Origin of the sequence: Noviherbaspirillum massiliense JC206, assembly GCF_000312045.1 — a bacterium.
In the GTDB taxonomy this organism is placed as follows: domain Bacteria; phylum Pseudomonadota; class Gammaproteobacteria; order Burkholderiales; family Burkholderiaceae_D; genus Noviherbaspirillum; species Noviherbaspirillum massiliense.
Window position 1 is genome coordinate 2,731,906 of the sequence record NZ_HE978634.1, and the last position, 55,610, is coordinate 2,787,515.

General features: G+C 59.4%; 55 protein-coding genes, 1 tRNA gene and 1 pseudogene (1 of these 57 running past the window's edge). 25 read left to right on the forward strand and 32 right to left on the reverse strand.

Going from position 1 to position 55,610, the window contains the following annotated elements:
• Positions 1–116: 116 nt before the first annotated feature.
• Positions 117–938 carry a bifunctional DNA-formamidopyrimidine glycosylase/DNA-(apurinic or apyrimidinic site) lyase gene (gene mutM, locus HGHM_RS13325; protein WP_019142037.1) on the reverse strand — a complete coding sequence of 274 codons (822 nt, stop codon included), beginning with the start codon at positions 936–938 and terminating at the stop codon, positions 117–119.
• Between the two features lie 254 nt (positions 939–1,192).
• Between mutM and HGHM_RS13330 the strand changes: the two genes are divergently transcribed.
• The 9 genes from HGHM_RS13330 (at position 1,193) to ychF (ending at position 9,707) form a co-directional block, all read left to right on the forward strand.
• Positions 1,193–2,923, forward strand: a complete 1,731-nt coding sequence (locus HGHM_RS13330) for a tetratricopeptide repeat protein (RefSeq protein ID WP_019142038.1) — start codon at positions 1,193–1,195, stop codon at positions 2,921–2,923.
• Positions 2,920–3,564 (forward strand): outer membrane lipoprotein LolB, encoded by a 645-nt coding sequence (locus HGHM_RS13335; protein WP_019142039.1) that lies wholly within the window; start codon positions 2,920–2,922, stop codon positions 3,562–3,564. Before HGHM_RS13330 ends, HGHM_RS13335 begins: the two co-directional genes overlap by 4 nt.
• Positions 3,564–4,445, forward strand: a complete 882-nt coding sequence (ispE, locus tag HGHM_RS13340; RefSeq protein ID WP_019142040.1) for a 4-(cytidine 5'-diphospho)-2-C-methyl-D-erythritol kinase — start codon at positions 3,564–3,566, stop codon at positions 4,443–4,445. The genes HGHM_RS13335 and ispE overlap by 1 nt, the downstream gene beginning before the upstream one ends.
• Positions 4,446–4,512: 67 nt before the next feature.
• A tRNA-Gln gene (locus HGHM_RS13345) sits at positions 4,513–4,589 on the forward strand.
• Positions 4,590–4,702: 113 nt separating this feature from the next.
• A complete protein-coding gene (locus HGHM_RS13350) occupies positions 4,703–5,653 on the forward strand; it encodes a ribose-phosphate pyrophosphokinase (protein WP_019142041.1) in 951 nt (316 codons plus the stop codon).
• Between the two features lie 106 nt (positions 5,654–5,759).
• Positions 5,760–6,392 carry a 50S ribosomal protein L25/general stress protein Ctc gene (locus tag HGHM_RS13355; RefSeq protein WP_019142042.1) on the forward strand — a complete coding sequence of 211 codons (633 nt, stop codon included), beginning with the start codon at positions 5,760–5,762 and terminating at the stop codon, positions 6,390–6,392.
• Between the two features lie 227 nt (positions 6,393–6,619).
• Complete coding sequence (pth, locus tag HGHM_RS13360) at positions 6,620–7,198, forward strand: aminoacyl-tRNA hydrolase (protein WP_019142043.1); 579 nt, start codon at positions 6,620–6,622, stop codon at positions 7,196–7,198.
• A 115-nt stretch (positions 7,199–7,313) separates the two neighbouring features.
• Positions 7,314–8,408: a patatin-like phospholipase family protein gene (locus tag HGHM_RS13365; protein ID WP_019142044.1), complete on the forward strand. Its 1,095-nt coding sequence runs from the start codon at positions 7,314–7,316 to the stop codon at positions 8,406–8,408.
• A gap of 207 nt (positions 8,409–8,615) precedes the next feature.
• Positions 8,616–9,707, forward strand: coding sequence for a redox-regulated ATPase YchF (ychF, locus tag HGHM_RS13370; RefSeq protein ID WP_019142045.1), 1,092 nt, complete (start codon positions 8,616–8,618; stop codon positions 9,705–9,707).
• A gap of 177 nt (positions 9,708–9,884) precedes the next feature.
• Here the strand turns inward: ychF and ggt are convergent, their stop codons facing one another.
• Positions 9,885–11,720, reverse strand: coding sequence for a gamma-glutamyltransferase (gene ggt, locus HGHM_RS13375; RefSeq protein WP_019142046.1), 1,836 nt, complete (start codon positions 11,718–11,720; stop codon positions 9,885–9,887).
• Between the two features lie 417 nt (positions 11,721–12,137).
• Between ggt and HGHM_RS13380 the strand changes: the two genes are divergently transcribed.
• Positions 12,138–12,992, forward strand: coding sequence for an MOSC domain-containing protein (locus HGHM_RS13380; RefSeq protein WP_019142047.1), 855 nt, complete (start codon positions 12,138–12,140; stop codon positions 12,990–12,992).
• 96 nt (positions 12,993–13,088) lie between these two features.
• Here HGHM_RS13380 and HGHM_RS13385 read toward each other — a convergent pair whose 3' ends face one another.
• From HGHM_RS13385 to HGHM_RS13405, 5 genes are read right to left on the reverse strand one after another with little or no spacing between them, the layout of a single operon-like run.
• A complete protein-coding gene (locus HGHM_RS13385) occupies positions 13,089–13,346 on the reverse strand; it encodes a YfhL family 4Fe-4S dicluster ferredoxin (protein WP_026076008.1) in 258 nt (85 codons plus the stop codon).
• Positions 13,347–13,373: 27 nt separating this feature from the next.
• Entirely contained in the window at positions 13,374–13,862 is a 489-nt protein-coding gene (gene coaD, locus HGHM_RS13390) for a pantetheine-phosphate adenylyltransferase (RefSeq protein WP_019142049.1), read from the reverse strand.
• A 29-nt stretch (positions 13,863–13,891) separates the two neighbouring features.
• Positions 13,892–14,551, reverse strand: a complete 660-nt coding sequence (gene rsmD / locus HGHM_RS13395; RefSeq protein ID WP_019142050.1) for a 16S rRNA (guanine(966)-N(2))-methyltransferase RsmD — start codon at positions 14,549–14,551, stop codon at positions 13,892–13,894.
• Between the two features lie 3 nt (positions 14,552–14,554).
• The gene (locus HGHM_RS13400; protein ID WP_026076009.1) at positions 14,555–15,874 is read right to left on the reverse strand and encodes a M16 family metallopeptidase; all 1,320 of its coding nucleotides are present in this window, start codon (positions 15,872–15,874) and stop codon (positions 14,555–14,557) included.
• A 46-nt stretch (positions 15,875–15,920) separates the two neighbouring features.
• Positions 15,921–17,285: a M16 family metallopeptidase gene (locus HGHM_RS13405; protein WP_026076010.1), complete on the reverse strand. Its 1,365-nt coding sequence runs from the start codon at positions 17,283–17,285 to the stop codon at positions 15,921–15,923.
• A gap of 129 nt (positions 17,286–17,414) precedes the next feature.
• On the opposite strand from HGHM_RS13405, the gene ftsY reads away from it, so the two are divergent.
• From ftsY to rpoH, 4 genes are all read left to right on the forward strand, one after another.
• Positions 17,415–18,677 (forward strand): signal recognition particle-docking protein FtsY, encoded by a 1,263-nt coding sequence (gene ftsY / locus HGHM_RS13410; RefSeq protein WP_026076011.1) that lies wholly within the window; start codon positions 17,415–17,417, stop codon positions 18,675–18,677.
• A gap of 5 nt (positions 18,678–18,682) precedes the next feature.
• Positions 18,683–19,366 (forward strand): cell division ATP-binding protein FtsE, encoded by a 684-nt coding sequence (locus HGHM_RS13415; protein WP_019142054.1) that lies wholly within the window; start codon positions 18,683–18,685, stop codon positions 19,364–19,366.
• Positions 19,363–20,280, forward strand: a complete 918-nt coding sequence (gene ftsX / locus HGHM_RS13420; RefSeq protein ID WP_019142055.1) for a permease-like cell division protein FtsX — start codon at positions 19,363–19,365, stop codon at positions 20,278–20,280. The genes HGHM_RS13415 and ftsX overlap by 4 nt, the downstream gene beginning before the upstream one ends.
• 220 nt (positions 20,281–20,500) lie before the next feature.
• Positions 20,501–21,397, forward strand: coding sequence for an RNA polymerase sigma factor RpoH (gene rpoH / locus HGHM_RS13425; RefSeq protein WP_026076012.1), 897 nt, complete (start codon positions 20,501–20,503; stop codon positions 21,395–21,397).
• Positions 21,398–21,491: 94 nt separating this feature from the next.
• Here rpoH and HGHM_RS13430 read toward each other — a convergent pair whose 3' ends face one another.
• The 5 genes from HGHM_RS13430 to HGHM_RS13450 are packed head-to-tail and all read right to left on the reverse strand — an operon-like array spanning position 21,492 to position 25,444.
• Entirely contained in the window at positions 21,492–22,124 is a 633-nt protein-coding gene (locus HGHM_RS13430; protein WP_019142057.1) for an SCO family protein, read from the reverse strand.
• On the reverse strand, positions 22,124–23,011 hold the full coding sequence (gene cyoE / locus HGHM_RS13435) for a heme o synthase (protein ID WP_019142058.1): 888 nt from the start codon (positions 23,009–23,011) through the stop codon (positions 22,124–22,126). Before cyoE ends, HGHM_RS13430 begins: the two co-directional genes overlap by 1 nt.
• Positions 23,012–23,021: 10 nt before the next feature.
• Positions 23,022–24,134, reverse strand: a complete 1,113-nt coding sequence (locus HGHM_RS13440) for a COX15/CtaA family protein (RefSeq protein WP_019142059.1) — start codon at positions 24,132–24,134, stop codon at positions 23,022–23,024.
• 7 nt (positions 24,135–24,141) lie between these two features.
• A complete protein-coding gene (locus HGHM_RS13445; protein WP_026076014.1) occupies positions 24,142–24,744 on the reverse strand; it encodes an SCO family protein in 603 nt (200 codons plus the stop codon).
• Entirely contained in the window at positions 24,722–25,444 is a 723-nt protein-coding gene (locus HGHM_RS13450; protein WP_026076015.1) for an SURF1 family protein, read from the reverse strand. Before HGHM_RS13450 ends, HGHM_RS13445 begins: the two co-directional genes overlap by 23 nt.
• A gap of 92 nt (positions 25,445–25,536) precedes the next feature.
• Here HGHM_RS13450 and HGHM_RS13455 point away from each other — a divergent pair, with 92 nt between their 5' ends.
• Positions 25,537–25,737 carry a twin transmembrane helix small protein gene (locus HGHM_RS13455; protein WP_019142062.1) on the forward strand — a complete coding sequence of 67 codons (201 nt, stop codon included), beginning with the start codon at positions 25,537–25,539 and terminating at the stop codon, positions 25,735–25,737.
• 82 nt (positions 25,738–25,819) lie between these two features.
• Here HGHM_RS13455 and HGHM_RS13460 read toward each other — a convergent pair whose 3' ends face one another.
• From HGHM_RS13460 to HGHM_RS13495, 7 genes are all read right to left on the reverse strand, one after another.
• A complete protein-coding gene (locus HGHM_RS13460; RefSeq protein ID WP_026076016.1) occupies positions 25,820–26,677 on the reverse strand; it encodes a cytochrome c oxidase subunit 3 in 858 nt (285 codons plus the stop codon).
• Positions 26,678–26,706: 29 nt separating this feature from the next.
• Positions 26,707–26,922, reverse strand: coding sequence for a DUF2970 domain-containing protein (locus HGHM_RS13465; protein ID WP_019142064.1), 216 nt, complete (start codon positions 26,920–26,922; stop codon positions 26,707–26,709).
• Between the two features lie 11 nt (positions 26,923–26,933).
• A complete protein-coding gene (locus tag HGHM_RS13470; protein ID WP_019142065.1) occupies positions 26,934–27,503 on the reverse strand; it encodes a cytochrome c oxidase assembly protein in 570 nt (189 codons plus the stop codon).
• Positions 27,504–27,611 (reverse strand): cytochrome oxidase small assembly protein, encoded by a 108-nt coding sequence (locus HGHM_RS23620; RefSeq protein ID WP_019142066.1) that lies wholly within the window; start codon positions 27,609–27,611, stop codon positions 27,504–27,506.
• Positions 27,612–27,644: 33 nt separating this feature from the next.
• Positions 27,645–29,240: a cytochrome c oxidase subunit I gene (gene ctaD / locus HGHM_RS13480; RefSeq protein ID WP_019142067.1), complete on the reverse strand. Its 1,596-nt coding sequence runs from the start codon at positions 29,238–29,240 to the stop codon at positions 27,645–27,647.
• A gap of 19 nt (positions 29,241–29,259) precedes the next feature.
• Positions 29,260–30,417, reverse strand: coding sequence for a cytochrome c oxidase subunit II (gene coxB, locus HGHM_RS13485; RefSeq protein WP_026076017.1), 1,158 nt, complete (start codon positions 30,415–30,417; stop codon positions 29,260–29,262).
• Between the two features lie 626 nt (positions 30,418–31,043).
• Entirely contained in the window at positions 31,044–31,937 is an 894-nt protein-coding gene (locus HGHM_RS13495) for a methyltransferase domain-containing protein (RefSeq protein ID WP_019142070.1), read from the reverse strand.
• A gap of 220 nt (positions 31,938–32,157) precedes the next feature.
• Here HGHM_RS13495 and HGHM_RS23730 point away from each other — a divergent pair.
• The 4 genes and pseudogenes from HGHM_RS23730 to HGHM_RS13510 all read left to right on the forward strand — a co-directional run.
• Positions 32,158–32,208, forward strand: a pseudogene (locus tag HGHM_RS23730) (hypothetical protein); the annotation flags it as partial.
• A gap of 39 nt (positions 32,209–32,247) precedes the next feature.
• On the forward strand, positions 32,248–32,796 hold the full coding sequence (locus HGHM_RS13500; protein WP_019142071.1) for a ComF family protein: 549 nt from the start codon (positions 32,248–32,250) through the stop codon (positions 32,794–32,796).
• Positions 32,797–32,808: 12 nt separating this feature from the next.
• Positions 32,809–33,279, forward strand: coding sequence for a tRNA (uridine(34)/cytosine(34)/5-carboxymethylaminomethyluridine(34)-2'-O)-methyltransferase TrmL (gene trmL / locus HGHM_RS13505; protein WP_026076020.1), 471 nt, complete (start codon positions 32,809–32,811; stop codon positions 33,277–33,279).
• A gap of 41 nt (positions 33,280–33,320) precedes the next feature.
• Positions 33,321–33,836, forward strand: coding sequence for a copper chaperone PCu(A)C (locus HGHM_RS13510; RefSeq protein WP_019142073.1), 516 nt, complete (start codon positions 33,321–33,323; stop codon positions 33,834–33,836).
• A gap of 134 nt (positions 33,837–33,970) precedes the next feature.
• Here HGHM_RS13510 and HGHM_RS13515 read toward each other — a convergent pair whose 3' ends face one another.
• The 5 genes from HGHM_RS13515 to HGHM_RS13540 form a co-directional block, all read right to left on the reverse strand.
• A complete protein-coding gene (locus HGHM_RS13515; RefSeq protein ID WP_019142074.1) occupies positions 33,971–34,978 on the reverse strand; it encodes an asparaginase in 1,008 nt (335 codons plus the stop codon).
• The gene (rfaE2, locus tag HGHM_RS13520; RefSeq protein WP_019142075.1) at positions 34,975–35,460 is read right to left on the reverse strand and encodes a D-glycero-beta-D-manno-heptose 1-phosphate adenylyltransferase; all 486 of its coding nucleotides are present in this window, start codon (positions 35,458–35,460) and stop codon (positions 34,975–34,977) included. Before rfaE2 ends, HGHM_RS13515 begins: the two co-directional genes overlap by 4 nt.
• 52 nt (positions 35,461–35,512) lie before the next feature.
• Positions 35,513–36,361 (reverse strand): ferritin family protein, encoded by an 849-nt coding sequence (locus HGHM_RS13525; RefSeq protein ID WP_026076021.1) that lies wholly within the window; start codon positions 36,359–36,361, stop codon positions 35,513–35,515.
• Between the two features lie 279 nt (positions 36,362–36,640).
• Positions 36,641–37,783, reverse strand: a complete 1,143-nt coding sequence (locus HGHM_RS13530; protein WP_019142077.1) for a type IV pilus twitching motility protein PilT — start codon at positions 37,781–37,783, stop codon at positions 36,641–36,643.
• A gap of 465 nt (positions 37,784–38,248) precedes the next feature.
• Entirely contained in the window at positions 38,249–38,872 is a 624-nt protein-coding gene (locus tag HGHM_RS13540; protein WP_026076022.1) for a PhaM family polyhydroxyalkanoate granule multifunctional regulatory protein, read from the reverse strand.
• A 192-nt stretch (positions 38,873–39,064) separates the two neighbouring features.
• On the opposite strand from HGHM_RS13540, the gene HGHM_RS13545 reads away from it, so the two are divergent.
• From HGHM_RS13545 to queC, 3 genes are read left to right on the forward strand one after another with little or no spacing between them, the layout of a single operon-like run.
• Positions 39,065–40,168, forward strand: a complete 1,104-nt coding sequence (locus HGHM_RS13545; RefSeq protein WP_161603783.1) for a DUF3108 domain-containing protein — start codon at positions 39,065–39,067, stop codon at positions 40,166–40,168.
• A 19-nt stretch (positions 40,169–40,187) separates the two neighbouring features.
• A complete protein-coding gene (locus HGHM_RS13550; protein ID WP_019142081.1) occupies positions 40,188–40,949 on the forward strand; it encodes a DUF3108 domain-containing protein in 762 nt (253 codons plus the stop codon).
• A 48-nt stretch (positions 40,950–40,997) separates the two neighbouring features.
• Positions 40,998–41,711: a 7-cyano-7-deazaguanine synthase QueC gene (gene queC / locus HGHM_RS13555; protein ID WP_019142082.1), complete on the forward strand. Its 714-nt coding sequence runs from the start codon at positions 40,998–41,000 to the stop codon at positions 41,709–41,711.
• A 30-nt stretch (positions 41,712–41,741) separates the two neighbouring features.
• On the opposite strand, the gene HGHM_RS13560 is transcribed toward queC, so the two are convergent.
• The 4 genes from HGHM_RS13560 to hppD form a co-directional block, all read right to left on the reverse strand.
• A complete protein-coding gene (locus HGHM_RS13560; protein ID WP_019142083.1) occupies positions 41,742–42,509 on the reverse strand; it encodes a DUF72 domain-containing protein in 768 nt (255 codons plus the stop codon).
• Positions 42,510–42,590: 81 nt separating this feature from the next.
• On the reverse strand, positions 42,591–46,205 hold the full coding sequence (locus HGHM_RS13565) for an indolepyruvate ferredoxin oxidoreductase family protein (protein WP_019142084.1): 3,615 nt from the start codon (positions 46,203–46,205) through the stop codon (positions 42,591–42,593).
• Positions 46,206–46,302: 97 nt separating this feature from the next.
• Positions 46,303–47,220, reverse strand: a complete 918-nt coding sequence (phhA, locus tag HGHM_RS13570; protein WP_019142085.1) for a phenylalanine 4-monooxygenase — start codon at positions 47,218–47,220, stop codon at positions 46,303–46,305.
• 9 nt (positions 47,221–47,229) lie between these two features.
• On the reverse strand, positions 47,230–48,363 hold the full coding sequence (hppD, locus tag HGHM_RS21305) for a 4-hydroxyphenylpyruvate dioxygenase (RefSeq protein ID WP_034348525.1): 1,134 nt from the start codon (positions 48,361–48,363) through the stop codon (positions 47,230–47,232).
• 137 nt (positions 48,364–48,500) lie between these two features.
• Here hppD and HGHM_RS13580 point away from each other — a divergent pair, with 137 nt between their 5' ends.
• Positions 48,501–48,992, forward strand: coding sequence for an Lrp/AsnC family transcriptional regulator (locus HGHM_RS13580; RefSeq protein ID WP_019142087.1), 492 nt, complete (start codon positions 48,501–48,503; stop codon positions 48,990–48,992).
• Between the two features lie 12 nt (positions 48,993–49,004).
• Here HGHM_RS13580 and HGHM_RS13585 read toward each other — a convergent pair whose 3' ends face one another.
• Positions 49,005–49,706 carry a GNAT family N-acetyltransferase gene (locus tag HGHM_RS13585; protein WP_019142088.1) on the reverse strand — a complete coding sequence of 234 codons (702 nt, stop codon included), beginning with the start codon at positions 49,704–49,706 and terminating at the stop codon, positions 49,005–49,007.
• 405 nt (positions 49,707–50,111) lie between these two features.
• Here HGHM_RS13585 and HGHM_RS13590 point away from each other — a divergent pair, with 405 nt between their 5' ends.
• Positions 50,112–51,245, forward strand: coding sequence for an ABC transporter substrate-binding protein (locus tag HGHM_RS13590; protein WP_019142089.1), 1,134 nt, complete (start codon positions 50,112–50,114; stop codon positions 51,243–51,245).
• A 77-nt stretch (positions 51,246–51,322) separates the two neighbouring features.
• Here HGHM_RS13590 and HGHM_RS13595 read toward each other — a convergent pair whose 3' ends face one another.
• The 3 genes from HGHM_RS13595 to HGHM_RS13605 form a co-directional block, all read right to left on the reverse strand.
• Positions 51,323–52,558, reverse strand: a complete 1,236-nt coding sequence (locus HGHM_RS13595; protein WP_019142090.1) for a multifunctional CCA addition/repair protein — start codon at positions 52,556–52,558, stop codon at positions 51,323–51,325.
• A 54-nt stretch (positions 52,559–52,612) separates the two neighbouring features.
• Positions 52,613–53,332: a glutathione S-transferase family protein gene (locus HGHM_RS13600; protein WP_019142091.1), complete on the reverse strand. Its 720-nt coding sequence runs from the start codon at positions 53,330–53,332 to the stop codon at positions 52,613–52,615.
• A 217-nt stretch (positions 53,333–53,549) separates the two neighbouring features.
• Positions 53,550–55,502 carry a lytic transglycosylase domain-containing protein gene (locus HGHM_RS13605; RefSeq protein WP_019142092.1) on the reverse strand — a complete coding sequence of 651 codons (1,953 nt, stop codon included), beginning with the start codon at positions 55,500–55,502 and terminating at the stop codon, positions 53,550–53,552.
• A 101-nt stretch (positions 55,503–55,603) separates the two neighbouring features.
• Here HGHM_RS13605 and HGHM_RS13610 point away from each other — a divergent pair, with 101 nt between their 5' ends.
• On the forward strand, positions 55,604–55,610 hold the beginning of the coding sequence (locus HGHM_RS13610; RefSeq protein ID WP_019142093.1) for a 5-formyltetrahydrofolate cyclo-ligase. The gene runs 545 nt beyond the window's last position; 7 of the gene's 552 nt are visible here — the first part of the coding sequence; it begins with the start codon at positions 55,604–55,606; its stop codon lies off the right edge, out of view.

Sequence of the window (55,610 nt, forward strand, 5' to 3'; positions counted from 1 at the left end):
GCTGGTTTCGATCATGCGCCGGATTCGAAGAACTTCGGCATCGGCCATGCAACCTGAGCTTGCCCGGCGCAAGCTTTGATATCACGCTATTTCTCACAGGAATCTAGCATCCGTCTTCACTTTTGACAATTTGGACAGTAGAAGGTGGAGCGCTGACCTTGCCTGATCTGCCTGATCGATGCACTGCAAACACGGCAGGGCTGATCGGCACGGTCGTAGACAAAGTAGCTTTGCTGGAAATAGCCGGGCTGACCATTGACTGCCAAAAAATCGCGCAGGGTGCTGCCCCCCTGCTCTATGGCGGCAGTCAAGATCTCCCGTATCGCCTTTGCCAGCTTTTCATAACGCGCAAGACCGATGCGGCGAGCCGGCGTCCTGGGATTGATGCCGGCCTTGAACAAGCTCTCGCAGGCGTAGATATTGCCCACACCAACGACAATGTCTCCCGCCAGCAACACCTGCTTGACGGGAGCCGTTCGATTGCGAGTCTGTTCATACAGGACATTCGCATCAAATCCTTCTTCGAGCGGTTCCACGCCCAGCCCCCGCAGCAGCAGATGGTCGCCGATTGCACCGTCTTCGCGTCCATGCCACAGCACGGCGCCAAACCGCCGCGGGTCATTCAGACGCAGCATTTGCGTGTCCATGACCAAATCGAAATGATCATGCTTTCGCGCAGGCGTGGTGGAAGGCAGGACGCGCAAATGGCCCGACATGCCCAGATGAACGATGAGCGTGCCGTGATCGAATTCGATCAGCAGATATTTTCCGCGCCGGCCGATGCCTCGTATGGTTCGCCCCTGAATTCGTGCCGGCAAATCTGGCGGGAACGGCCAGCGCAGACCGGAATGCCGGAGGATGACTGCCTTGACGGTTTGCCCTTCGAGATGCGGCGCCACACCGCGCCGCGTCACTTCAACTTCTGGCAATTCAGGCATGCTTGAAATAGATTTTCACGTGAAAAGATTGCAGTAGCGCAACACAAAAGCAATGTGCTGGCACAGCACATGTCAGTTCGTTGAGCGTAGAATTATTATTTGGTTGCGGGAACATGTGGAGCAATCCCGTTAGGATAGACTGTTCAAATTCATCCGATTAGCCAGGATCGCCATTGAAAAACCTCCTCCTTATTGTAACCCTGTCAGCCGCACTGTCCGCATGTGCCGGGTTGTCTTCTCAACGCCCGTCCACGATGACGACTGGCGAGGCCTCCTCGACCAGCCCTGATGCCGGAAAAAGCTCGGCAAGTGCTGAGACCGCCTCCAAGACGGGCAGCGCGCAGAATGCGGAGGCAAACGAGGCCTCCTTGCCCGAAGTCGAATTGACCAGCGAGATGCTGTACCGACTGCTCACTGCGGAGATTGCCTTCCAGAGGGGCAACTGGCAAATGGCATATGTCACCATGCTGTCCACCGCGCAGCAGACACGCGACCCTCGCCTTGCTCACCGGGCAGCGGAAATTGCGTTGACTGCCAAGCAGCCGGAAGAAGCGTTCAACGCAGTCAAGGTATGGCGCGCACTGGCCCCGAATTCGGAAGAAGCCACCCAGTATTACCTGAGCTTCGTGGTCCTTGGCGACAATCTTGAAGAAGCCAAGCCGATCATCGAAGAGCGGCTGCGGGAAGCAGCTCCGGCAACGCGCGGCGTGCTGATTTTCCAGGTGCAGCGATTGCTGGCACGCGCGAAGGACAAAGACGCCGCGTTTTCCTTGCTGGAACAATTGCTGGCCCCCTATTCATCGATGCATGAAACCCATCTCGCACTGGCGCAGGGCGCATTTGCCAAAGGCGATTTGCAACGCGCACGGGATGAGGCGCAGACGGCGCTAAAGGACAAGCCCGATTCCGAACTGGCCGCGCTCACCATGGCGCAAGTGCTTCCGGACAAGAACGACGCATTGCGGTCACTCGCGGATTTCCTGGCAAGGAACCCCAAGGCGCGCGATGTCCGCATGGCTTATGCGCGGATGCTGGTCGATCAGAACCAGTACGAGCAGGCACGGAAAACTTTCGAAGTCTTGCTGAAGGACCAGCCGAAGGAGCCGACCCTGCTGTACGCACTGGGCGTGCTGGCTGCACAAATGAATGACTACCAGGCAGCCGAAAATTACCTGACGTCCTACCTGAATGTCCTGGCAGCCAACCAGGATGAAGAACGCGATCCCACCCAGGCACTGCTGTTGCTGGCGCAGATCGCGGAAGAGCGCAAGGACCTGGATGGCGCGCTGAAATGGCTGTCGCAGGTCGAACCGGGCGAAGGCTATTTCGGCGCCCAACTCAAGCGCGCCCAGATCATCGGCAAGCGCGGCGACATGGCAGGCGCGCGCAAGGTGCTGACTGACCTGCACGCTTCCGGCGAACGGGAAGAGACGCAAGTCATTCTTACCGAAGGGCAGATCCTGCGCGATGCCAACCGCATGCCGGAAGCCATGAATGTGCTGAAAGCCGGCCTCAAGCGCTTCCCGAAAAACACGGAACTGCTGTACGACTACGCGATGATGGCGGAAAAGAGCAACCAGCTCGACGCCATGGAAAGCTCGCTGCGCAAGATCATCGAGATTGCCCCCAACAACCAGCATGCCTACAACGCTCTCGGATACTCGCTGGCGGAACGCAATGTTCGCCTGCAGGAAGCCTATACGCTGATCGAGAAGGCACTGTCGCTGGCTCCGGAAGATCCGTTCATTATGGATAGCATGGGCTGGGTGCAATATCGTATGGGCCGGCTGAATGAAGCGGAAAGCCTCCTGCGCCGTGCCTATGAATTGCGGCCCGATGCGGAAATCGCAGCTCACTTGGGCGAAGTGCTGTGGATCAAGGGCCAAAAGGATGCTGCGCAAAAGCTGTGGCGCGCGGCACAAACCAAGGATCCGCAGAACGACACCCTAAAAAGCACGCTCGCGCGACTCAATGTGAATCTATGACGAGCGGCACTGCGCGCCTGCGCATTTTTTCCCTTGTGCTGCCCTTGCTGCTGGCAGGCTGCGCAAGTCTGAGCCCTTCTGGCGCCAACAAGCTCCCGCCGGCGGCAACTGCCCCGGCGGAGAGTCGAATCTATTTCGGCACCATCGAACTCGGCGGACGCTTGTCAGTGTTCTATCAGAATCCGAGAACCGGCAAGGATGAAGCACTGCACGGCAGCTTCACTTGGGAACAAACCCCGGACCAGACCCGGGTTACGCTACTGTCTCCGCTGGGACAGACCATCGCCATCATTACCGTTGCTGCTGAAGGCGCCACCCTGATGCAAAACGGAAAGACGGTGAGTGCCGCTGGCGACGTCGATACGCTGGTAATGCAGACGCTCGGCTGGCCCCTGCCCATCGCCGGACTGCATGAATGGCTGCAAGGTTTCGGAACCGACGCAGCCGGCCAGCGTTTCATCGCAACTCCCCTGACGCCAGAAGTCAATACCCGCGACAACTGGCATATTCGCTACGTGAACTGGGAGAATGAAGCTGGCCCCGACCCGGTGCGGCCGAGAAGGATAGACCTTGGACGCAGGACATCCGAAGCGGGTGACGTTTCCATTCGCATTGTCATCGATACCTGGCGCCCGCACTGATGCTGCATTCCCTGGACAATTGCCCGGCCCCCGCCAAACTGAACCTGTTCCTGCACGTCGTTGGGCGTCGGACAGACGGCTACCATTTGCTGCAGACCGCGTTCCAGCTCCTTGATTACGGCGATCTGTTGCATTTCCGTCTGCGTGATGATGGCGCAATCCGCCGTATTACCGACATTTCCGGCGTGCCGGAGGAAGCGGACCTGGTCGTGCGCGCTGCCCGACTGCTGAAAGCAGCCGCATTGCAGCGCCAGAACAGGGAAATCCCAGGCGTCAGCATTGCCATCGAAAAGCGGCTGCCAATGGGTGGCGGGCTGGGCGGCGGCTCTTCGGATGCAGCAACGACTCTGATTGCGTTGAATCATTTGTGGCAAACCGGCCTGACGCGCGCGGAATTGATGGCGCTTGGCTTGCAACTGGGCGCGGATGTCCCCTTCTTCCTGTTTGGACAGAATGCGTTTGCCGAAGGCGTCGGCGAAGCGCTGCAGGCGCTCGGTACGTCCGACTGCTGGTATCTGGTCATCGAACCTGGCGTGTCGGTTCCGACCGCATCAATATTTGCCTCGCCGGAATTGACAAGGGATTCGAAACCGGTCAGAATATCGGACTTTCTCGCAGCACAAAACAGCTTCGGGAAAAACGACCTCCAAGCTGTTGCATCCCGACTGTTTCCGCAGATTGCTGAAGTGATCGAATGGCTGAAGCCCTACGGGAATGCGAGAATGACAGGTTCCGGGGCTTGCGTGTTTTGCGCGTTTTCAGAAGAGCGCCAAGCCGATGAGGTGCTCGCGAAATTGCGGCAAGCCGGACCAAGTCAGTGGAAAGCTTGGAAAGCGAAATCGATTGAGCGACACCCGCTCTCGCATTTGCTCAGGTCGTAGTCAAGATTTTTGTTTGCCGTCGTATTAGCGGAAGACGCGGAATACGACGGCAAATGCCCGGTTGTGTAGGGGAGTCGCCAAGTCGGTTAAGGCACCGGATTTTGATTCCGGCATTCGAGGGTTCGAATCCTTCCTCCCCTGCCATTCAATTCAAGTAAGAAGACAGTGATCAAAAAAGCCGCCAACGCAGGACTGACAAGTCAAGCATTGGCGGCTTTTCAAGCTTTTAACGTTTAACAATTGCAGCTAGGTGTCCCATGGCGCTTGAAAACCTGATGGTCTTTACCGGCAACGCAAATCCGGAGTTGGCCGCCGGTGTTGCCAAGCAATTAGGCATTCCGCTCGGCAAAGCCGTCGTCTCCAAGTTCTCTGACGGCGAAGTGATGGTCGAGATCAACGAGAATGTCCGCGGCAAGGATGTGATCGTGCTGCAATCGACCTGCGCGCCGACCAATGATCACCTGATGGAGATCATGCTGATGGTCGATGCACTGAAGCGCGCCTCCGCCGGCCGCATCACCGCAGCCATCCCGTATTTCGGCTATGCACGCCAGGACCGCCGGCCGCGTTCGGCGCGGGTGGCGATTTCCGCCAAAGTGGTCGCCAACATGCTGCAGGAAGCCGGAGTCGAACGCGTGCTGATCATGGATCTGCATGCCGACCAGATCCAGGGCTTTTTCGACATCCCGGTCGACAACATCTATGCATCGCCTGTCTTACTGAGCGACCTGGTCAGCAAGAAATACGACAACCTGCTGGTTGTCTCACCCGACGTCGGCGGCGTGGTCCGCGCCCGTGCGCTGGCCAAGCGCCTGGACTGCGACCTGGCCATCATCGACAAGCGCCGGCCGAAAGCCAATGTATCCGAAGTCATGAACATCATTGGCGAAGTGGAAGGCCGCAACTGCGTGATCATGGATGACATGGTCGATACCGCCGGCACCCTGACCAAAGCGGCAGAAGTGCTGAAAGAGCGCGGCGCCAAGAAAGTCATCGCTTATTGCACGCACCCCGTGCTGTCCGGACCGGCCATCGAGCGTATCGCCACCTCGCCACTGGACGAACTGGTGGTCACCGATACGATTCCCCTGTCGGCGGCCGCCAAGGCCTGCAGCAAGATCCGCCAGCTGACCTGCGCCGGATTGCTCGCCGAGACCTTCAAGCGCATCACCAAGGGCGATTCTGTGATGTCGCTGTTCGCCGACTGATACTGTAGTTTTCACATCATCCGCAGGGATGGTGTCTTTTGAATCCCCTGGTCGCGGGGGGTTGCCACCGCAGGACGAAACATCCTGCATACATTGGAGCTTTAACATGAAAGTGATCGCATTTCCACGCAAAGAGCAGGGGACCGGAGCGAGCCGCCGCCTGCGCAAAGCGGGCCAAACCCCTGGCATCATCTATGGCGGCAATGGTGCGCCCGTCACCGTCGCACTGGACCATAACGCGCTGTTCCACGCCCTGAAGAAGGAAACCTTCCATTCTTCGATCCTCGACATGGAAGTCGAAGGCAAGGTGGAAAAAGTTCTGCTGCGCGACTTCCAGATGCACGCATACAAGCAACTGGTCTTGCACGTCGACTTCCAGCGCGTCGATCCGAATCAGAAGATCCACGTCAAGGTTCCGCTGCACTTCATCAATGCGGAAATCTCCCCGGCCGTGAAGCTGGGCGGCGGCATCATCAGCCACGTGGCATCCGAACTGGAAATCAGCTGCCTGCCGGGCGACCTGCCAGAGTTCATCGAAGTCGATCTGTCCAAGATGGAAGTCGGTGCTTCGCTGCACCTGTCCGACGTCCAGTTGCCGAAAGGCGTTACGCCGGTATTGCACGGCGGCCAGGACAACCCGACCATCGCAACCGCCAGCGTGCCGGCCGGCCAAGTTGCCGCTGAAGGAGAGGCTGCCGAAGGCGCCGCCGAGGCTGCAGCACCTGCCGAGAAGAAGTAATCCGGCCTGCAGTCCTTGCCGAAGTAAGGAAAACCCGTCATTCGTGGCGGGTTTTTTTGTTTTCCGCCCAAGCAAAATCCCTGCTCCCGCCTGCTGCCACTTGATCGCAGATTGGCACCGGGCAGCGACATCCGGGATAATTTGCTTTTCCATTGTTAAAGGCCGTCGCTGGAAACCGGTGCAATCCGGCAAACGACTGCGGCATATTCGATCACCTGCATTTCGCCATGTCCATTCGCCTCATTGTTGGCCTCGGCAATCCTGGCCTGGAATACGAACAAACCCGCCATAACGCCGGCTTCTGGCTGGTCGACAACCTTGCCGGCCGCCCGTTGGCCCGGGAAGCACGCTACAACGCGCTGGCGGGAAAAATCACGATCGCCGGACAGGAAGTATGGCTGCTCGAGCCGCAGACCTTCATGAACCGCTCCGGCCAGTCGGTGGGTGCCTTGGCGCGCTTTTACAAGATCGCCCCGGACGAGATCCTGGTTGCGCACGATGAGCTGGACCTGCCGCCGGGCGTGGCCAAGATCAAGAAGGGCGGCTCTTCCGGCGGTCACAACGGCCTGAAGGACATCACCGCTGCCCTTGGCACCCAGGATTACTGGCGGCTGCGCATCGGTATCGGACATCCGCGCTCGCTCAATCTCGCGCAGCCGGTCATTGACTTCGTGCTGCACCGTCCACGCAAGGAAGAGCAAGTCCTCATCAACGACGCCATCGAAAAGAGCCTGGATGTCATTCCGCTCCTGTGCGAAGGCAAGTTCGAAGCTGCGATGATGCGGCTGCATTCCTCGAAACCGTGAAAGCCGGCACACCCTGCGCCAGACGATGCCGCAAGACCCGCGCCGATTCTGCGGGCCGGCGCAAATGTGAAAGCGGCCTCCGCGGCCGATCACGCCTTAGACCGAGAACAAAAGCATGACAGCATTATCCATACAGGCCGGACCGAAAGCGCTTGCGCATCTGCGCAGGCACGGCTTGCGCGCACGGGATATCGCACTGATTCCCGCTGCGGCAGGCGGTCCGAAGGGCTTGATCTTCCAAGCGCTCGACCAATGGCTGTTCAGCAGCTGGCTGCCTTCCGCACCGCGCGAGCGCACCTTGATCGGCGCCTCGATAGGCGCATGGCGCATGGCTGCCGCCTGCCATGCGGACCCGGCGGCCGCCTTCCAGCGCCTGGGCGATCTGTATTGCGAACAGCGTTATCCGCACAAGCCCTCGCCACAGTTCGTATCGGCCGCTTGTGAAAAGATGCTGGCCGACCTGATCGGCGGTCATGAAGCCGAGATCGCCAATCATCCGCACAACCGGCTCCACATTCTCGCCGCGCTCGGCCGCAGGCTGCTGAAAGCGCCGCAAAAAAATGCCGCCGTGATGTCAGGCTTCGGACTGGCCGTGCTCGGCAACCTGATGTCCCGCAGCCAGCTGTCGCATCATCTGGCACGGGTAGTGATTGGCGACCCGCGCGATCAGTCTGCCTGGCTGAAAACCCGATTCGATGCCTTTCCCACTGAATTTGCGCAGCTGTCCGCGGACAATCTCGCCCCTGCCCTGCTGGCTTCAGGGACGCTGCCTATGATCATGGAGCCGGTGCGCGCAATTCCCTCCGCGCCTTCTGGCACCTACTGGGATGGCGGTCTGATCGACTATCATCTGGCGCTGCCGTATTCGCGCGTGGTGGATGCCGCAGACGGCGGACTGGTGCTGTATCCGCATTTCAACGACCACATCGTTCCCGGCTGGTTCGACAAGCAACTGCCATGGCGTCGTGCAGCCAAGGGTAAGAATCGTGCTTGGCTGGACAATGTCATTCTCGTCTCCCCGTCGCGCAGCTTCTTGCAGAAACTGCCACGGAAAAAGCTGCCTGATCGCAATGACTTCGTCGAATACGGCAGCGACAATGCCTCCCGCGTCCGCGACTGGAAAGCCGCCATGCGCGAGGGCGAGCGCCTGCGTGATGCGCTCGCCAGCTTCGTCGAAAAGCCGGATCTCGGCCTGGTGCAGCCGATCTGAGCGCAACCGAGGCCGGGCGCCCGCGGCCGGCCTTTGGAGCGGGAATACCGGGGGAGTTACAATAGCCATCTTTTTCGCAGGGCGTCGCCAATCGCTGCCCCACCGGCGTTCCCGGCCCTGCGGCCTAACCTGAATCCCAGCTGATGGACTCGCCGGCGGCATTGCCTATGAGCCTCCTCAGCGCCTTTTGAATGAGAAGGTTGTTCCATGAGTCTCAAATGCGGCATCGTCGGCCTGCCCAATGTCGGCAAATCCACCCTGTTCAATGCACTGACCAAGGCGGGCATCGCTGCGGAAAACTATCCCTTCTGCACTATCGAGCCGAACGTCGGCATCGTGGAAGTGCCTGATCCGCGCCTGAAAGCTTTGTCTGACATCGTCAAACCCGAGCGCATCGTGCCGGCCACCGTCGAATTCGTCGACATCGCCGGGCTGGTGGCTGGCGCGTCGAAAGGCGAAGGCCTGGGCAACCAGTTCCTCGCCCACATCCGCGAGACTGATGCGATCGTCAACGTGGTGCGCTGCTTCGAAGATCCGAACGTGGTGCACGTGGCGGGCAAGGTCGATCCGCTGGCCGACATCGAAGTGATCCAGACCGAACTGGCGCTGGCCGACTTGGCGACCGTGGAAAAGACGGTGCAGCGCGAGAGCAAGAAAGCCAAAGCCGGTGACAAGGAAGCGATCAAGCTGGTCGCCGTGCTGGAACGCATCCTGCCGCAGCTTAACGAGGCCAAGCCGGTGCGCGCCATGGGTCTGGATGCGGAAGAGATGGCATTGATCAAGCCGCTGTGCCTGATTACCGCAAAGCCGGCGATGTATGTGGCCAACGTCGCCGAAAACGGCTTCACCAACAATCCGCTGCTCGACCAGCTGACGCAATACGCGCAGTCGCAGAATGCACCAATCGTCGCCATCTGTGCCGCGATTGAAGCCGAGATCGCCGACCTCGACGAGGAAGACAAGGGCGCCTTCCTGGCCGATATGGGCATGGAAGAACCGGGCCTCAACCGCCTGATCCGCGCCGGCTTCAAGCTGCTTGGCCTGCAGACCTACTTCACCGCCGGCGTGAAGGAAGTGCGCGCCTGGACTATCCATGTCGGCGACACTGCGCCCCAGGCGGCGGGCGTGATCCACACCGACTTCGAGCGCGGCTTCATCCGCGCGCAGACGATCGCGTATGAAGACTTCATCGCCTACAAGGGCGAACAGGGTGCGAAGGAAGCCGGCAAGATGCGCGCCGAAGGCAAGGAGTACATCGTCAAGGATGGCGATGTGCTGAATTTCCTGTTCAACGTCTAAGCCGAATATCGGATTCCGCCGGATTCCCGCGGACAAAGAAAACCCCGTAAAGCCTTGTGCTTACGGGGTTTTTTAATGTGCTCTTGTCGCAAGTGAATCGGCCAAAAGGCAATCTTCTGCGCCTTCACGCATCAGACTGCCTTAAAGTTTCCGCTTTCTCGAATCCCTAGCAGGCTCTCAGCCTCCCACCTCCCTGATGCCGATGACGGTTCCTTCTCGGCGCTGATCGGCGCCACCATATTGTTTCCCGTTCCTCAGGTCGATCACCACGCCTTGTACCGAACCAATGGTGGACGTACATGCCGGTACGCCATTGGTCTGCGGAACCTGATGGCCCAGTGCGGCCACACCTTGCAGAGCCTCCGCTGAAAATCCTCTTTCGCAGCTGATGGTGCCGGCGGCACTGGTCACTGACCAGCGCGGCGCATCGATGGCCTGCTGGATCGACATATGGTGGTCGATGAGATTGAGAGTGACGTTGAACACAGAGTTGATGATGGTGGCCCCGCCTGGAGAACCGTAGGCGGCAACAGGTTTGCCTTGGTAGAACAGCATGGTCGGCGCCATCGAGGAGCGCGGCCGCTTGTTCGGGGCGACGTCATTGGCTCCCGGGTTGCCAGTGGCGTCATTGCGCGTAGGCGTGAAATTGAAGTCGGTAAGCTCATTGTTGAGCAGGAAGCCATAGCCGGGTACCACAATGCCGGTGCCCCAGGTGTTTTCGATCGTCGTCGTGTACGACACCACGTTGCCTTCCTGATCAACGACAGAGAAATGGGTGGTATGGACGCCTTTCTCTTCCTCAATGCCTGCGAGCCTGAGCGGTGCATCCGCGGCAGCGGAAGCGGTATCGCATGGGCGAGGGTCCCCTGCAGTAGCGCTTGCCAGCCTTTGTTCCGGATTGATCAGCAGCCGGCGTATGTTGAGATAGCAGGATGAGATCAGTCCCCGTTTTGGCACAGGCACAAAATCCTCGTCACCCATCCAGACTGCGCGGTCGGCGAAAGCCAAACGCATGGCCTCCGTCATGACATGCAGGGTACGCGTGCTGCCAAAGCCAAAACCTTGAGACGTGTCACCGATCGGAAATTGCTCCAGCATTTTGAGCATCTGGATGATGGTCAGCCCGCCGGACGATGGCGGCGACATCGACTTGATCGTCACGCCGCGATATTCACCTTCCACCGGCACGCGCTCCGCGACATCGTACGCAGCCAGGTCCTGAAGGGTCATGCGACCGACACCTGCGGCCCCCAGGGTCGGATTGCTACGCTTCTGCGCTTGGACGATGGCTTGCGCGATCTCGCCCTTGTAAAACACCTGGCTGCCTTGGCCGGCAATCAGGCGGAAGGTCTTGGCCAGATCGGGTTGACGCAGCAGATACCCTTCAGGCAACGGGCTGCCGTCAGGGAGCCGGAAGATGGCACGTGTTTCCGGCTGCAGCGAAGTGCGCTCATCTTTGATGTCCGCCGCCAGGAAGCGGTTGATGTGAAAGCCGCTGTCGGCCAGCGTGATGGCTGGCTGCAATGTTTCGGCCAGGGTTTTCGTGCCCCATCTGGCCAGCGCGGTTTCCACGCCCAGCAGAGTGCCGGGGACGCCGACCGCATGGCCGCTGGTGGACGCGGCATCAAAGCTCTGGTTGAGGAACATATCGGGAGTGGCAGCCGCCGGTGCCTTTTCCCGCGAGTCAATGATGAAGGTCTTATTCGACTTGGCGAGATGGATCATCATGAAGCCGCCGCCGCCGATGCCGGAAAATTGCGGCTCGACGACGTTGAGCGCAAACTGGATTGCCGCCGCAGCATCGATGGCATTGCCACCCTGCTCCAGCATACGGGCGCCAGCCTCGGCAGCCAGCGGATGGGAGACTGAGACGACGCCCTTGCGGTAGGCCTGCTCCTGTGCGGCAAGCGTATTGGGGAATGTCTGGACCTTATTCTCTGCGACGGCCAGGGAGGTGCTCAAGGCGACAGCAAGGGGAAGTACGCGCAATATGCGCAGCAATGACTTGCTCATGTAAATCCTTTCTTGTTCATGGGAATAAAGGCCTTGCCAAGCAAAGTGTGAACTTGCTGCCGCACACCTTTTGCCCGCAACTGCTACCGCCTGTGAACGTGCAGTAGTGACTGGAAGTGTAGTAAGCCATCGCTGCTTTGCCAGCGCATTGCTCATCCGCTTGACCGCGATCAAGTATTGCAATGGCCAACCCTGATCTTACAAAAGCGAAAGCGCAACATCGAACCTGCATCGACAACTGCAAGCAGCATGCGCTGCATGTTCTTCATGAAGGCTCATTCGTGCGACGCGGGTATGTACGCAGGAACGCTTTACGCAAGCTCGTTGAGAAACGGCTTGCAACCGAGCACGGCTGAGAATAGGCAATCCGATATTGGCCGTTTACAATCCAGCATTTGCGGAAACACATACACGAACATGCCTATCCTCACCGAACTCAACCTCTACCCCATCAAGTCCTGTGGCGGCATCGCGCTGCGCGAAGCGACGCTGACCGCGGCTGGCCTGATGAGCGAGCATGTGTATGACCGTGAATGGATGGTGGTCGATGCGCATGGCGAATTCCTGACACAGCGCAGCTGTCCGCGCATGACGCTGGTCACGCCGCGGATCAAGGCCGATACGCTGGAACTGCGCGCGCCGGGCATGATGCGACTGGAGATTCCTCTCGACCTGCCGGACCCGGATGAAGCGCCGACGCTGGAGGTGAGGGTGTGGGGCGATACGGTGAAGGCTTACGACTGCGACGACACCACCGCCGCGTGGTTTTCCAATGTGCTCGGTCAGCCCTGCCGGCTGGTGCGCTTTCATCCGCATGCCAGCCGCCATGCAAGCAGGAAGTGGACTGGCGGGGTGGAAGCACCCACCCTGTTTGCCGATGGCTATCCGATGCTGGTCATTTCCGAAGCGTCACTGGAAGACCTGAACGGCAAATTGCGGGCGCAGAAACGCGAAGCGCTGAGCATGAACCGCTTCCGGCCGAATATCGTCATCAGTGGCGTCGAGGCATACGAAGAGGATTATGCGGACCGCCTCACCATCGGCAGCGCGGCACTCAAGCCAGTGAAGCCCTGCGCGCGCTGCAACGTTCCTTCGGTGGATCAGGCAACCGGCGTCATCGGCCCGGATCCGCTCGACATATTGCAAACCTATCGCGCCAACCCGAAGGTCGACGGCGGCATCACGTTCGGCATGAATGCAATCCTGCTGGAGGGAGAGGGTCAGGTGGTGCGTGTGGGGCAGGAAGTCGACGTTAGCCTTGCGTTCGCCTGAATGAAGTCTTCCACAGCCCTTGCCCCAAGTGGCACGCCCCGGATTTCGTAGCCGCGCCTTCCGCGCGCAGGCCAGCATTGCGGGCCGTGAATCGCTCTAAGCCTTCAGCGCAGTCTGCAGCCGCTCATACTTGGCCTGCAGTTCTTCCTTCGTCTCGCGCCATTCCGGATTGAAGGGAATGCAGCTTACCGGGCAGACCTGCTGGCACTGCGGCTCGCTGAAGTGACCGACGCATTCGGTGCACTTGTTCGGATCGATTTCGTAAATTTCCGGGCCCATGGAGATTGCCTCGTTCGGGCACTCCGGCTCGCATACATCGCAGTTGATGCAATCATCTGTAATCATCAGGGCCATGACAACCTCTACAACTTAAGACAGCCCTTATTGACCCATTTTCCTGATCTTTTCCTTCAACCATTTTTCCACTGAAGGGAAAACGAATTTCGATACATCACCGCCGAGGATGGCGATTTCGCGCACGATGGTGCCGGAGATGAACTGATATTGATCGGAGGGGGTCAGGAACAGGGTTTCCACATCGGGCAAGAGATAGCGATTCATGCCGGCCATCTGGAACTCGTACTCGAAGTCGGACACGGCACGCAGGCCGCGCACGATGACGCGCGCGTCGTTGGCGCGAACGAAGTCCTTCAGCAGGCCGGAGAAGCTCTCGACCTGTACGTTCGGATAATGACCGAGCACTTCATTGGCAATCGACAGGCGCTCGTCCAGCGTGAAGAAAGGCTTCTTGCTCTTGCTGTCGGCGACGCCGACGATCAGCTTGTCGAACAGGCCCGAAGCGCGGCGCACCAAATCTTCATGTCCGCGGGTGAGCGGATCAAAGGTTCCTGGATAAACGGCTGTGACCATCGCGTTTCCCTAAACGAAAAGAAGGCACATTATGCCTGAATTTCAGGCACCGCTTTGCGGCGCAGCAAGTGATAAAACACCATCCCCGCCTTATTCGCGCGCACGCTCTCCCATGGTCTGAGCCAGTCGGGGCCGTTTTCCTCGTCCAGCGACTGCTCCGCTTCGGCATACACCAGGCCTCCCACTTCGAGCAGGCGCTCGCACAAAGGAAGCATCTTCGCAAGCCAGCCGTGGTGATAAGGCGGATCAAGGAAGATCACATCAAAGCGCGCGTGCTCCCCATCGCGGCGCTCGACCAAACTGTGCGCAATGCGCCCAGCATCGCCTTGCAATATCGTCACCTGCTCCGCATTCAGTTTAGCCTTGCTCGCCTCCATCCGCTTCACGGCAGGCAAATAATTTTCGACCATGAGTACGCTCGCAGCTCCGCGGCTTGCCGCTTCGAAACCGAAGGCGCCGGTTCCGGCAAACAGGTCGAGGCAGCGGACATTGTCCCAGCTGCCCTCAAGCAAATGATTCAACCAGTTGAACACGGTCTCTCGGACGCGGTCCGGCGTAGGCCGCAAACCTTCCGCGTCCAGCACTGGCAAGGGCGTGCGCTTCCACTGCCCGCCGATGATGCGCACCTGTTGCGCCGGCCCGCCGCCATGTTGCGGCATCGCCCTGCCCCGCTTTTGCTGCTTTTGCATGTGCTATTGCTCCGGCCCGACCACGACCGTGGTCAGGCGGTCCAGCGAGACTTTCCGGCTGAAGGCACTCCGGATGTCGGCGAGCGTGACCTTGGCGACATTGGCGGTCCAGGTGTCGAGGTAGTCGAGCGGCAGGTTGTAAAAGCCAATGGCGGCGACGTTGTCGAGAATCTTGCGGTTGTTATCGATGCGCAAGGCAAAGCCGCCGATCAGGTTGTCCTTGGCCGCCTTCAATTCCTCCTGCGTCGGCCCGTCGCGCAGGAAAGTGGCGAGCGTATCCTGCACCACCTTGAGCGCCTGCTCGGTCTGCTCCTTCTTGGTCTGCAAGCCGATCTGGAATGGCCCCTGCTGCGCCAGCGGATTGAAATAGCTGTAGGCGCTGTAGGACAGGCCGCGCTTCTCGCGCACTTCGTAGGTCAGGCGTGACACGAAGCCGCCGCCGCCAAGCACATAGTTGCCGACGATGAGAGGAAAATAATCCTTGTCGCCGCGGGCGACAGCCGGCTCGCCGATCAGCACATGGGCCTGAGAAGCGGGGTGCAGGATGTATTCCTTCTTGGCCTGAAGTACCGGCACCGAAGGCAGGGGCGGCAGCGGCTCACCCTGCGGCAGGCGCACGGTGAGCTGCCGCGCCATGGCATCCGCATCGGCGCGGCTGATGTCGCCGATGATCGCGATGATGGCGCGATTGGCCACGTAGTAGGTGCGATGGAAATTGATCAGGTCTTCCCGGGTAATTGCTTCAACCGAAGACGCGGTTGCCTGGCTTGCATAGGGATGCATGCCGTAGAGCAGGCGCCAGAAGGCCTTGTCGGCAATTGTTTCCGGCTTGGTGTCATCTTCCTTGATGGAAGCGATGGTGCGCGCCTTGTCGCGTGCCAGCAGCTCATCAGGAAAACCCGGCTGGGCCAGGATGCGTGCCACCAGCATGACGGCCTTGTCGCGCTCGGCCGGGCTCGACAAGGTACGCAATGTAGCGCCAGCCCTGTCCAGCCCCGCACCGCCACCGCGCTGGGCCGCGGTATCGGCCAGCGCATCGGAGATCTGCGCCTCGGTCAGTGCCGGTTCGGAAACCGGCGTCTCGGACGCGTGCACGCCGCGTGCCAGCATGGCATTGGTCAGTGCGGCAGTGCCGGCCTTTCCTTCGGGATCGCGGCGCGCGCCGGCATCGAATTCGATGCTCGCATCCACGATAGGGATTGAATGATTTTCCACGAACAAGACGCGGGCACCGTTGTCCAACGTCCATGACTGGATCTTCAAAGTGGCATGCGCGACAGGCGCGCAAACTATCGCAAAAGCCAGAACGAGATATCGGATCATGATGGTTTTGTGCGTTCTCTATGTCTGAGCGGGCAAGCCGGGAGCATCAATGACGCAGTCCCGGCGGCTCCGGTTTTTTCTCGGTGAGCGGCAAGGGCACGAGGGTGGCAACGGTCAGGGTATCGTCGCGAAAATACTTCTGTGCGACGGCCTGCACCTGCGCCGGCGTCACTTCGCGCAGCTTTTCGATGATGCGGTCGATCAGGGTCTGTGAAATGCCCGTCATTTCCATGACGCCGATCTCCATTGCCTGGCCGAAGATGGAATCGCGCTTGTAGATCTGGCCGGCGATCAATTGCGCCTTGACCCGGTTCAATTCCTCTTCGGACACGCCATCCTTTGCAATGCGCTCCACTTCCGCGCGCAGACGCTGTTCCAGCTGTTCGGTGGTGGTGCCGCGTGCGGGCGTGCCATCCAGCAGGAACAGCACCGGCCCGCGGGAATTGCCCGAGTAACCTGCGCCCACTTCGTTCGCGATGCGCTCGGTGCGTACCAATCTCGCGTTCAGCCGCGCATTGTCGTAGCCGTCGAGGACCGCGGCCAGCACTTCCAGCGCATGCGAGTCGGTATCCTTCTCGACGTCGCGCAAGGCCGGCACCTTGAATGCGAGCACGACATAGGGATTTTCTGCCGGTGCCTTGACGGTGACGCGCCGGATGCCCTGCTGCTCGGGTTCAATCTGCGGCTTGGTCGGGATCAGGGTCTTGGCGGGAATCTTGCCGAAATGCTTGTTGGCGAGCGCGAACACCTTCTTGGCGTCGACATCCCCGCACACCACCATGATCGCATTGTTCGGCGCATACCAGCGGTCATACCAGGCTTTTGCATCCCGTACCGTCATGTTCATCAGGTCGCTCATCCATCCCGCCACCGGATGATGGTAGGGATGAGCCACGAAGGCCGACGCGTTCAGGGCTTCATAGACTTTCGGAATCGGCAGGTCTTCGGTACGCCAGCGGCGCTCTTCCATCACCACCCGTATTTCGCGCGAGAACTCGTCCTTGTCGAATACGAGATTGGCCATGCGATCCGCTTCGAGCGCCATGACTTGTTCCAGCCTGGACTTCTCCACCTGCTGGAAGTACGCAGTGTAGTCCTTGCTGGTGAAGGCATTCTCACGCCCGCCCAGTGCGGCCACCTTGCGGCTGAACTCGCCCGGCTTGAGCGTCTTGGTGCCCTTGAACATCATGTGTTCGAGGGCATGAGCCACGCCAGTCGTGCCATTGGTTTCATCCATGGCTCCGACCTTGTACCAGATCATGTGGGCGACGGTCGGCGCGCGGTGATCCTCCTTGACAATGACTTTCATGCCATTTTGCAAGATGAATTCCTTCGCGGGTTCGGCCTGGGCGAGCGGCGACAGCAGGACAGCCACCAATGCCCAAAACCCAAGTGCAGTTCGAATTTTCATAATCTGTGCTCTGATAAAATGTGCGATTTGGATCTTCGACGACACCAAGCGCCAACGGTTGGTGAAGGGATTGTATCTTTTTTCGTCAGCGCAGCTTCCTGCGCCTCGTCAGCCTCTTTCCTCATTCCAATGTTTAGTTTTTTCAAGAAAAAACCGAAAGACCAGCCTGTTTCCCAGCCGGCCCTTGAGCCGGAATCCGCTCAACCGGCAGAGCCGGCGAGCGCCGAGGCGCCGGCTCCCGAGGCAAGGACTGACGCGCCCGCGCCTAGTCCGGTGCCGCCGCAAAAGCAGTCATGGTTCGCGCGCTTGAGAGGATCTGCCGCTGCCCCGGCGCAGGAGGCTGCTCCGGAAGTTGTGCCGGAAGTTGCGCCGCCGGCAAATGCCGCGCCCGTGCCCACTGCCGAACCGGAATTCGTACCGCAACCCGAATCCGTCACTCAGCCCGAGCCGGAAGACGAAGGCGAAATCGTCGAGATACCGGTGCCGGCGGCGGAAAAGCAATCCTGGCTAGCGCGCCTGAAAGCCGGCCTATCGAAGACGTCGAGCAGCCTGACCACGCTGTTTGTCGGCGCAAAGATCGACGACGAGCTGTATGACGAACTGGAATCGGCGCTGCTGATGGCTGATGCGGGCGTCGAGGCGACCCAGTACTTGCTGAATGCCCTGAAGAAAAAGGTCAAGGAGGAAAAGCTCACTGAAGCGGCACAGGTCAAGGCCGCGCTGCGCAGCCTGCTGATCGGGCTGCTGACCCCTCTGCAAAAGCCGCTGGTGCTGGGACGGGTCCAGCCTCTGGTGATGATGATTTGCGGCGTCAACGGTGCCGGCAAGACCACCACCATCGGCAAGCTTGCCAAGCATTTGCAGGCCCATCGGCAATCGGTCCTGCTGGCCGCAGGCGATACCTTCCGTGCCGCGGCACGCGAGCAGCTCACGATCTGGGGCGAGCGCAACAATGTCACGGTGATTGCGCAGGAATCCGGCGACCCGGCGGCAGTGGCCTTCGATGCGGTGCAATCGGCGCGCGCGCGCCGTACCGATGTGGTCATGGTGGATACCGCGGGCCGGTTGCCGACCCAGCTCCATCTGATGGAAGAACTCAAGAAGATCAAGCGCGTGATCGGCAAGAGCATGCCTTCCGCTCCGCATGAGCTGCTGCTGGTCATCGATGGCAATACCGGGCAGAACGCGCTGGCTCAGGTCAAGGCTTTCGACGATGCGCTGCAGCTGACCGGCCTGGTGATCACCAAGCTCGACGGGACTGCCAAGGGCGGCGTGCTTGCGGCAATTGCAAAAACCCGCCCGGTGCCGGTATATTTCATCGGCGTCGGAGAAAAGATCGAGGATTTGCAGGCATTCAATGCCGAAGAATTTGTCGACGCCCTCTTGAGCTGATCTGCATGATCGAATTCCTTGGAGTCTCCAAGCGGTACTCCCGCAATGCCGTTGCGCTGTCCGACATCAGCCTGTCGATAGGCAAGGGCGAACTGGTCTTCCTGTCCGGCCCTTCCGGCGCCGGCAAGTCCACCCTGCTGAAAATGATCGCGGCCATCGAACGCCCCACCTCGGGCCGGGTACTGGTCAATGGACAGGACATCGCCCGCATCAAGGCCTCGGGCCTCCCTTACCTGCGTCGCAATCTCGGCCTGATTTTCCAGCAGCAGACCCTGCTGGCGGACCGCAACGTGCTGGCAAACGTCATGCTGCCGCTGATGGTGACAGGCACGGGCAAGGCCGATGCGGAGCGACGGGCGCGGGCGGCACTTGACAAGGTGGGCCTGCTCGACAAGGCCGCATTCGAACCTCCGATGCTGTCCGGCGGCGAGCAGCAGCGCGTGGCAATTGCGCGGGCCATCGTCAACCGGCCGCAAATCATCCTGGCCGATGAGCCGACCGCCAATCTCGACCGCAAGAGCGCCGACAAGGTGCTCGACGCACTCAAAGCCTTCCATGGGGTGGGCGTCACCTGCCTGATCTCGACCCATGACGAGCAGATGCTGGAAAACGCAAGGCGCGTCATATACCTGAATCAGGGCAAGCTGGCGCAAGCCGAACACCTCGATATCCGACCGGAGTTGGCATGAAACCATGGATCCGTCAGCATCTGTATGCGCTGGCTGAAGCCTGCAAGCATCTGCTTCGGCATCCCGGCAGCTTCCTTCTCAACATGCTGGTGGTGAGTGTCGCGCTGGCCTTGCCGTTTGCCGGACTGACCATGCTGGAAAACGTGCGGCCTGTCTCCGAACGCCTGGCGGTGGAACCGGAAATCAGTGTATTCCTGAAGCTCGACACCCCGCGCGAAACCGCGCTCGCCCTTGCGACCCAGATCGACCGGACGGTCGGCACAGGCACTGCGAAACTGGAATTTCTTCCGCGGGAGCAGGCCTTGAACAAGTTGCGGGACAAGGCCGGACTGGCGGATGCGCTCGCCGCCCTTGGGGACAATCCGCTGCCCGACGCTTACGTCGTCAGGCTGCCGGGATTCCAGGACGCGGTTCATGCGGCGGAAGTCGAGGCTGTAGCGAACCGGCTGAGAACTTTGCCTGGGGTGGAACAGGTGCAGGTCGATTCGGCCTGGGTAAAGCGACTGGCGGCCCTGGTGCGGGTGCTGCGGGTAGTCTTGCTGTTTATGGCTGGCACACTCGCGGTGGTGGTAGTAGCCGTCGTATTCAACACCATACGCCTGCAAGTGATGACGCAGCGTGAGGAAATCGAGGCATGCCGGATGTTCGGCGCCACTAATGCATTCATTTACCGGCCGTTCTGCTATACCGGTGCACTGCTGGGCTTATTTGCGGGAGCCGCGGCGCTCGTGATGGTCGGTGTAGCACTCTATCCGCTGAATGCCGCAATTTTCGATTTTGCCCGGATGTATGGCTCGGAATTCCGGCTTTCAGCCCTGAATTTCTCTTCCATCCTTATCCTGCTTGCAATCAGTGCCGCGCTCGGCCTGTCCGGAGCGTTTTTCTCGGTGCGCCGTCATTTGACCCGCCCGTGATTCCTTCGCGACTTCATTAAGTCGTTGATTTTTCGCAACAAACTCCCTGCGCCGTGGGCTAGGATGATGTATCAATCGGCCAACGTACTGCCATAGCGTCTCCCTATCTTGAAGCTTGAAAATGACGATTAGCACTCTCGGTGCCGGAGTGCTAATATAGTGAAGTCGAAAAAACGGCTGGTTTTCCAGCTGTTCCTTTATAGGGAAACAAGGAGAAGGAATGAAATCATCTGCACAATCTGCGTTGGTTCCAATGGGCAACAATGCTCTGGCTCTTGGTTTTTCTGGCAGTTTGGGCAACATCGAAGCATATATTTCCGCCGTCAACCGGATGCCTCTTTTGTCGCAGGAAGAGGAAATCACTTTGGCGCGCAGCCTGCGTGACAAGAATGATCTGGCCGCCGCTCAGAAGCTGGTGCTCTCGCATCTGCGACTGGTGGTTTCGATTGCGCGTGGCTATCTTGGCTATGGCCTGCCGCATGCCGACCTGATCCAGGAAGGCAATATCGGCTTGATGAAGGCCGTCAAGCGCTTTGATCCTGACCAGGGCGTTCGCCTTGTGTCCTATGCAATTCACTGGATCAAGGCGGAGATGCATGAATACATCTTGAGAAACTGGCGTTTGGTCAAGGTCGCGACTACGAAGGCGCAGCGCAAGCTGTTCTTCAACCTGCGCAGCCATAAAGAGGGCCTGGACGCCATGACACCGGCCCAAGTCGATGACCTGGCCAAGTCGCTCAACGTCAAGCGCGAAGAAGTGATCGAGATGGAAACTCGCATGGCGGGTCATGACATCGCACTGGAAGCGCCGAGTGATGACGAAGATGAAAAGTTTGCTCCGATCGCCTATCTGGCATCCGATGCCAGCGAGCCAACCAAAGCGCTGGAGGCCCAGCAATATGACCGGCTGCAATCCGAAGGGCTGGAAACGGCACTGAGCAAGCTGGATCCGCGTTCACGCCGCATCGTGGAAGCACGCTGGCTGTCGAATGACGAGGGCTCAGGTGCGACCCTGCACGAACTGGCTGACGAATTCGGCGTTTCTGCGGAGCGTATTCGCCAGATCGAAAGCGCGGCGCTGAAGAAGATGAAAGGCACGCTGGCTGCTTTTGCCTAAGCCTGGAAAGCAACGCAAAAGGCGCTCCACTGGAGCGCCTTTTTTATTTGCCTGCGTGAATTAGATCGAGGCCTGCCCGTCAGCAGGGCCAAGTTCAGGACAACAACAGTTTCAAGTCATGCACGACGGGTTCTGGTCCCTGTCCATGCCGCATGAAAAGCCGGATCCGCCCTTGGGGATCAAAGACATAACTGCCCGCAGTGTGGTCCATCGAATAGCTGCCCGGCTCCTTGCCCGGCACTTTTTGATAGAACACCTTGAATTCCTTCGCCACTTTTTCGGTGGCCGCCTTGTTACCGACCAATCCGAGGAAGCGCGGGTCGAAGGCCGGCACATACTTGGCAAGGAGTTCTGGTGTGTCGCGCTCGGGATCCACCGTGATGAACACTACCTGAACCCGGTCGGCAAGCGGTCCGAGCTGCTGCATGACATTTGCCATTTCCGCCATGGTGGTCGGGCATACATCCGGGCATTGGGTATATCCGAAAAATACGACGACAGCCTTGCCTCTGAAATCGGCAAGCGAGCGCTGCTTGCCATTGAAATCGGGAAGGCTGAAGTCCTTTGCGTAGTCCAGTCCGGTGATATCGGTATTCTTGAAGGCCGGCTTGTCGGCGGGCAGCAACTGCGCAGCCCAGCCCCCGGACTTCTGTTCGCAAGCGGCAAGCAGGAAGGCCAGCGGCAGCAGGAGTAGCGGCAACAGCCGCGCGAAGGAAGGCAGGCGCATCAGAAGAATCTCACGTAATGATCAACCAGCAGCGCAGCGAACAGCAAGGACAGGTAAATGATCGAATAGGCAAATGTCTTGCGCGCCAGGACGTCGGTGTAATGCCGGTACAGCTGCCATGCGCGACGGAGAAAGATCGCGCCGAGGGTCAGTGCGCTCAGCAGGTAGATCAGTCCGCTCATCTGTACGGCAAACGGCAGGAGCGTGGTCGCAACCAATGCAATCGTGTACAGCAGAATTTGAAACTGGGTGAATTTCAGGCCGTGCGTGATGGGCAGCATCGGCAGGCCGGATTTCGCGTAGTCATCACGCCGGTACAGGGCAAGCGCCCAGAAGTGGGGCGGTGTCCAGACGAAAATGATCAGCACAAGAATCCAGGCCTGCATCGGCACATCGTTGGCAACGGCAGCCCAGCCCAAGGCCGGGGGCATGGCACCGGATAGCCCGCCGATCACAATGTTCTGCGGTGTGGCCGGCTTGAGGATGATGGTGTAGACGACCGCATAGCCGACGAAAGTGGCGAAAGTCAGCCACATGGTGAGCGGATTCACTAAGTTATACAGAATCCACATGCCGATACCGCCGATCGCGCCGGAAAAGACCAGGGTCTGAAGTACCGTGATTTCACCACGCGCCATGGGGCGGCGGGCGGTGCGGGCCATGCGGGAATCGATTTCCCGCTCCACCAGGCAATTGACCGCGAACGCTGCACCGGCAAGCAGCCAGATTCCCACGGTTGCCGCGATCAATATTTTCCAGTTCGGCAATTCTTCGGTTGCGAGGAACATGCCGATCACGGCACAGAATACTGCCAGCTGGGTCACGCGCGGCTTGGTCAGCGCCCAGTATTGGGTGAAGCGATTCGAGGAAGCAGTCAGGGTAGTCATGCCTTGCGTATCAGGCGGCCGAAAGCCGCGTACTAACTCTGTTTGACGCAGCCTGCGCCGGGATGCGAACCTTGAAGTTTAACATGACCAGCAAGAGCACGAGGAGCGCTGCGCCTCCGTTGTGCACCACGGCCAGGGCAAGCGGCCACTTCAGGTAGATGGTAGCCAGGCCGGTGGACAACTGCAGGGCCAGGGCGATCAGCAGCCAGCGCGATGTCTTGCGCAGGCCTTCGACCTTCAAGCCCCGGCATGCGACCCATGCGACGACCAGCGCGACAACGAAGGCGAAGCTGCGGTGGGTCCAGTGAATGGCCGTCAGCGCGGGAAATGGCAAGTAATCGCCATCCGCCGTCTTGCCCAGTGCGCGCCACAAGGTGAAGCCGTGGTTGAAATCCATGTGGGGCAGCCATGCTCCCTGGCACATCGGGAAATCCAGGCAGGCGAGCGCCGCGTAATTCGTGCTTACCCAACCGCCCAGTGCGACTTGCAGGATAAGCAAGCCGAGGGCAATCAGTGCCGGGCTGCGGAGTGCCAGTGCTGCCGTGTCGACCAGCGCATGCCGTGCCTGCCGTGCGCCGAGCCAGGTGAGCATGGCGAGCAGGGTCAGTCCCAGCAGCAGATGGATGGTGACGATGACCGGCTGCAGTTTCATGGTCACCGTCCAGGCACCGAATGCGCCCTGCAGGCACACGAATGCGAACAGGGTGGTCGGGAACCAGGGCGAAAATTTTGGTTCGGTTCGTTTCGATTTCAACCACTGCCGCCATGCGATCAACATGATGGCAATGATCAGGACGCCAACACCCATCGCCAGGTAGCGGTGGATCATTTCTATCCAGGCTTTCATGACTGTCACCGGCCCTGTCGGCATGGCCGCTTCGGCCGCGCTGATGTGCGCGTGCGCCTGCAGGGGATTGGCATGACCATAACATCCTGGCCAGTCGGGACAGCCGAGCCCGGAATCGGTAAGCCGCGTAAAGGCACCGAACATGACCAGATCGAAGGTCAGGAAGAGCGTGACCCATACCAGCTTGCGGTATTTGTCTTTATCGCTCGATGCCCACACGACGGTCAGCGGCAGCAAGGCTGCCAATACGCCCATGATGGCGAGTTGGATCAGCATGACAAATTTATCCTATTCGTGAGGCCTTCAACAATCGGGACAAGTCTTTCTTGATCTTGTTGGGATCGGCATCTTTGGGGAACCGCATCATCAGATTGCCAAGAGGGTCGATCATGTAGATATGGTCGGACTGGCGCGTGTCAACCTCTGCCGGGAGCCAGTTCTTCAGCTTGTGCGGCTGCGCACGGAGCATATGGGTGCCGTCATATTCCCGCATGAGCAGCGTATCCAATGGTTTATCGTCCGTGATCAGCCAAACGCGCTCGATGCGATCCATGTCCTTGCCCTGGGCGAGGCGCAACTGGCGCATGTCATACAACTTCTTGCGGCACGCTTCCGGACAGTCGGCATCACTCACCATCAGCATCACCCACTTGCCGCGATAGGCATCGAGCGTGACCGGTATTCCATCGAGCAGGTGCAAACCAAGTGCCGGCACGGGATAGCTGCGCGGGTCGAGCAGCGTGCCATAGTTGGTGCGCCCCTGCGGCTTGACGACATAGTAGGCGAAGTACGAGGCGAGGACCGGTGCGGCGCAGACTGCGAGCACCGCGAAGAGTTTCCAGCGTCCCTGACTGCGCTGATTGCTAGCTTGCCTGTTTGCTTCCACGACGTAATCCTGTAACCATGAAAAATATGAGTGCCATTGCCGAAAGTGCATACCACTGGAAGGCATAACCCTTGTGCTTGTCGACGCCGCTCGATGGCCGTGGCCAGTCGCGTACCAGTCCGTCCCCGGTATCGCTGGTCTGCTCGACGAAATATGGCTGCACGGGCAATCCACTGGCCTGTGTGAATTGTGCGATCTCGACATTCTGCAGGATTGCGCCCGGTTGCAGCGGCAGCGGTGTTCCGAGTTGAAGTACGTGGCTGGCATTGCGCCGGACCATGCCTTCGATGTCGATCGGATCGCCCGGCGTCTTCAAGTCGGGCAGTTTGGTGCGATCGGCAATGTCGCGCTTGAACCATCCGCGCATGACCAGAACATATTTGCTCGTGCCGTCAATCCTGAATGGCGTAAGCACGTAGAAGCCCGGCACACCCTGGTAGGGACGATTATCCAGATAGATGCTCCAGCGCGGGAGGAATTCTCCCTTGAGGTGCACGCGCCGATACTCTGCCTCTTCCACGCCCGGCGTCACCCGGTTCAAGTCCAGAGGCGGGGCGGATTCGCGCTCGAGCAGCTTCTGTTCGATCGCCTCTTTTTCCGCTGCGCGGCGGGTTTGCCAATTCCCCAGCAGGATGCCAATCGTGATCGCGATGGAGCAAGCAATGAACGGCATCCATCTAAAACGGAATTTGATTGGCATTACAATATCACTCTGTCTTTCATGCCCCTGTTAATCCTCTCTCCTGCAGCGTTCCAGCCGGCGCGCGACGCACGGACAGCTTTCAATCCATCATGAAAATTCTTGTCGCCATCGCTTTCGTCCTGATATTGAGCAGTCTTGGATCTGCACTGTTTTTTTTAATGAAAGACAAAGGGAAAAGCAACCGGACCGTCAAAGCACTCGCACTGCGCGTCGGCTTTTCCATTGCACTGTTCGTGCTGCTGCTGATCGCTTATTCGCTGGGTTGGATTGAGCCTACCGGGATTCGATAAACCTGCGGGTTTCATGCCTACCCAGTAAAAAAGCCGCACCAAGGTGCGGCTCTTCTTTTTGCCCAGACTATCCGCAGGACAGTTACAGCCAGTAAACCACCACATAGAGGCCAAGCCATACGACGTCCACAAAGTGCCAGTACCATGCGGCGCCTTCGAAGGCGAAGTGATGTTCGGGGGTAAAGTGTCCTTTCAGCACGCGGACCAGCACCACGGCCAGCATGATAGCACCCATCGTGACGTGGAATCCGTGGAATCCGGTCAACATGAAGAAAGTCGAACCATAGATGCCGGAAGTCAGCTTCAGGTTCAATTCCGTATAGGCATGGATATATTCAAAAGCCTGGAAACCCATGAACACGGCGCCAAGCACGATGGTGGCAAACAGCCAGAATGCCGTCTTGCTTCGCTGGCCTGCGCGCAGTGCATGGTGAGCAATTGTCAACGTCACACCCGAAGTCAGCAGCAACGCAGTGTTGATGGTCGGGATGGGGAATGGGCCCATCTTGGTGAAAGGCTGGATAGTGCCTGCCGGTGTATTGCCCCATTGCCCGGTGAAGTCCGGCCACAGGATCTTGTAATCGAGGCTGGCCAGATCAGGCAGCGTAATCGTGCGTGCATAAAACAGGGCGCCGAAAAATCCGGCGAAGAACATGACTTCGGAGAAGATGAACCAGCTCATGCTCCAGCGATAGGAAACGTCGATGCGGTTGCTGTACAAGCCGCCTTCGGATTCCCTGATCGCATCGCCAAACCAGCGATACAGCACGACCAGGAGTGCAAGAATGCCAGCAATATTGGCCACCGGCCCCCAGCTGACGCTGTTGACCCATGCGGCGGCTCCTGCCATCGTCAAGAGCAGCGATGCACCTGCAAGTACCGGCCACCTGGAGGGGCCGGGTATGAAGTAATAAGGCGCATTTCCATGCTGAGAACTCATGTCCATCTCCCAATGCAAATTTTAAATAGTTACTTCGCAACCACGCTTTTTACGATCAACAGCAGGATCCCGATAAAGATCACCGCGCCAATAATCCCCGCAATAATCACGTGGACCGGATTCAATTGCGCCGCGTCCTGCTCGTAGTGGCTTTTCTTCCGCACCCCGAAGAACGACCAGAATACCGCCTTGACAGTTGCCCAGAAGGACGACTTGCGAGTCACGACCTTTTTCAGATCATCCATACGCCCCCCTGTCAGCCTGCTTTCCCGCCTGTCCCGCCAACCTCGAAAAAGGTGTAGGACAGAGTAATCGTCTTCACATCCTTGGGCAGAGCCGGGTCGATGTAAAACACGACCGGCATCTGCTTTGCCTGATTTGGTCCGAGCGTCTGCTGCTGAAAGCAGAAGCACTCCATCTTCTTGAAGTGGGCCGCTGCCTGCTGCGGCGCGTAGCTTGGAATCGCTTGCGCGTCGATGCTGCGCGGCTGCGTGTTCACAACTTCATAGACCACTTGCGCCATTTCCCCCGGATGCACCTGCATGCTGGAAACCGTCGGCCGGAAACGCCAGGGACCTTGGGAATTCGCATCAAACTCGATGGTGATGGTACGGGTCTTGTCGACCTGCGTATTGGCGACACCGTCGAGCTTGACATCCTTCGTTGACAGGACGTTGATGCCAGTGATTTCACAAATCTTTTTATAGACTGGCACCAGCGCATAGCCGAAGCCAAACATCATCACCGCAATCACCAGCAACTTGCCGAGCATGTGCGTGTTCAGCTTGCGGGCCTGTCCTGCGCTGCCTTGATTCCTTGTTTCCATTTAGCCGAACCAAATCCGTTTGACGAACAGGCCTACAAAAAACGCCAGCGCGATTGACGCAAGGATCAACGCGGTCTTCAGGTTATTCGGCTTTTTCTGCTGAGACATAGAGTAATCAGGCGAGCCCAGCCCGCCTTCTAGTTACTTCACCGTCGGCGGCACTTCAAACGTGTGGAAAGGTGCCGGGCTTGGCACGGTCCACTCCAGGCCTTCCGCGCCTTCCCAAGGCTTGGCCGCCGCTTTTTCACCGCCTTTGATGGCAGGCAGAATCACCGCGAACAGGAAATAAACCTGTGCTAGCCCAAAGCCGAGCGCACCGACCGAGGCAACCAGATTGAAGTCGGTGAACTGCGCCGGGTAGTCGGCATAGCGGCGCGGCATGCCGGCCAACCCCAGGAAGTGCATGGGAAAGAAGGTAATGTTGAAGAAAATGAGCGATGCCCAGAAATGGATCTTGCCGCGGGTCTCGTTGTACATGAAGCCGGTCCATTTCGGTCCCCAGTAGTAGAAGCCCGCAAACAGCGCGAACAGCGAACCGGCCACCAGCACATAGTGGAAGTGGGCCACGACGTAGTAGGTATCCTGCATCTGGATATCGATCGGCGCGACGGCCAGGATCAGGCCGGAAAAGCCGCCGATGGTGAACACGAAGATGAAGCCGATCGCAAACAGCATCGGGGTTTCAAAGGTCAGCGAGCCTTTCCACATCGTCGCGATCCAGTTGAAGATCTTCACGCCGGTCGGCACCGCAATCAGCATGGTGGCATACATGAAAAACAGCTGGCCGGTGACGGGCATGCCGGTCGTGAACATGTGGTGCGCCCAGACGATGAAGGACAGGATCGCGATCGAAGCGGTCGCATACACCATCGAGGCATAGCCAAACAGGGGCTTGCGGGAAAACGCCGGCACAATCTGCGAAATGATGCCGAACGCCGGCAGGATCATGATGTAGACCTCGGGGTGGCCGAAGAACCAGAAGATATGCTGGTACATCACCGGGTCGCCGCCGCCGGCCGCATTGAAGAAGGAAGTTCCGAAGTGACGGTCAGTCAGCGTCATGGTGATGGCTCCTGCCAGCACGGGCATGACGGCGATCAGCAGGTAGGCGGTGATCAGCCAGGTCCAGCAGAACATCGGCATCTTCATCAGAGTCATGCCTGGTGCGCGCATGTTCAGGATCGTGGTGATGATGTTGATCGAACCCATGATCGAGGACGCGCCCATGATGTGGACGGCAAAAATCGCCATGTCATGGCCCATGCCCATCTGTGTCGACAGCGGCGCATACATGGTCCAGCCAGCCGCCGTCGCGCCACCCGGCACGAAGAAGGAGCCGACCAGCAGCAGCGCTGCGGGAGGCAACAGCCAGAACGAGAAATTGTTCATCCGGGCAAAAGCCATGTCGGATGCACCAATCTGCAAGGGAATCATCCAGTTGGCGAAGCCGACGAAGGCGGGCATGATCGCACCGAACACCATGACCAGGCCATGCATGGTGGTCAGCTGGTTGAAAAATTCCGGGCGAAACAGTTGCAGGCCCGGCTGGAACAGTTCGGCACGGATCAGCAATGCCAGTACGCCCCCAGACAGCAGCATGGCGAAGGAAAACCACAGGTACAGGGTGCCGATGTCCTTGTGGTTGGTCGCGAACAGCCAGCGCTGCCAACCGTGCGGATGATCGTGCGCGTGGTCATGAGAATGATCGTGTACGTGATCGACTGCGGTGGTGCTCATATCAATCTCCTAAATTCAATTACTTGCGCGCAGCCAGCACTTCAGCCGGTTGAACAATGTTTTCCTGAGCCTTGTTGGACCAGTTGTTCCGGGTATAGGTGATCACGGACGCGATCTCGGTATCCGACAACACTCCTTTCCAAGGCGGCATGCCGCCCTTGCCGTTCAACACGATATTGATTTGCCCAGCTTTCGGGCCGTTGACGATCTGAGAACCGTCGAGCGCGGGGAAGGCACCGGGCACGCCTTTGCCGTTTGCCTGATGGCAGGCGACGCAGTTTGCCGCATAAACCTTTTCACCGCGCTGCTTCAACTCGTCAATGGTCCATGTCTTGTTGGGATCGTCGGCCTGAGCAGCCATTTCCTTCTTCTTGCCGTCGACCCACTTCTTGTAATCCTCTTCGGACACGACATTGACCACGATAGGCATGAAGGCATGGTCCTTGCCACACAACTCGACGCAGTTACCGCGATAAGTGCCGATTTTTTCAGCCTTGAACCAAGCATCGCGCACGAAGCCCGGGATCGCATCCTGCTTTACGCCGAATGCCGGGATGGTCCAGGAATGGATCACGTCATTGGCGGTGGTCACGATACGGATTTTCTTGTTTACCGGCACGACGACGGGATTGTCGACCTCGATCAGGTAATTGACGTTCTTTTCTGCCGTACCGTCAATCTGGTCGCGCGGCGTGGACAAGGCCGACAGGAAGGAAATACCCTCGCCCTCACCCTTCAGGTAATCATAGCCCCACTTCCACTGCATGCCGGTAACCTTGATGGTGATATCGGCATTCGATGTGTCCTTCATCGCTACCATCGTCTTGGTAGCGGGCAGTGCCATTCCGATCACGATCAGGAACGGAATGATGGTCCAGGCGATTTCGACTGCGGTGCTTTCATGGAAGGTTGCCGGCCTGTGCCCGACCGACTTGCGGTGCTTGACGATGGAATAGAACATCACGCCGAAGACGGCGATGAAAATCGCCAGGCAGATCACCAGCATCAGGTTGTGCAGCGAATAAATCTCTTCCGCAATTCTTGTCACTGGCGGCTGAAAGTTCAGCTCGCGCACTGCCGGCCCGCCCGGGCTATCGACCACCGCCCAGGACGGCATGCCTGCCGCCAGGAGCGACGCACCGATTATCAAAGATTGAAGGCGCTTCGCAAGTTTCATAGTTTCCCCAAAAGCCCAAATTAGAATTCTGTCTAGCTACCCGACATCAGCGCGCCGCAAGTTGCGGACCAGCGCCCGCCTTCTCCATTCCGCCCAATACCGCCCGGCTTCCGCTCGTGCGTCGCGGGATTCAAGGCCGCTCAACCGCTGGACGAAACAGGCAACGTGAACGTATCCGCCTGTACTGCCGGACTTGCCCGGCCCGGATCAACTTCTCCAGCTCACAGCACTCGAACTGCACAATGCGCTCCCGGTCACTCGCATGTAGACGCAAAACAAGAAGGCAAACAGCGGATACCCAAGAACACCATGCAAAAGGCCGCGCAGACGCACATCAATTACCGCGGAGTGATCAAGGAATTCCGGCCAAAAATTCACTCCAGCTCGGCCATACTGCTTCGCCTGAACGCCTTGAACGACCAATGCCAGCATCGCGCAAAACTTGGGAAGTATAAGTCCGAAGTGGTTTTATTATCAAGCATAAAAACATAGCAACAACCGTTAAAACACACACCTTCCAACGACCTCGCAACTACGCCTTCCCTCACCCGAGGTTGATGTTTTGATCATTGCGGCTTCCCTCGATATTGCGCTCGCTGCGGTGATGAATGCGCTGCGGGAAGTTGTCATTTCCTGCGCAAGTCGAGTCGGACAATGGCCTCGCCGCGCGAAGTGACTTTGGGCACCGGACGAAATGCATGGCCGTAGATGATTTCAAATGTCAAAGGTATTGTTCCATCGTCACGACGCCGCCTTTCCAGATCGGCAAGAACCTGCTTCCATCCATGGCGCCCGAACAGCCCGGCTCGGCGGTTTGCCAATGGATTACCGCCCCATGCCCGCACATCGGACATCAGTTTGGCGACCGTTTCGTAGGTAACGGTAATGGTTTCCATGTCCATCACCGGGGTCGAAAAACCTGCATGGACCAGCATGTCGCCAAAATCATGCATGTCGACAAAGGGTAACGTATGCGGAGCGGCATCAGCCCTGCCGAAAGCCTCGCGCAATTCTTTGAATGTATCGGGACCGAAGCAGGAAAACATCAGGAGGCCATCCACCCGCAGCACGCGCCGCCATTCCTCAAATACCCGGTCCGGCTGCGGATGCCAATGCAATGCGAGGTTGGACCAGATCATGTCTATGGCATTCACCCCAAACGGCAAGCGCGCGAAGTCTCCACAGATCAGTCCGGCATTACCGGCATTTCCTCCGCCCAGCTTGGCTGGCAGCCATTTGCCGAAAAGGCGGTTCATTGATGAGGAGGCTGCGTTCCGCGCTGCGCGCGCCGCTGTCAGCATCGGCAGCGAAGCATCGAGTCCGATTACCTGTGCTTCGGGAAAGTTATCCTGCAGTATCGACAGGTCCGATCCTTCACCACAACCAGCATCCAGTACTTGCTTCGGATTGATTTTTATCAGGGCAAGGCGCTCATGCATGCGTCCGGCGATTTCCCTGCGCAAGAAATTTGATTCGGCAGTATTCGCCGGCACGGCAAACAGCTCGCGCACTCGCTGCATGTCGATCGGTGCGCTTTGCGGAACGTTGTCTGGGGAAGAGGAAGAAGGCACGAAGAAACCGGGGAAATGCAGTGAGATAATGCTCGCCAGTTTACACTGTTGAGGATTTCATTGTCCGATGTTCTCGCGCTTGTCCCACTGGTCCCAGCATAGCCTGACTCGACTGCATGCAGCCCTGCCGTCGTCCTGCGCATTATGCGGAAGCAATGGTCGCGAGGCCATGTGCAGCGACTGCCGGGCGCAATTCTTCAGCCACCTCCCTGCCCGCTGTGGACAATGTGCGGCGCCACTTGCCTCAGGCAGCACTGCCGTGAAATGTGGAGAATGTCTCAGGAATCCGCCGGCGTTCGATGCGACTGTCGTAGCCGCCGATTATGTACCGCCGCTGGATCATCTGGTGCTGGCTTTGAAGTTTGGCAACCGGCTGGCCTTGGCACCGCTATGCGCCAGTTTGTTGCGCCACGCCCTGCAGCGCGGTCCCGGAGTTCCGCTGCCGGAAGTATTGACTGCGGTACCTCTGGGAGCGCAACGACTCCGGGAACGCGGCTTCAACCAGTCACTGGAAATCGGAAAGCCGCTATCACGAGAGCTCGGCATCCGCCTCGATGCGCGCCTCGTGTTCCGTCAACGAGAGACCCAGGCGCAGTCGCTGCTGCCTCCGGATGAACGACGTAAAAATATGCGCAACGCCTTCATGGTCCATGGCGATGCGATCGACTGGGTTCGCGGCCGGCACATTGGCGTGGTCGACGATGTCATCACCACTGGCGAAACGCTGGGCGAACTGGCCGCGACCCTCAAGCGCTTTGGCGCGACGCGCGTCACCAACCTCGTATTCGCGCGTGCCTTGCAAAAGTAAAAGGAGCAGAACTTGTTTCATGTAGTGCTGGTTGAACCCGAGATTCCGCCGAACACCGGCAACATCATTCGCTTGTGCGCCAATACCGGCGCACAATTGCATCTCGTCGAACCGCTCGGGTTTCCTCTTGACGATGCAAAGATGCGCCGGGCCGGACTCGATTATCATGAATACGCCCGCATGAAAGTGCATAGCAACTGGGATGCCTTCATCGCGAGCGAAGCCCCGGACCGGTTGCGGATGTTTGCACTGACCACGCATGGCTCGGCGCCGTTCGCCGAGGCTGTGTTCCAGCCTGGCGATTTCTTCGTCTTCGGCTCGGAAACCAGGGGGCTGGCGCCGGAACTGCGCGAATCCTTCGCCCCCACGCAGCGTATCCGCCTGCCCATGCGGCCGGGTAACCGCAGCCTCAACCTGTCCAATACGGTGGCGGTAGTGGTGTACGAAGCCTGGCGCCAGAACGGATTTGCAGGCGGCAGCTGAACGCTTGCCCATCTTCTTTCAACTGACTTCAAAGGACCATCATGCGACTTCGATTCTTCCTCTCCCTTGGTGCACTGCTGGCCGCGACTGCAACTGCCCACGCGCACGACTATCAGCTGGGGGAGCTGCACATCGGCCAGCCGTTTGCGCGCCCCAGCGTGCCGGGGCAGACTTCGGGCGCTGCTTACCTGAGTATCGAGAATCGGGGGAAGACGGGCGACAAGCTGATCGGCGCAGCCTCGCCCGCTGCCCGGGCAGTGGAGATCCACACCATGTCCATGGAGGGCAACCTGATGAAGATGCGCGAAGCAGGAGAAGTCGCGATTGCGCCGTCCCAGAAAATAGTGATGCAGCCGGGCCAGGGCTATCACCTGATGCTGCTCGGGCTGAAGCAGCCGCTGAAAGCCGGTGACAAGCTGCCGCTCACTCTGAACTTTGAAAAGGCGGGCAAGACCGAAGTGTCCGTGCTGGTGCAGGACAAGGATGCAAGGGCTGCCACCATGCAGGAAGCCGGCGCGAATCAAGGCCAGCAGCAAGGGATGCATCACGGCCATTGAGCCGGCAAAGCGGCGAGCCGCCGTATTTCACTTGCCTGCTCGACGATGCGTGCCGCACGGTACGAACCATACGTCGTCATTCAAATTCCTGGAGCGTCCGGCAGATCGCCGCCGGCGCGTTCTTGCTGCATGCCCTAGGCCTTGACCAGGCTTACCGTGGCGCGGATTTCTCCAGTCAGCAATCCCATCGCATTCTTCAATTGCGGCCGCATCCAGGGTGTAGGCACCGGCACGGCAGAGTGCGGAATCAGGCCGAGCTGCTGCAACACCGAGACAGTTGCAGGATACAAGGCGCGGCTGTTGCCGTCGGCCACCTTCAAGGCAATGCCCAGTCCGGCCGAGCGGATGCCAATCACTTGCACACCTTCGGCGCCGATTTTGGCGACCCAGTCGCCGGGCGCAGCTTGCATGAAGGCGAGATCGCTGCGGCCGGTTCCGGAGACGAGTTCCGGATGCGAAGTCATCGCCTGGAACAAGGTGCCCAGCACATCGCCATATTCCCCATCCCGCTCGCCCTGCGCCAGCCTCGCATAGCAAAACGCCAGGCGCGACAGCGGCATCGCGTAATTCGGTGCCGAGCAGCCATCGGTGCCAGCCTGCATGGTGGATTCCGGGATACGAGCGAGATCGGCGAGCCTCGTCCTGATTACCTGTTGCAGAGGATGGTCCGGATGCAGATAAGTGCCGAGATCCAGGCCATGCTGCACGCAATAGGCGAGAAAACCCGCGTGCTTGCCGCTGCAATTGTTGTATAGCTGGTTGAAACTGGCCCCCGCCGGTGGCTGCCTGTCGGGGATGGAATACTGCAGGGGCAGGTGGCAGCCGCAGCGCAGGTGATGCTCGTCGCAGCCCGCCTTGTGCAGCATCCCCTGCACGGTCTCGACATGCATCGGTTCGCCCGAATGGCTGGCGCACATCAGCGCGATTTCCCGCGAGCCATAGCCGAATCGCGCCGCGCCGCCCGACTGCAGAAATGGCAGAGCCTGGAAGGGTTTGATGGTGGAACGGGTGAATGTCGGAAAGTGCGGATCGCCCGCCTGATACAGCAACTCGCCGCGAGTATTGACCACGGCGACCGATCCGAAATGAATGGATTCGACCTGGTTGCCGCGCGTGACTTCGGCCAGTGGAGCAAGGCTCATCCGCTTGTGCCTTTTCGTACCTTCGACAGGAGCTTGGTGGTGGATCGGTCGTGTTCGAAATCGATCGCGACCGCACGCCCGCCATAGGCCAGCACCGCTTTCCCCTCCGGGATGGTCGCCATGTCGTAATCGCCGCCCTTCACATACACATCCGGCCGCGCCGCCTGCACCACTTCCAGCGCCGTGTCTTCATCGAAAGGCACTACCAGCGCCACCGATTCCAGCGCCGCAAGAATCGCCATGCGGTCTTCGCAGGTGTTGACCGGCCGGTCATCGCCCTTGCCCAGGCGTCTGACGGAGGCATCGGTGTTGACCGCGACCACTAGCGCTGCCCCGAGCTCGCGGGCCTGTGCGAGATAGGTCACATGCCCGCGATGCAGGATATCGAATACGCCATTGGTCAGCACCACCGGCTTGGGCAGTTCAGCGACGCGCGCAGGCAGCTCGGCGCGGGAACAGATTTTTTTTTCAAAGTCGGGCATGGAATAAAAAAGCCGCAAGTCTGCGGCTTCCGAAGGCTGGTGGTTTACTGCATCAGGCCGATTGCAACTGCGGCAGGCGCGAAGTGATTTCCTTGCGATAGCGGTTCAGGTCTTGCACCGAGTTGAAAGTGCGATCGAACAGCAGCGACAGATTGTGCAGGATGCGGTCGACCACTTTCTTTTCCCAGTCGCTGTCGAACTTGATCTGCCGGTCAAGCCAGCGTTCCAGCCAGTTGGGATCCGGCAGGCGGCTTTGCACGGTATCGTTCGGGAACAGAGATTGATTGACGTGGAGATTCGTCGGATGCAAAGGCTTTTCGGTGCGGCGGGCCGAAGCCATCAGCACGCCGATCTTGGCGAAGGCCGCGCGTGCCGAGTCGCCGACGTCATTCAATGCCTTTTTCATGTAGCGCAGGTAGGCACCGCCATGGCGGGCTTCGTCCTGGCTGATGATCTTGTAAATCTGCTTGATGACTGGTTCGGTATGCCAGTCGGCGGCGCAGCGGTACCAGTGATTCAGGCGGATCTCGCCGCAGAAGTGCAGCATCAGGGTTTCCAGCGGCGGTGCCGGGTCGAATTCAAAACGCACGTTTTGCAGTTCCTGCTCCGTAGGCACGAGATCCGGGCGGAAACGGCGCAAGTATTCCATCAGCACCAGGGAATGCTTCTGTTCCTCAAAAAACCAAACGGACATGAAGGCGCAAAAATCGCTGTCCCCACGATTGTCACGCAGGAACATCTCTGTTGCCGGCAAGGCTGACCATTCGGTGATTGCATTCATGCGAATGGTTTGTGCCTGCTCGTCGGTAAGTTGGGATGCGTCGAATTTGTCCCATGGAATGTCTTTTTCCATGTTCCATCGAACCTGCTCGAGTGACTTGAATAATTCTGGGTACAGCATTCCACACCTTAAAAATTGAGTTAAGTATTCGATTCTACCAAGGGCAGACGGCACGCGGAGTTTCCTGGCAGCAAATCGTCCGGCGGACAGCCCGTTCTTGTGGCTATGACAATCGTCCTTGGGCTAAGTGCCTTGACCGTCGGCCATCCACCGGCAGGATTATTGATGGGCTTGCACATCCATGAGATGAGCGGGATCAGACTTGACGCCTCTGCCGACCGGCGCCAAGACCTTCAGAATCGACGGCCAGCGGGAACGGGCCGCTGATGTGTGATGCGATTATGCAGCCTGCCGAAACATGCCTTCGAACTTCATGCGGTCGGTAGTGGCCCGGCGCGCGTCGTCCAGGCTGATTTTCTTTGCCTGGATCAGCAGCTTCAGGTCGTCGTTCATGGTGTGGCACCCCGAACCGGCAACTTGGCTCAGCTTGTCCAGCAGGGGGCGAATGCCGGCAATGTTGCGGCTGCCGATCAATTGCATCACCTCCGGATTGGTGGTCATGCACTCGCTTGCCAGATGAAAGCTGTCCCCCTTGAGCGAAGGCAACAAAGCCTGGCAGATCACGCCGCGCAGGCAGTTGGACAAGGCCTGCGACTGGGCATCGCCGTTGCCCAGCAGCCGCAGCAGCTTCTGCAGCCCGAATTCGGTGGATCGTGCATGCAGGGTGGCAAATACCAGCGGCCCGGATTCGGCCAGTGCCAGCGCTTCCTGCGCCGTCTGGGCATCCCTGATCTCGCCGATCAGGATGACGTCCGGCCGCTCGCGCAAGGCGTCGAGCGCACCGAGGTAATAGCTTTCCACGTCGCCATCAGCGCCGACTTCGCGTTGCGTAATGATGGACTTGCGCTGCGGGATCAGGGTTTCCACCGGATCCTCGATCGTGATGATGTGTCCGGAGCGGCTTTTGTTGATCTCGTCCAGCAGGGAGGCAATCGTGGTCGACTTGCCCTGGCAGGTATCACCGATGATGAGAACCAGGCCGCTGTGCAGCTTTGCAAATGCCTGGCCTGAGGGGCGCAGACCAATCTCGGCCAGCGGCATCGGCTCCGTGGGGAAACGACGAATCACGCAACCCAGGCGCTTCTTGCCCTGAAAGGAAAAGCAGTTGGCCCGGATGCGCGCGCTGAACAAGTCCTTGGAGCGGTCGAATGCCCGGTCCTTGATCTTTTCTGCCCAGTCCGGCTCGATCACCTCGAAAAACTCTTCCAGCTCCGCTTCCGTGATCGGCGTGTCCGACACCGCAACCAGGCGCTTGGGCTGGCGCAGCATGATCGGGCTGTTCTGGTGGATGATGATGTCGCTGAACACCATGTTGGAATTGAGCAGATGAACAATCTGCTCTACCAGGGTTCCCGAAGTCGGCAGGCCGGCAGTCTCGGCAAAGGTGAGTGTTTCAATCAGAGAGTATTTTTGATCTTCCATCGGTGTTCCCTTGTGCTTCTATGAGTGCCGGTCGGAGCACATATTGCTTCAGAAGAGGCCTAACCTTTAAAAGTAAGGCGAACGGCAACGATCAAAAGTAGTACACCGGTCAAAGCGATGAACTTCTTCAAATCTCCGTCTCCTGCGCGACCAAGTGCACCACGAATGAGGTAGAAACCCATTACTAGACTAATGAGCTTGATCAACACGTCCAAAAGGCCCCCTTGGCTCTTTATCTCCTAGCGATCTTATCCAATCGCTGTACAAAAATACAGCAAAAAATGACGTCAAGAAACGTCATGCAGTGTATATCGCGAGTCTGGACAGGTACAAGCTTGGCAATGCCGTGACGTTGCGTTTGGGACAATCAACGCAAACGGAAAAACGCAGGAAGGAAATAAACTTCAGCCGGCCTGCATTGTGCGATCACGCACGCCGCAGCAGGCCGGTGCCGGGAAATGGATTTCAGTGCTTTGGTGATTTGCGCTTGGGTGCCGCATCGCCCTGTGCGGCCTGGTCGGACTGACTGGCCGAAGAACCGTCCATGCCCGCCTGTGTCTGCGCTTGGGCCATGGCCTGATTCACCGCCTGCTTGAACTGGTCCTGAAGCATGTTCCACCAGGCAGTGGCATTGGCCAGCGGTGCGGTAAATGCGGCCGCATCGACCCGGGGCTGGCTGCCGGATTCGGGTCCAGCGGAGGATTGGCCATCGGGAGCCGGCGCATCCTGGGCTTTCGTTTCAGCGGCTTGCCCGCTGGCGCCTGTCATCGCAGCGTTAAGGCTTTCTCCCATCGACTGCAGGGCCGAGATTGTCGCACTCTGCACTTCCAGTGCCTGAATGGTCGCGCGCAGCATGTTCATGTTCAGCGTAATCCAGGACTCCACCGCCCTCAGCTCGGAGATCCTCTTGTTGATCTCCTCGACCGACAAAGTCGGCATGGCCATCTGGGGCATGCTCATGCCCGCAGGATTCGTCCCGGGCGGCATCATCCCCGGCACACCCATGCCGCCCCACAGATTTTTCATGAATTCCAGGGTATCGCCCATCGGGCCTGCCCCCGGCGTGCCTGAAACATTCGGTTTGACCATCGCATCCTCCTGAGCCTGTCGCATGAATCTGCATTCAGCGTAGCAGATAAGCAGGATGGACAACATGGCAAAGACTCCAGAATCTCGGATAAGCGCGAGATAGATCAATGCCACCAGATTGCGGCGTCTAAACTTTCGCCGTCCAAGCCTCTCCGAGGCATAGGTTGCTACACTTACGCCATGACGATTCCTGTGCCAGATTCCCGAGCGCGACGCGACCGCCCACTGATGTTCGGGCGCTGGTTCGCGCTGCTGGTCGCATCGGTCCTGCTGCATCTTCTGGTGTTCGGATGGGCCAATGGCCGGATCGGCCTGCCCTCATTCCAAACCAGCACGCCCAATGTCGTTACCGCCACGCTGCGCATACCGCCGGCACAGGAAGCGGCGACAATGGCGCCGGCCGAGCCACCGCCTCCGCCACCAAAGAAAAAAGCCAGGCCGCGTCCGCGCAAGCGTGTCCCGCCCCCGTTGCCACCACCAGCCGCCAGCGCCGCGGTGCCCGAGCCCGCCGGCCTGGAAGTGCCCGCACCGGAGCCCGCCATCGAGGACGACGCCACGCTTCCAAGTGCAGCCGCATCCGAGCCGGACCAGGCTTCGGCACCGGCGGCCGAACCAGTACCGGAAGCGGTCACAGCTTACAGAACCGATCCGCCGCCTTCCGCAACACTGGATTTCAAGGCCAGCGCCTTGCGCAAGGGTGAATACATTTACGGCGGCAGCGGCGAAATCAAATGGGAAACGGATGGCCGGCATTATTCCGTCCGCGGTGAAGCCCGCGTCCTGTTTCTTACGCTGCTCAATTTCAAAAGCGAAGGCGAGATCGACAGCTTCGGCGTGGCCCCGGAGCTGTACAGCGAGAAGCGTTTTCGCAAGGCCGAGACGAATACGCATTTCCATCGGGAACGCAACACCATCAGCTTTTCCGCGTCGACCCTGTCCTATCCGCGCGCAGGCGGCGAACAGGACCGCAGCAGCGTGATCTGGCAGCTTGCCAGCATCGGCCGCGGCGACGCCGGAAAATTTTTCCCGGATGCGCAATTCGACTTCTTCGTCGCCGGTGCGCGTGATGGCGAAGTGTGGCAATTCCGCGTGATCGGCGAGGAAGAAATCGAAACCGGGCTGGGCAATTTCCTGGCCTGGCATGTGCTGCGCGTGCCGCGCCCCGGATCCTACGAACAGAAGGTCGATATCTGGCTTGCGCCGCAACAGGAATGGTATCCGGTGAAACTGCGCTATACCGAAACCAATGGGGACTATCTCGAACTCCTGCTGTCCAAGCTGGTCAGCGCCCAATAAGCATTCCAACGGATAAACAATGCCCAAGCTCCGCATCACCTCAGCATTCGCTACTTCGATCGCATGCTCCCTGATCCTGGCGACCGCCGCTCTTGGCGCGAATCGCTCGGCTCCCCGGCAGAAATTCAACGTGCCGCCCTCCGCCGACCTGACCTATAGCATCAAGGCCCATCAGGGCGGCATCGCCGCGCAGGGGCAGGCGATCGTGCGCTGGACGGCTTCCGGCGACGAGTTTTCCGTCAACACCGAGGCCCGCGCCATGCTGGTCGGGAAAATCCTCGAAACCAGCAGCCACGGCCTCATCGATCAATATGGCCTGGCGCCGCTCAGTTTCACCGAAAAGCGCTTCCGCAAGCATCCGACCACCACCTCATTCGACCGCACGACCAAGACCATCAGCTTTACCGAGTCGGCACAGACGTACCCGATCAAGGGCGGCGAGCAGGACCGCAGCAGCGTGGTCTGGCAACTGGTGTCCATCGCGCGCGCCGCGCCCGCCAGGATGAAGCCGAATTCGGAATGGAAGTTTTTCGTTGCGGGACGGCGCGATGCCGAACCCTGGACCTTCAAGGTCGTCAATCAGGAAAAGATCAAGACGGGCGTCGGCACGCTCGATGCGGTTCACATCCTGCGGGCGCCGCCGCCCGACTCCCAGTCGCAGAAGCTGGATATCTGGCTCGCGCCATCGCTGGACTGGTATCCGGTGCGCCTGCGCTTTACCGATGCCGATGACGAATTCATCGAACAGACACTCGAGAACGTGAACCGCAAGGCTTCATGAACGGCCTGTGGCAGGCCTGATCAACTTTTTTACATTCGCAAGGACCCCATGAATTTTTCGAACCGCGCACTGGTGCTCTTCAGCGGCGGGCAGGATTCAACCACCTGCCTCGCCTGGGCCTTGTCGCGTTACCCGCAAGTCGAAACCATCGGCTTCGATTACGGCCAGCGGCACACGGTTGAACTGAAGGTGCGCCCGACAGTGCTGGAGCACTTGCGCGCGTTGTCGCCGCAGTGGCGCGAGCGCCTGGGCGAAGACCACATGATCGACCTTTCCCTGATCGGAAAGATTTCCAATACCGCGCTTACCAGCGAAGCCGCCATCAGCATGCAGGCAAACGGCTTGCCGAATACCTTCGTACCCGGACGCAATCTGCTGTTCATGACGGTGGCCGCGACCGTGGCCTACCGGCGTGGACTCGATGTACTGGTGGGCGGCATGTGCGAAACGGATTTTTCGGGTTATCCCGACTGCCGCGACGACACCATGAAAGCGCTGCAGGTCGCGCTCAACCTCGGCATGGCAACCCGGCTGAAAATCGAAACGCCGCTGATGTGGATCGACAAGGCAGCCACGTGGTGGCTTGCGCAAGAGGTCGGCGGCCAGGCGCTGGTCGATGTGATCCGCGAAGATACGCATACCTGCTATCTCGGCGAACGTGGCACGCTGCATGAATGGGGATATGGCTGCGGGCATTGCCCGGCCTGCGAGTTGCGTGCGAAAGGATACCGGGAATTCGTGAACGCCAAAGCAATGCCTTGATTCAGCGCCGGGCCTGGCCAGCGTCTTGCGCTACTTCGCTACCCGCGCCAGCACCGACAAGGCATTCGGCACCGCCGCACCTTCTGCGGTGTTATCGAAGATGCACCAGACGCGACGACCGAGGCGCGCATGCGTGTCGAGCTCGGCCGCCTGCCTTTCCAGGTATTCCTCCGAATAGGCCGAGTAATACATCCGCGGCGATCCGTGCAGGCGCACATAGACGGTTTCCCTGTCCGCCTCGGGCAGCAGGGGAACGATGGGCGGATCGGCCATGACATAAGCGATTCCATGCTGCGCCAGCATGGCCGCAGCCTGCGGCGCAAACCACGTAGCATGGCGAGCCTCGCACACGACCGGCACCTGCGTCAGCGCGCGCAGCTGATCGAAAAATGGTTCCGCCGCTGTGGCTTCATAGCGCAGGCTTGGCGGCAGTTGCACCAGCAGGCAGCCCAACTTTTCTTCGAGGTGGCCCACTTCATCGAGAAAGCGCGTCAGCTCATTCTCAGCGTTGCGCAGGCGAAGCTGATGCGTGATGGTGCGCGGCATCTTCACCGAAAAGCGGAATGCACTCGGTACGCTCTCCCGCCAGCGCGCATAACTGGCTGGTCGGTGCGGACGATAGAACGAAGTGTTGATTTCGACTGCCGGAAAGACCGCGGCATAGCGTTCGAGGTGGCTGCCTTGCCTTGGAAAATGCTCGCTGGCGGCACCTGGAACGCTCCAGCCGGCGCAACCGATGAGAATCGGCCCGGGACTGGCATCTTTCTCGTCTCCTGCAGCGAACAGGTCGAGCGTCATGCGCGCACTGCGGCTGGATGAACTGACAGGTTGGAGGTGCCGTTATCCCTCCATCCTGTCGCAGGACATGCCGGTCCTTCGCTATGCCGCATGGCGGGTTGTCGCATCCGACGCATGGAAATCGCCGAGCAGCCGGGCTTCCTTTTCCTTCGCCGCCTTCAGGTTTCTTTCCTTGATGTGCCCGAAGCCGCGAATCTCTTCCGGTATGCTGGCCAGCTCCACCGCCTTCGCCAGGTTGTCGCTGTTCAGCTTCGGCAGCAGGCTTTCCACCATGTCCCGATACTGGCGGATCAGTTCTCGTTCCGTCCTGCGCTCTTCGGAATGGCCAAAGATATCCATCGGCGTACCGCGGAGGAAGCGCAGCTTCGCCAGGATGCCAAAGGCTTTCATCGTCCAGGGACCGAATTCCTGCTTGATGAGATGGCCTTGCGCATCGCGCTTAGCGAACAGGGGCGGAGCCAGATGGAACTTCAGCTTGTAGTCGCCTTCGAACATGCCGTCGATCTTGTCTGCAAAGGCACGATTGGCATACAGGCGCGCCACTTCATACTCGTCCTTGTACGCCATGAGCTTGAAGTAATAGCGGGCCACGGCTTCGGTCAGGCGCGGCCGCTTCTGGGCACCCAGTACCGCAGCTTCCGCGGCGCGCACCTTTTCGACAAAGCTGCGGTACTGCTCTGCGTAAGCAGCGTTCTGGTAATCCGTCAGGAACGCGACCCGCCGTGAAATCAGCTCGTCCAGAGAAGGCGCGCGCTGGAACTCGATGACTTGCCCGGCGCTGTCGTTCAGCTTTGCCAGTCGTACCACAGCCGCCCAGTCATGCGCGGCGCTGCGTCCCCACTGGAAAGCCTGCTTGTTGAATTCGACGGAAACGGCATTCAGCTCGATGGCCTTCATGATCGCCGCTTCCGACAACGGCACCCAACCCTTCTGCCAGACGTAGCCCAGCATGAACATGTTGGTCGCGATGCTGTCGCCCATCAGGGCAGTCGCGATCCTGCCGGCATCGACGAAATCCGCATTGCCCTCGCCGCAGGCATGGCGGATCTCGCCTTCCGCTGCTGTTCCCGGGTATTGCCAGTCAGGGTTGCGGACGAAGGCGGCCGTGGGTGCGCCGGTGGTGTTGAGCGCTGCATGCGTGCGGCCTTCGCCCATGCGCGAAACCGCATCGCGGCTGGCAGTCACGATCACGTCGCAGCCGATCACGAGGTCCGCGGCACCGGTGCCGACGCGGGTCGAATGAATATCCTCCGGACGGTCCGCCAGCCGCACATGCGACATCACGGGGCCGCCCTTCTGCGCCAGGCCGCTCATGTCGAGCACCGAGCAACCCTTGCCTTCCACGTGGGCCGCCATGGCGAGGATCTGGCCGACGGTGATGACGCCGGTGCCGCCGATGCCGGTGACCAGGATGCCGAACGGCTGTGCCGTGGTCGGCAGGACCGGCTGCGGCAGACTGCGCCCTTCCCAGATAGGCAGAGCCTTCGCGCTGTCATCCTTGTCCGCCGTCGCCTTCTTCGGCTTCTTCAACTGCCCGCCTTCGACCGTGACGAAGCTCGGGCAGAAGCCTTTGACGCAGGAGAAATCCTTGTTGCACGATGATTGGTTGATCTGGCGCTTGCGGCCGAATTCAGTCTCCAGTGGCTCGACCGACAGGCAGTTGGATTGCACGCTGCAATCGCCGCAGCCTTCGCAAACGGCTTCATTGATGACTACCCGCTTGGCGGGGTCGGGGTATTCAGGGCGCCCGTCTTTCATTCTTTTCCTGCGGCGCCGCTTTTCGGAAGCACAGGTCTGGTCATAGATGATGGCAGAGACGCCCTTGACGTCGCGCAGCTCGCGCTGCACGGCGTCGAGTTCATCGCGATGGCGGATCGTCACCCCCTGTGCCCAGTTCACGCCAGCGGGATACTTCTCCGGCTCGTCGGTGACGACCACGATGGGAGCGACGCCTTCGGCAGCAATCTGGCGCGAGATCATCGCCGGATCGAGCGGGCCGTCCACATGCTGGCCGCCGGTCATCGCCACCGCATCGTTGTACAGGATCTTGTAGGTCATGTTGACCTTGGCAGCAACGGCGGCGCGGATCGCGAGCAAACCGGAATGGAAATACGTCCCGTCGCCCAGATTGGCGAACACATGCTGCTCGCTGGTGAAAGGCGCATGGCCGATCCAGGTCACGCCTTCCGCGCCCATATGGGTGAAGGTCGAGGTATTGCGATCCATCCACAGCACCATGTAATGGCAGCCGATGCCGGCCAGCGCACGACTGCCTTCGGGTACCTTGGTGGACGTATTGTGCGGGCAGCCCGAGCAGAAATGCGGAATGCGGTCCTTCTCCGGGTCCGGCTTGGCGCTGCCGGCCTTGAGCACCGCTTCCTTCGCTTCCAGGTAGGCGATGCGTTCCTTCACCCGCTGCTCGATCGGATGCCCGGCGAAATACTTGCTGATGCGGGCGGCGATGGCGCGCGCGATCTGCGCCGGATTCAATTCGTAGGTCGCCGGCAGCAGCCAGTGGCCATGCCCTTCATGATGCGGATTGCTCCACTCGCCGGTATCGTCGAACTTGCCGACCACGCGGGGGCGCACATCGTCGCGCCAGTTGTACAGCTCTTCCTTGAGCTGGTATTCGAGGATCTGGCGCTTTTCCTCGACCACGATGATTTCCTCCAGCCCTTGCGCGAACTGGCGCACGCCTTCCGCTTCGAGCGGCCAGGTCATGCCGATCTTGTACAGGCGGATGCCGATGTCCTTTGCCACCGCTTCATCGATGCCGAGGTCGGCCAGCGCCTGGCGCGTGTCGAGATAGGACTTGCCGGCGGTGATAATGCCGATGCGGGCACGGGGGCTGTCCCAGATGATCTGGTTCAGCCTGTTGGCGCGTGCATAGGCCAGCGCGGCATACCACTTGTAATGGTTCATCCGCGCTTCCTGCTCCAGCACCGCGTCCGGCCAGCGGATGTTCAGGCCGCCGGGCGGCAGCATGAAGTCGGTGGGCAAAACAACCTGTACCCGATCGGGATCGATTTCGACCGAGGCGCCGGATTCGACGATGTCGGTCACGCACTTCATCGCGACCCAGAGACCGGTGTAGCGGCTCATCGCCCAGCCGTGCAACCCGTAGTCGAGATATTCCTGCACCGAAGAGGGATACAGCACCGGGATGCCGCAGGCTTTCAGGATATGCTCGCTCTGGTGCGCAGTCGTGGAAGACTTTGCGGCATGATCGTCGCCGGCGAGTACCAGCACGCCGCCATGCGGGGAAGTTCCGGCCATGTTGGCATGCTTGAAGACGTCGCCGCAGCGGTCGACGCCCGGCCCCTTGCCATACCACATGCCGAAGACACCATCGTATTGCGCGCCCGGAAACATGTTGACCTGCTGCGTGCCCCAGACACTGGTCGCTGCCAGGTCTTCATTCATGCCCGGATGAAACTTGACCTGATGCGCATCAAGATACTTTTTCGCCTTCAGCGCAGTCATGTCGACATTGCCCAGAGGCGAACCGCGATAGCCGGTGATGAAACCCGCAGTGTTGAGGCCGGCCTTGAAGTCGCGCTGCCTTTGGAGCATGGCAAGGCGGATGAAGGCCTGGGTGCCGGTCAGGAAAGCGCGTCCGCGCTCCAGCGTGAATTTGTCGTCGAGGGAAATGTCGCCCAGCAGTTGATGCTGCGCAGGCGTGAGGGGTGCATTCATGGTGTCTCCGGGCCAAAAATTGTGTCTTTGGGTGCGCGCTGATCGCCGTCAAACTGGTTCCCTTGTGAGGAAGCCGTTCTGTTTTGACGAATCCACCTTAGCACAGACGTGATCCGCGCTCAATGCACGGCGCAGCATTGTGTGGCGCGATATTGATCTCGCCCGGCAGCTGCGCATCGGCCGGCAATGGCTCCAAGGTTTTCACTCTCGCATAGAGCGGCGCAAAGTCGATTGCGATGTCGTCAAAAAGTTGTCGGAAATCGCGGATGACGAAATAGCTTTCCTGATAGGAGTCGATCTTGTACAGCGTGCGCAGCACCCGCTCGACATTGAACGCGATGCGGCGTGGCGTTGGGCTGCGCAGGCAGTATTCGATTTCGCCGCCGGACGACAGGATGCCGGCGCCGTAGGCGCGCAGCCCCTGTTCGGTCTGCATCAATCCGAATTCCACCGTGTACCAGTACAGTCTTGCGAGATAAGGCAGCGCATCCAGTTCGAGCGCCTTCAACCCGCCCTTGCCGTATTCCTGGAGATGGTCGGCGAATACCGGATTGAACAGGAGCGGCACATGGCCGAAGAAGTCGTGGAAGATGTCGGGCTCGACGATGTAGTCGAACTCCTCCGGCTCGCGCAGCCAGACGGTTACGGGGAAACGGCGGTTTGCGAGATGCTGGAAAAAGCTCAGGTCGGGAATCAGGCCCGGCACGGCAACCAGGCGCCAGCCGGTTGCCTTGTCCAGCGCATCGGATGCACGCTCCAGGTCGGGAATCGTGTCGGCCGCATCCAGCCTTGCCAGACTGTCGATGAAAATGTCGCAGGCACGCCCCGGCAGCAGCCTTGCCTGCCGCTGGTACAGCCGGCGCCAGAGCGCATGCTGCTGCGATGTATACGCGGCGCAGTCCTGCCAAACCACATAGTGTTCGTCAGCTTGGCTGTAATCGCCGCGCAGGCTGCCGGCGTCGGATTTCTCCGCCAGCGTGCGGAAAAAATCGGCCTGGTCGACAGTCGTGTTCATGGTCGCGCCTCATGCGGACACGCTTTCGTTCCTGAGTGCGCCGTGCTCATCCTTCAACACGCCTCGCCGTACCTGGTCAAGCTCGATCGATTCGAACAGGGCGCGGAAATTGCCCTCGCCGAATCCCTGGTCGCCCTTGCGCTGGATGATTTCGAAGAAGATCGGGCCGATCACGTTCTGGGTGAAGATCTGCAGCAGCAATTCGCGCCTCGAGGCATTGCTGTTGCCATCGATCAGAATGCGCAGACGGCGCAATTCTTCCAGCCGCTCGCCATGCTCCGGCAAACGGCGCTCGACCAGGTCGTAGTATGTGTCGATCGTGTCCTGGAACAGCACGCCACGGTCTTTCATGCCCGCCACCGTGGCATAGATATCGTCGGTTCCGAGGGCGATATGCTGGATGCCTTCGCCATGGTAGAGGTCGAGGTATTCGGCAATCTGGGACTTGTCGTCGGAGGATTCGTTGATCGGAATGCGGATCTTGCCGCAAGGCGAAGTCATCGCCTTCGATTTCAGGCCGGTCAGCTTGCCTTCGATGTCGAAGTAGCGGATCTCGCGGAAGTTGAACAGGGTTTCATAGAACTCGGCCCATTCCTTCATGCGGCCGCGATGCACGTTATGGGTCAGATGGTCGATGTAAGTCAGGCCGTGGCCTTTCGGATTGACCGGTGCGCCGGGGATCGCAACGAAGTCGACATCGTAGATGCTGATGTCGCCGATGCCGCCGCTCGCGCCTTCCTTGCCGCGCCAGCGGTCGACAAAATAGATCAGCGAATCGCCGATGCCCTTGATGGCTGGAATGTTCAATTCCATCGGGCCGGTCTTGTTATCGAAGCCCCAGGCGCCCAGTTCGAGTGCACGCTTGTAGGCAAAGGCCGCATCCTTCACGCGGAAGGCGATGGCGCAGATCGATGGGCCATGCTGGCGGGCGAAGCGTTGCGCAAAGGAATCCGGCTCGGCATTGATGATGAAATTGATTTCGCCCTGGCGGTACAGCGTGACTCTCTTGTGGCGGTGCCGGGCGATGGCGGAAAAGCCCATTTGCTCGAACAGGGCGCCCAGTGCTGCCGGATCGGGGGCGGCATATTCGATGAATTCAAAACCGTCCGTGCCCATCGGGTTATCCCAGGGTTGGAAATCCATCGCTGTCTCCTTGTGATTATCGTAATCGGCCTGATTAAAGTATAGGCAAGCCCTCCCGGCATTTGATTGCGAAATATTTCGAAGCGAGGAGTAGTCGCGCAATAATATTGCGCATCCCCTACTGATATGGACACATCATGGCCAAAATCGAGCTCGACAAGACCGACCGCAAGATTCTTTCCGTGCTGCAAGCGGATGGCCGGCTGACCAACCAGGAAGTGGCGGAGCGCGTTAACCTCTCGCCTTCACCTTGCCTGCGCCGCATCCGGAACCTGGAGCAGATGGGCGTGATCCGGCAATACGTCGCCCTGCTGGACGCGGAAAGGATCGGCCTCGGGCTGCTGGCTTACGTGAACGTGCGGCTGGAAAGGCATGGCGAGCGATCAGCTGGTGGCGGGCTGGCCCCGCGCGCGGCCTTTGCCGCGTCCGTGATGGAGTGGCCGGAAGTCGTCGCCTGCTATGCGATGACCGGGGAAATGGATTTCCTGCTGCGGGTGCATGTGGAAGACATGGAGCATTTTTCCCGCTTCATGATGGAAACACTGCTGCGTCACCCCGCAGTGCTGGACGTCAAGTCCAGTTTCGCACTGCAGCGGATCAAGGATACGACTGCCTTGCCCCTGGCCTGACGGGAGAGCGAATCATTCGTTCTTGAATTTCGGCAGCTTCCGGATGAGTTTCATTGCTGCGCGCGCCCGCTTCTTGAAGGAGTAATCGAACATCGCGATTTGTTCGGCCACCGCCTCCTGCAGCATGCTGCTCGGGTCCGCAGGCACCAGCTTCAGATAGGCATCCGCCTCGCCGTGCATGCGATGGATTTCCATGCCGGCTTTCTTGGCAATGTGAATCATGGTGCGATTCGTTGCCAGGCAATGCATGTAGAGCGTATCCACATCGGCGTTGCGGCAATGAATGGCCGCGCGTTCGAACAGCCGGGAACCGATGCCCTTGCCGCGCGCCTTGGCCAGCACCGATATGCCGAGCTCGCCCAGGCGCTCCTTGGAAGTGGCGGCCCCCACCTCCGGGATCGCATCGCGCGGCGCAAAGGCGAGATGACCCACTCCCACCAGTTCAAAGCGCGGGCTGTAGACACCGAAGATTGAGTCGCGCGAGAAATCCAGGCGCTGCACATACTGGGTAACCAAATCATCCGACAGCATCGAGCCAAACCGCAGGAGGCGATCATCCGGATCGAGCTGCAGGAAATGCATCAGCAGGCGGCGCCGGTCGCGCTCGGACAATTCCTTCACGCGGATTGTGGGCTTGGCGGGCTTTTGCGGCTGGGCGGCCGCGGTCATGGCGAGACCGGCGAGGACGGCATTGAGCAGTTCGGGGGAATCCATCAGGAACCTCGGTCGTGGGCAGGTTTGGTGCAATGCACAATCACATTCTATGCCATATGGCGCTCAAGCACTTGACCGAGAACGATTGGAAGTCTCATACCTTTACACGATGGCAAAAACTGCACTCCAGCAACGCAATTGAAAACTTGCATTCAAAACTGAGCAAAATCAGGCTCAAGAATAATTTCTGCTTCGAAAGCATAAGGCCTTGAAATTTCTAGGAAAACATTTAATTCGCGAAAACATGATGACCAATATGTAATTTTTGCTTCCGGGAGCAAGGTGTATTTTGCATGCAATTTATGTTAGTTTCCCCCGAGCAATTTTTTATCACACTCATTCTTTGGCTATCAATGCCATGTGCATCATGGACATGGCATCGCAAATGTTTTTATGGGAAGACTCATGACTCTTGATTGGCGAAAACTGCTCGGCACCTTATTTCTGACAAGCGTTGCTTTCGGCGCGTCCGCGGAAGAAGGAGTAAGCGATACGACCATCCTGATCGGCCAGACAGTCGGCTTGACCGGGACCGTTGCCGGCCCTGTCAAGGAGACCAATGAAGGCGCAAATGCCTACTTCGCCATGATCAACAAGCAAGGCGGCGTGCATGGCCGAAAAATCGAATTGCTGACCCTGGATGACAAATTCGATCCGAAACTGACCTTGGCCAATGCGGAAACCCTGATCAAAAAGCACCACGTATTCGCCCTGCTTCAGGGACGCGGTACGCCTCATACCCAAGGTATCCTGCCGTTGCTGAACGCATACAAGGTGCCTCTGGTCGGACCCAGCACGGGGGCGACCGTTTTCCATGAGCCGGTCACTCCCTGGCTCTTCAATATCCGCGCACGCTATCAGGATGAAGTTGCCAAAGGGGTGGAGCATTTCAGTACCCTCGGTTTCACGAATATCGCCCTGCTGCACGTGGACGACGCCTTCGGCCAGGACTGCCTGGAAGGTTTTCAGAAGGCGATGGCGGCGCATAATCTGAAGCCCGCCCTTATCACCAAATTCGATCGCGTCAATCCCGACTATGCCGCAGCCGCCAAGCGAGTTATCGAAGCGAATCCGAGCGCGCTCATCATTTCCAGCTCCGCCAAAAACACGATCGAAGTGATCAAGGCTATCCGCGCCCAAGGCGGGACCATGCAGATCATGACGCAGTCGAACAACTCGTCGGCATCCTTCGTGAAGGAACTCGGCCCTGCCGGCTCCGGCGTCATCGTGACCCAAATCACGCCAGCGCCGCACTTGGTTTCCACCACGCTGGGACAGGAATTCGGCAGAGCGGCCAAGGCAACCGGCGCCACCATTTCCTACGCAGCCATGGAAGGCTTCGTCAATGCCAAGGTATTCGTCGAAGGCTTGCGGCGCGCCGGACGCAACCTGACTCGCGAAGGCTTCGTGCGTGCGATGGAATCAATGGAACGGGTGGACTTCGGCGGACTGATGGTGACCTACGGGCCGAATGATCACTCCGGCAGCGAGTTCGTCGAACTGACGATGATCGGCAAGGATGGGCGCTTCGTGCGCTAAGTCCGTGCAAGCAGGCATGCCCATGCCTGCATCCGCATCCACAGGCTCGTTGCCCTGCCAAGGGAACGAGCCTGTTTCTATTCCGGCGAGGAAGAAGAGCGGCTGATGGCCTGGCTCACCGCCGCGACCCGGGCAGCATGGACTGCCTCGGGGATGCGCTGCGGCGCGTCGGCCAGTCGTTTTGCCACGTCACCGGCATTGACCGCCCGCGCCGCCTGCAGCGCCTGCTCCAGGTGCCCGCTCTGGGGAAAAGCTTTTTCGGCGAAGCCGGTGCGCCCCCGATGGTCGCATTCCGACACACGCAACATTTCGACAAAGCGTTCCGGCTTGCGAAAGGCATCGCAACGCTCGAACAGCTTGACGATGGTATTCGGGCGCAACTCCATGGCGCGCCCGACATTGCCGTGTTCCCGTGCGGCCATGCGCGCCAGATCGCGGCAATCGTTGGGGACCTTCAGGCGCGCGCACACCTGATTCACCAGAGCGACGCTGCGTCCTTCATGTCCGTAATGATGCGGCCAGTCCGAGGACGGCGTCGTGCCCTTGCCTAGGTCATGCGTCAATGCCGCGAAGCGAACGGGCAGGCTGTAGCCTTGCTGCGCAGCGTAATCGACGACCATCATGACGTGCACGCCGGTATCGATTTCCGGATGATGCTGCTCCGGCTGCGGCACGCCCCACAAGGCGTCGAGTTCCGGAAGGATGCGCGCCAGCGCGCCACAGTTGCGCAAAACCTCGAACATGCGCGACGGCTTCTGCTCCATCAGGCCGCGCGCGAGTTCCTGCCATACCCGTTCCGGCACCAGTGCATCCACTTCGCCCGCACGCACCATCTCCTGCATCAGCGCATTGGTCTCGGGCGCAACCTGAAAATCGGTGAAGCGCGCGGCAAAGCGCGCCAGCCGGAGAATGCGTACCGGGTCTTCGGCAAATGCGGGGGACACGTGGCGAAACACCCTGTTCTCGAGATCGCGGCGGCCGCCAAAGGGATCGATGAGGCTGCCATCTTCCGCCCTCGCCATTGCATTGATCGTGAGGTCGCGCCGGACCAGATCCTGTTCCAGCGTGACGTCGGGTGCAGCATGAAAGATAAAGCCGCGATAACCGGGCGCGGTCTTGCGCTCCGTGCGCGCGAGCGCGTATTCCTCGTGCGTGACGGGATGCAGGAAGACCGGAAAGTCCTTGCCTACCGGCGTGAAGCCGCGCGCAATCATGTCCTCGGGCGTCGCGCCGACTACCACGTAATCATGGTCCTGCACCGGCAGGCCGAGCAATTCGTCGCGCAGGGCACCGCCCACAACATAAGCTTTCATTTCATCTCGAAGAAGGCATTTCCTTTGGCTTTGGGCATCGCATCCTGCCCTGCCTCAATCCGGATAGACATCGTATTTTTTAAGATGCTCCGGTTCATTCTCCGCGTCCCGCATCCATTGCGCCACAGCCGGATGCGCGATGATGCGCTCGACATAAGCCTGCAGAGCGGGAGCAAGCGCCACCTCATAGGTGCGGAAACGCATGACCACGGGCGCGTAAAACGCATCGGCGATCGAGAAATCGCCGAACAGGTAACCGTTAGGGCCGGAACGGGCCAGGCAGCTTTCCCAGATTTCACTGATGCGGCCGATGTCGGCTTGCGCCTGTGCTGTGCGGCCCTTGCCGGGAAAACGGGCGCGGATATTCATCCACATCGCTGAGCGCAAGCCGGTAAAGCTGGAATGCATCTCGGCGCAGACCGAACGCGCCAGCGCTCTCGCAGCAGGATTGCGCGGCCAGAAGCCCTTTTCCGGACAACGCTCTGCCAGGTATTCGCAAATGGCGAGCGAATCCCATACCGTGAGGTCGCCGTCGATCAGCACCGGCACACGACCCGCATGGGAATACTCGGCAATGCGAGTTCCGGTATCGGGCCGGTCGAGCTGAACCATGATTTCCTCGAAGGGTACGCCGAACGCGGTCATGGCGACCCAGGGCCGCATCGACCATGAGGAATAATTCTTGTTGCCGATCACCAGCTTCAGGCGGGGATGGGAGCTTGCTTCCTGTGGCTGCGAGAGCGCGGGGGCGGGGTCGAGTTCTGTGGTTTGCATGAATCCTGTCCGATGGCTTGATGAGTTTCAGGGGGATTTGCTTGCCGCATGGCAGCGACGCGAGGTCATGCTGCATCGCTGTCACGGCATCCCTTGAAGGTTAAAGCTTTTGCGAGTTTTTGCCAAATGGACAAGGCGTCGGGGCGCGCCGGTCCATTCCGCAACGGCAAGCGACGCCATTGGATGAATGACGCACAGAGAGTGTGCGACGAACTTTCTAGGGCAGGTCGCTGGGGACGAAGTCCTTTGGCGCCACCATGCCAAGGCGGGACTTCAGCGACTGCGGCTTGCCTTCAAACAGTGCCGCATAGTAAGTCGCATTCGACAGGACATTCTTCACATAGCCGCGGGTTTCGGAGAAGGGAATCGATTCCGCAAAGATCGCGCCCTCGACGGCCCGCGTCAGGGTCGAGCGCCAGGCGCGGGGCCGGCGCGGGCCGGCGTTGTAGGCGGCCGTTGCCAGCGCCTGCGAGCCGTCGAGGTCGGTCAACACCATGTTCAGGTAATTGGTGCCCAGCATGATGTTAGTATCGATATCGTTCATCTGCGCAACGGAGAATTTGCTCAGTCCGAGCTTGCGCGCCACGTACTGCGCCGTGCCCGGCATGACCTGCATCAGCCCCGAGGCGCCCACATGCGAGCGCGCATGCTGGACGAAGCGCGATTCCTGCCGGATCAATCCATACACCCATGCCATGTCGAGGCCGAGCTTCTGCGTGACTGCCCGCATGGTATCGCGGAAGGGCGAAGGAAAGCGCTGATTGAAATCGGCCTGCTCGCGGGTACGTTCGGAGGTATTCACCATGCGGTCGAGCACGTTGATCTGGCGCGCATATTCCGCCGCCGCCAAGTGCTGGCGCTCATTCATTTTCCGCAATTGCCAGTTCCACTCGCGCACGCCTTCGAAGCGCAGGTTCAGTTCGAAGAACTTGAGCGCGTGGCGGAATCCTTCGTTGGCCGCCATCGGCGCGATTTCTTCCGCGGTCACCGGGTCCTTCGGCGGCGGCGGCACCGTGATCTTGCGGTCCAGCTCTTCCAGCGCGAGCTGGCCGTAGAAGTTGGTCTGGTCGGCGATCGACTCGAAGCGCTTCTGCGCCGCTTCCTGCGCGCCCTCTTCCTTCAAGGCGCGCCCCATCCAGTACACCCACGTGACGTCATTGCGCAGGCTGGCGGGCATGGCTTCGATGCCCGCCTTCACCGCCTTCCAGTCGCCGGCCCGCAATGCCGCGCGCACCTTCCATTGCTGCGCATCGAGCGACAGCGGGGCACCATCGGTGCGCTGCCAGAACAGCACGGCTTCAGGCTCGAGCCTGAGCGAGGACTGCAGCGCAATCTGCGACCAGGCAACCGCCCTCTCCTGCGCGCTCATGCGATCTGCGGCTGCGGTCAACGCGGTGAGGGCCTTGGAAGTGTCGTTTTTGGCAACCCGCCCCAATGCCAGGATGAAAAGCTCGTGCGCAATCCGTCCGCTGCCGATGCCGCGCTTGATGACCGCTTCCGGCTTTTCGATTGCCTGCATCAGCGCGGCTTCCGGCACGCCAGTCGCATCGGTCATTCGGCGGACAGTGCTCGCATAGCCCGATTCCGAAATCAGGCGGACCTGATTCCACACATCGTCCGCATTGAACTGCTTCTCCTGCACCAGCATCGTGATCAGAGCAGGACAGGCCTCGCCGTAATTTTGCGGCGCCGTCAGTAAAGCGCGTGCTTCGCCGGCGACATTGCTGCTCTTCGCCGCCTTCGACATGAGCGCATAGCATTTGACCTGCAGGTCATCGTCCAGCACGAACTTCGGATACTGCTCGTCGAACACCGACCAGTTGCGCACCCGGCCCAGTTCCAGCAGCCAGTCGTTGCGCAAACGGTCGGCGATCGCGCTTCCCTGATAGCGCGTCAGGAAAGCCTGTATTTCATCCGACGCCGCGGCATTGATGCGCGGCTTCAGGCGGTAGTAATCAACGTAGGAAGGAATGGAATAATTCGGCAAGCGGCTTGCCAGATCAGCAGCCTTTGTCGCATCGTTGTTGCGCACGGCATCGCGCAATGCAAGAAAGATATCGTCATCGGTGGCTGGAACGGAATTGCGCTTTTCCGCATGCGACATGGGGGCAAACAGACTTGCCGAGGCTGCGACAAATGCCAGACCGGCAATCCATTTCATCGAAATCATTACTCAACCACCTTAATTTTCTTACTGAGACCGGGGCCATCTAGAATAGCATGTGAAGTCCTAAAATTTCCTTCTTCAACATGCATGCTAAACACGGTTTGATGCAGG

Excerpts from the sequence above, each read along its gene's own strand:
- mutM (WP_019142037.1), bottom strand. The coding sequence starts at position 938 with ATGCCTGAATTGCCAGAAGTTGAAGTGACGCGGCGCGGTGTGGCGCCG.
- HGHM_RS13330 (WP_019142038.1), top strand. The coding sequence starts at position 1,193 with ATGACGACTGGCGAGGCCTCCTCGACCAGCCCTGATGCCGGAAAAAGC.
- HGHM_RS13335 (WP_019142039.1), top strand. The coding sequence starts at position 2,920 with ATGACGAGCGGCACTGCGCGCCTGCGCATTTTTTCCCTTGTGCTGCCC.
- ispE (WP_019142040.1), top strand. The coding sequence starts at position 3,564 with ATGCTGCATTCCCTGGACAATTGCCCGGCCCCCGCCAAACTGAACCTG.
- HGHM_RS13350 (WP_019142041.1), top strand. The coding sequence starts at position 4,703 with ATGGCGCTTGAAAACCTGATGGTCTTTACCGGCAACGCAAATCCGGAG.
- HGHM_RS13355 (WP_019142042.1), top strand. The coding sequence starts at position 5,760 with ATGAAAGTGATCGCATTTCCACGCAAAGAGCAGGGGACCGGAGCGAGC.
- pth (WP_019142043.1), top strand. The coding sequence starts at position 6,620 with ATGTCCATTCGCCTCATTGTTGGCCTCGGCAATCCTGGCCTGGAATAC.
- HGHM_RS13365 (WP_019142044.1), top strand. The coding sequence starts at position 7,314 with ATGACAGCATTATCCATACAGGCCGGACCGAAAGCGCTTGCGCATCTG.
- ychF (WP_019142045.1), top strand. The coding sequence starts at position 8,616 with ATGAGTCTCAAATGCGGCATCGTCGGCCTGCCCAATGTCGGCAAATCC.
- ggt (WP_019142046.1), bottom strand. The coding sequence starts at position 11,720 with ATGAGCAAGTCATTGCTGCGCATATTGCGCGTACTTCCCCTTGCTGTC.
- HGHM_RS13380 (WP_019142047.1), top strand. The coding sequence starts at position 12,138 with ATGCCTATCCTCACCGAACTCAACCTCTACCCCATCAAGTCCTGTGGC.
- HGHM_RS13385 (WP_026076008.1), bottom strand. The coding sequence starts at position 13,346 with ATGGCCCTGATGATTACAGATGATTGCATCAACTGCGATGTATGCGAG.
- coaD (WP_019142049.1), bottom strand. The coding sequence starts at position 13,862 with ATGGTCACAGCCGTTTATCCAGGAACCTTTGATCCGCTCACCCGCGGA.
- rsmD (WP_019142050.1), bottom strand. The coding sequence starts at position 14,551 with ATGCAAAAGCAGCAAAAGCGGGGCAGGGCGATGCCGCAACATGGCGGC.
- HGHM_RS13400 (WP_026076009.1), bottom strand. The coding sequence starts at position 15,874 with ATGATCCGATATCTCGTTCTGGCTTTTGCGATAGTTTGCGCGCCTGTC.
- HGHM_RS13405 (WP_026076010.1), bottom strand. The coding sequence starts at position 17,285 with ATGAAAATTCGAACTGCACTTGGGTTTTGGGCATTGGTGGCTGTCCTG.
- ftsY (WP_026076011.1), top strand. The coding sequence starts at position 17,415 with ATGTTTAGTTTTTTCAAGAAAAAACCGAAAGACCAGCCTGTTTCCCAG.
- HGHM_RS13415 (WP_019142054.1), top strand. The coding sequence starts at position 18,683 with ATGATCGAATTCCTTGGAGTCTCCAAGCGGTACTCCCGCAATGCCGTT.
- ftsX (WP_019142055.1), top strand. The coding sequence starts at position 19,363 with ATGAAACCATGGATCCGTCAGCATCTGTATGCGCTGGCTGAAGCCTGC.
- rpoH (WP_026076012.1), top strand. The coding sequence starts at position 20,501 with ATGAAATCATCTGCACAATCTGCGTTGGTTCCAATGGGCAACAATGCT.
- HGHM_RS13430 (WP_019142057.1), bottom strand. The coding sequence starts at position 22,124 with ATGCGCCTGCCTTCCTTCGCGCGGCTGTTGCCGCTACTCCTGCTGCCG.
- cyoE (WP_019142058.1), bottom strand. The coding sequence starts at position 23,011 with ATGACTACCCTGACTGCTTCCTCGAATCGCTTCACCCAATACTGGGCG.
- HGHM_RS13440 (WP_019142059.1), bottom strand. The coding sequence starts at position 24,134 with ATGCTGATCCAACTCGCCATCATGGGCGTATTGGCAGCCTTGCTGCCG.
- HGHM_RS13450 (WP_026076015.1), bottom strand. The coding sequence starts at position 25,444 with ATGCCAATCAAATTCCGTTTTAGATGGATGCCGTTCATTGCTTGCTCC.
- HGHM_RS13455 (WP_019142062.1), top strand. The coding sequence starts at position 25,537 with ATGAAAATTCTTGTCGCCATCGCTTTCGTCCTGATATTGAGCAGTCTT.
- HGHM_RS13460 (WP_026076016.1), bottom strand. The coding sequence starts at position 26,677 with ATGAGTTCTCAGCATGGAAATGCGCCTTATTACTTCATACCCGGCCCC.
- HGHM_RS13465 (WP_019142064.1), bottom strand. The coding sequence starts at position 26,922 with ATGGATGATCTGAAAAAGGTCGTGACTCGCAAGTCGTCCTTCTGGGCA.
- HGHM_RS13470 (WP_019142065.1), bottom strand. The coding sequence starts at position 27,503 with ATGGAAACAAGGAATCAAGGCAGCGCAGGACAGGCCCGCAAGCTGAAC.
- HGHM_RS23620 (WP_019142066.1), bottom strand. The coding sequence starts at position 27,611 with ATGTCTCAGCAGAAAAAGCCGAATAACCTGAAGACCGCGTTGATCCTT.
- ctaD (WP_019142067.1), bottom strand. The coding sequence starts at position 29,240 with ATGAGCACCACCGCAGTCGATCACGTACACGATCATTCTCATGACCAC.
- coxB (WP_026076017.1), bottom strand. The coding sequence starts at position 30,417 with ATGAAACTTGCGAAGCGCCTTCAATCTTTGATAATCGGTGCGTCGCTC.
- HGHM_RS13495 (WP_019142070.1), bottom strand. The coding sequence starts at position 31,937 with ATGCAGCGAGTGCGCGAGCTGTTTGCCGTGCCGGCGAATACTGCCGAA.
- HGHM_RS13510 (WP_019142073.1), top strand. The coding sequence starts at position 33,321 with ATGCGACTTCGATTCTTCCTCTCCCTTGGTGCACTGCTGGCCGCGACT.
- HGHM_RS13515 (WP_019142074.1), bottom strand. The coding sequence starts at position 34,978 with ATGAGCCTTGCTCCACTGGCCGAAGTCACGCGCGGCAACCAGGTCGAA.
- rfaE2 (WP_019142075.1), bottom strand. The coding sequence starts at position 35,460 with ATGCCCGACTTTGAAAAAAAAATCTGTTCCCGCGCCGAGCTGCCTGCG.
- HGHM_RS13525 (WP_026076021.1), bottom strand. The coding sequence starts at position 36,361 with ATGCTGTACCCAGAATTATTCAAGTCACTCGAGCAGGTTCGATGGAAC.
- HGHM_RS13530 (WP_019142077.1), bottom strand. The coding sequence starts at position 37,783 with ATGGAAGATCAAAAATACTCTCTGATTGAAACACTCACCTTTGCCGAG.
- HGHM_RS13540 (WP_026076022.1), bottom strand. The coding sequence starts at position 38,872 with ATGGTCAAACCGAATGTTTCAGGCACGCCGGGGGCAGGCCCGATGGGC.
- HGHM_RS13550 (WP_019142081.1), top strand. The coding sequence starts at position 40,188 with ATGCCCAAGCTCCGCATCACCTCAGCATTCGCTACTTCGATCGCATGC.
- queC (WP_019142082.1), top strand. The coding sequence starts at position 40,998 with ATGAATTTTTCGAACCGCGCACTGGTGCTCTTCAGCGGCGGGCAGGAT.
- HGHM_RS13560 (WP_019142083.1), bottom strand. The coding sequence starts at position 42,509 with ATGACGCTCGACCTGTTCGCTGCAGGAGACGAGAAAGATGCCAGTCCC.
- HGHM_RS13565 (WP_019142084.1), bottom strand. The coding sequence starts at position 46,205 with ATGAATGCACCCCTCACGCCTGCGCAGCATCAACTGCTGGGCGACATT.
- phhA (WP_019142085.1), bottom strand. The coding sequence starts at position 47,220 with ATGAACACGACTGTCGACCAGGCCGATTTTTTCCGCACGCTGGCGGAG.
- hppD (WP_034348525.1), bottom strand. The coding sequence starts at position 48,363 with ATGGATTTCCAACCCTGGGATAACCCGATGGGCACGGACGGTTTTGAA.
- HGHM_RS13580 (WP_019142087.1), top strand. The coding sequence starts at position 48,501 with ATGGCCAAAATCGAGCTCGACAAGACCGACCGCAAGATTCTTTCCGTG.
- HGHM_RS13585 (WP_019142088.1), bottom strand. The coding sequence starts at position 49,706 with ATGGATTCCCCCGAACTGCTCAATGCCGTCCTCGCCGGTCTCGCCATG.
- HGHM_RS13590 (WP_019142089.1), top strand. The coding sequence starts at position 50,112 with ATGACTCTTGATTGGCGAAAACTGCTCGGCACCTTATTTCTGACAAGC.
- HGHM_RS13595 (WP_019142090.1), bottom strand. The coding sequence starts at position 52,558 with ATGAAAGCTTATGTTGTGGGCGGTGCCCTGCGCGACGAATTGCTCGGC.
- HGHM_RS13600 (WP_019142091.1), bottom strand. The coding sequence starts at position 53,332 with ATGCAAACCACAGAACTCGACCCCGCCCCCGCGCTCTCGCAGCCACAG.
- HGHM_RS13605 (WP_019142092.1), bottom strand. The coding sequence starts at position 55,502 with ATGATTTCGATGAAATGGATTGCCGGTCTGGCATTTGTCGCAGCCTCG.